Annotated in this window: 51 protein-coding genes, 1 other RNA gene and 1 pseudogene (1 of these 53 running past the window's edge); 18 read left to right on the forward strand and 35 right to left on the reverse strand. The window is 40.2% G+C overall.

Annotated features, from left to right (window positions below):
• The 7 genes from PR767_RS05010 to xerD all read right to left on the reverse strand — a co-directional run.
• Positions 1 to 1,475, reverse strand: a 1,475-nt coding sequence (locus PR767_RS05010) for a hypothetical protein (RefSeq protein WP_272519965.1), incomplete at its 3' end; no start/stop codon positions are given.
• A 20-nt stretch (positions 1,476 to 1,495) separates the two neighbouring features.
• The gene (locus PR767_RS05015; protein ID WP_109912911.1) at positions 1,496 to 2,050 is read right to left on the reverse strand and encodes a hypothetical protein; all 555 of its coding nucleotides are present in this window, start codon (positions 2,048 to 2,050) and stop codon (positions 1,496 to 1,498) included.
• A gap of 817 nt (positions 2,051 to 2,867) precedes the next feature.
• Positions 2,868 to 4,385 carry a lysine--tRNA ligase gene (gene lysS, locus PR767_RS05020; RefSeq protein ID WP_272519966.1) on the reverse strand — a complete coding sequence of 506 codons (1,518 nt, stop codon included), beginning with the start codon at positions 4,383 to 4,385 and terminating at the stop codon, positions 2,868 to 2,870.
• Between the two features lie 7 nt (positions 4,386 to 4,392).
• Positions 4,393 to 5,494, reverse strand: a protein-coding gene (gene prfB / locus PR767_RS05025; protein WP_109912913.1) for a peptide chain release factor 2 whose coding sequence is annotated in 2 segments (ribosomal slippage) — positions 4,393 to 5,415 and positions 5,417 to 5,494 — 1,101 coding nt in all. Because the reading frame shifts where the segments join, the coding sequence is not laid out codon by codon here.
• A gap of 129 nt (positions 5,495 to 5,623) precedes the next feature.
• The gene (gene recJ / locus PR767_RS05030) at positions 5,624 to 7,357 is read right to left on the reverse strand and encodes a single-stranded-DNA-specific exonuclease RecJ (RefSeq protein ID WP_198641449.1); all 1,734 of its coding nucleotides are present in this window, start codon (positions 7,355 to 7,357) and stop codon (positions 5,624 to 5,626) included.
• 9 nt (positions 7,358 to 7,366) lie between these two features.
• Positions 7,367 to 8,071 carry a bifunctional protein-disulfide isomerase/oxidoreductase DsbC gene (gene dsbC / locus PR767_RS05035; RefSeq protein WP_272519967.1) on the reverse strand — a complete coding sequence of 235 codons (705 nt, stop codon included), beginning with the start codon at positions 8,069 to 8,071 and terminating at the stop codon, positions 7,367 to 7,369.
• 21 nt (positions 8,072 to 8,092) lie between these two features.
• Entirely contained in the window at positions 8,093 to 8,995 is a 903-nt protein-coding gene (gene xerD / locus PR767_RS05040) for a site-specific tyrosine recombinase XerD (protein ID WP_109912915.1), read from the reverse strand.
• 117 nt (positions 8,996 to 9,112) lie between these two features.
• Between xerD and fldB the strand changes: the two genes are divergently transcribed.
• On the forward strand, positions 9,113 to 9,631 hold the full coding sequence (gene fldB, locus PR767_RS05045) for a flavodoxin FldB (protein WP_004913034.1): 519 nt from the start codon (positions 9,113 to 9,115) through the stop codon (positions 9,629 to 9,631).
• Positions 9,632 to 9,720: 89 nt separating this feature from the next.
• Here fldB and PR767_RS05050 read toward each other — a convergent pair whose 3' ends face one another.
• Both PR767_RS05050 and sdhE read right to left on the reverse strand, forming a co-directional pair.
• Positions 9,721 to 10,131, reverse strand: coding sequence for a protein YgfX (locus tag PR767_RS05050; RefSeq protein ID WP_042851636.1), 411 nt, complete (start codon positions 10,129 to 10,131; stop codon positions 9,721 to 9,723).
• The gene (sdhE, locus tag PR767_RS05055; protein WP_004913039.1) at positions 10,112 to 10,378 is read right to left on the reverse strand and encodes an FAD assembly factor SdhE; all 267 of its coding nucleotides are present in this window, start codon (positions 10,376 to 10,378) and stop codon (positions 10,112 to 10,114) included. Before sdhE ends, PR767_RS05050 begins: the two co-directional genes overlap by 20 nt.
• 247 nt (positions 10,379 to 10,625) lie before the next feature.
• On the opposite strand from sdhE, the gene ygfZ reads away from it, so the two are divergent.
• The 3 genes from ygfZ to PR767_RS05070 all read left to right on the forward strand — a co-directional run bounded on the left by ygfZ (position 10,626) and on the right by PR767_RS05070 (position 13,382).
• A complete protein-coding gene (ygfZ, locus tag PR767_RS05060) occupies positions 10,626 to 11,609 on the forward strand; it encodes a tRNA-modifying protein YgfZ (protein ID WP_272519968.1) in 984 nt (327 codons plus the stop codon).
• 11 nt (positions 11,610 to 11,620) lie between these two features.
• Positions 11,621 to 12,241, forward strand: coding sequence for an HD domain-containing protein (locus tag PR767_RS05065; protein ID WP_272519969.1), 621 nt, complete (start codon positions 11,621 to 11,623; stop codon positions 12,239 to 12,241).
• 244 nt (positions 12,242 to 12,485) lie between these two features.
• On the forward strand, positions 12,486 to 13,382 hold the full coding sequence (locus tag PR767_RS05070; protein ID WP_164528562.1) for a YncE family protein: 897 nt from the start codon (positions 12,486 to 12,488) through the stop codon (positions 13,380 to 13,382).
• Positions 13,383 to 13,479: 97 nt separating this feature from the next.
• On the opposite strand, the gene gcvP is transcribed toward PR767_RS05070, so the two are convergent.
• The 3 genes from gcvP to gcvT form a co-directional block, all read right to left on the reverse strand.
• On the reverse strand, positions 13,480 to 16,356 hold the full coding sequence (gcvP, locus tag PR767_RS05075) for an aminomethyl-transferring glycine dehydrogenase (protein WP_272519970.1): 2,877 nt from the start codon (positions 16,354 to 16,356) through the stop codon (positions 13,480 to 13,482).
• A 415-nt stretch (positions 16,357 to 16,771) separates the two neighbouring features.
• Positions 16,772 to 17,164 carry a glycine cleavage system protein GcvH gene (gcvH, locus tag PR767_RS05080; RefSeq protein WP_109912918.1) on the reverse strand — a complete coding sequence of 131 codons (393 nt, stop codon included), beginning with the start codon at positions 17,162 to 17,164 and terminating at the stop codon, positions 16,772 to 16,774.
• A gap of 45 nt (positions 17,165 to 17,209) precedes the next feature.
• Positions 17,210 to 18,304, reverse strand: a complete 1,095-nt coding sequence (gene gcvT, locus PR767_RS05085) for a glycine cleavage system aminomethyltransferase GcvT (protein WP_004913055.1) — start codon at positions 18,302 to 18,304, stop codon at positions 17,210 to 17,212.
• 601 nt (positions 18,305 to 18,905) lie between these two features.
• Between gcvT and PR767_RS05090 the strand changes: the two genes are divergently transcribed.
• Positions 18,906 to 19,421: an NleF caspase inhibitor gene (locus tag PR767_RS05090; RefSeq protein WP_272519971.1), complete on the forward strand. Its 516-nt coding sequence runs from the start codon at positions 18,906 to 18,908 to the stop codon at positions 19,419 to 19,421.
• Positions 19,422 to 19,519: 98 nt separating this feature from the next.
• Here PR767_RS05090 and ubiI read toward each other — a convergent pair whose 3' ends face one another.
• From ubiI to PR767_RS05110, 4 genes are all read right to left on the reverse strand, one after another.
• Positions 19,520 to 20,752 carry an FAD-dependent 2-octaprenylphenol hydroxylase gene (gene ubiI / locus PR767_RS05095; protein WP_272519972.1) on the reverse strand — a complete coding sequence of 411 codons (1,233 nt, stop codon included), beginning with the start codon at positions 20,750 to 20,752 and terminating at the stop codon, positions 19,520 to 19,522.
• Between the two features lie 26 nt (positions 20,753 to 20,778).
• Complete coding sequence (ubiH, locus tag PR767_RS05100) at positions 20,779 to 21,957, reverse strand: 2-octaprenyl-6-methoxyphenyl hydroxylase (protein WP_109912922.1); 1,179 nt, start codon at positions 21,955 to 21,957, stop codon at positions 20,779 to 20,781.
• Positions 21,958 to 21,991: 34 nt separating this feature from the next.
• A complete protein-coding gene (pepP, locus tag PR767_RS05105) occupies positions 21,992 to 23,314 on the reverse strand; it encodes a Xaa-Pro aminopeptidase (protein ID WP_004913061.1) in 1,323 nt (440 codons plus the stop codon).
• A gap of 191 nt (positions 23,315 to 23,505) precedes the next feature.
• Positions 23,506 to 24,084 carry a YecA/YgfB family protein gene (locus tag PR767_RS05110; protein ID WP_109912924.1) on the reverse strand — a complete coding sequence of 193 codons (579 nt, stop codon included), beginning with the start codon at positions 24,082 to 24,084 and terminating at the stop codon, positions 23,506 to 23,508.
• A gap of 139 nt (positions 24,085 to 24,223) precedes the next feature.
• Between PR767_RS05110 and zapA the strand changes: the two genes are divergently transcribed.
• From zapA to PR767_RS05125, 3 genes are all read left to right on the forward strand, one after another.
• Positions 24,224 to 24,553, forward strand: coding sequence for a cell division protein ZapA (zapA, locus tag PR767_RS05115; protein ID WP_004913067.1), 330 nt, complete (start codon positions 24,224 to 24,226; stop codon positions 24,551 to 24,553).
• Positions 24,554 to 24,664: 111 nt separating this feature from the next.
• Positions 24,665 to 24,846: non-coding RNA, 6S RNA (gene ssrS, locus PR767_RS05120), on the forward strand.
• A gap of 119 nt (positions 24,847 to 24,965) precedes the next feature.
• Positions 24,966 to 25,559, forward strand: a complete 594-nt coding sequence (locus PR767_RS05125; RefSeq protein WP_196719847.1) for a 5-formyltetrahydrofolate cyclo-ligase — start codon at positions 24,966 to 24,968, stop codon at positions 25,557 to 25,559.
• 38 nt (positions 25,560 to 25,597) lie between these two features.
• Here PR767_RS05125 and serA read toward each other — a convergent pair whose 3' ends face one another.
• A complete protein-coding gene (serA, locus tag PR767_RS05130; protein WP_004913072.1) occupies positions 25,598 to 26,848 on the reverse strand; it encodes a phosphoglycerate dehydrogenase in 1,251 nt (416 codons plus the stop codon).
• Between the two features lie 445 nt (positions 26,849 to 27,293).
• Complete coding sequence (gene rpiA, locus PR767_RS05135) at positions 27,294 to 27,956, reverse strand: ribose-5-phosphate isomerase RpiA (protein WP_102137421.1); 663 nt, start codon at positions 27,954 to 27,956, stop codon at positions 27,294 to 27,296.
• A gap of 203 nt (positions 27,957 to 28,159) precedes the next feature.
• Here rpiA and PR767_RS05140 point away from each other — a divergent pair, with 203 nt between their 5' ends.
• Complete coding sequence (locus PR767_RS05140; protein WP_004913077.1) at positions 28,160 to 29,074, forward strand: LysR family transcriptional regulator ArgP; 915 nt, start codon at positions 28,160 to 28,162, stop codon at positions 29,072 to 29,074.
• Here the strand turns inward: PR767_RS05140 and PR767_RS05145 are convergent.
• From PR767_RS05145 to PR767_RS05160, 4 genes are all read right to left on the reverse strand, one after another.
• Positions 29,071 to 29,805, reverse strand: a complete 735-nt coding sequence (locus PR767_RS05145; protein WP_004913082.1) for an oxidative stress defense protein — start codon at positions 29,803 to 29,805, stop codon at positions 29,071 to 29,073. The two genes, PR767_RS05140 and PR767_RS05145, sit on opposite strands and share 4 nt — an antisense overlap.
• 152 nt (positions 29,806 to 29,957) lie before the next feature.
• On the reverse strand, positions 29,958 to 30,593 hold the full coding sequence (gene argO, locus PR767_RS05150; protein WP_272519973.1) for an arginine exporter ArgO: 636 nt from the start codon (positions 30,591 to 30,593) through the stop codon (positions 29,958 to 29,960).
• A 195-nt stretch (positions 30,594 to 30,788) separates the two neighbouring features.
• Positions 30,789 to 31,661, reverse strand: a complete 873-nt coding sequence (gene mscS, locus PR767_RS05155) for a small-conductance mechanosensitive channel MscS (RefSeq protein ID WP_272519974.1) — start codon at positions 31,659 to 31,661, stop codon at positions 30,789 to 30,791.
• A 140-nt stretch (positions 31,662 to 31,801) separates the two neighbouring features.
• Entirely contained in the window at positions 31,802 to 32,167 is a 366-nt protein-coding gene (locus PR767_RS05160; RefSeq protein WP_004913091.1) for a YacL family protein, read from the reverse strand.
• Between the two features lie 189 nt (positions 32,168 to 32,356).
• Between PR767_RS05160 and PR767_RS05165 the strand changes: the two genes are divergently transcribed.
• Positions 32,357 to 32,734: a VOC family protein gene (locus PR767_RS05165; protein WP_272519975.1), complete on the forward strand. Its 378-nt coding sequence runs from the start codon at positions 32,357 to 32,359 to the stop codon at positions 32,732 to 32,734.
• 66 nt (positions 32,735 to 32,800) lie between these two features.
• Here the strand turns inward: PR767_RS05165 and acnB are convergent, their stop codons facing one another.
• The 8 genes from acnB to nadC form a co-directional block, all read right to left on the reverse strand.
• A complete protein-coding gene (gene acnB / locus PR767_RS05170; RefSeq protein ID WP_123382314.1) occupies positions 32,801 to 35,398 on the reverse strand; it encodes a bifunctional aconitate hydratase 2/2-methylisocitrate dehydratase in 2,598 nt (865 codons plus the stop codon).
• A gap of 441 nt (positions 35,399 to 35,839) precedes the next feature.
• A complete protein-coding gene (locus tag PR767_RS05175; RefSeq protein ID WP_272519976.1) occupies positions 35,840 to 36,196 on the reverse strand; it encodes a VOC family protein in 357 nt (118 codons plus the stop codon).
• A 390-nt stretch (positions 36,197 to 36,586) separates the two neighbouring features.
• Positions 36,587 to 36,910: a hypothetical protein gene (locus tag PR767_RS05180; RefSeq protein ID WP_042851637.1), complete on the reverse strand. Its 324-nt coding sequence runs from the start codon at positions 36,908 to 36,910 to the stop codon at positions 36,587 to 36,589.
• A 482-nt stretch (positions 36,911 to 37,392) separates the two neighbouring features.
• The gene (gene lpdA, locus PR767_RS05185) at positions 37,393 to 38,820 is read right to left on the reverse strand and encodes a dihydrolipoyl dehydrogenase (protein WP_004913111.1); all 1,428 of its coding nucleotides are present in this window, start codon (positions 38,818 to 38,820) and stop codon (positions 37,393 to 37,395) included.
• A 204-nt stretch (positions 38,821 to 39,024) separates the two neighbouring features.
• Entirely contained in the window at positions 39,025 to 40,884 is a 1,860-nt protein-coding gene (gene aceF, locus PR767_RS05190) for a pyruvate dehydrogenase complex dihydrolipoyllysine-residue acetyltransferase (protein ID WP_272519977.1), read from the reverse strand.
• Between the two features lie 13 nt (positions 40,885 to 40,897).
• The gene (gene aceE, locus PR767_RS05195; RefSeq protein WP_004913119.1) at positions 40,898 to 43,564 is read right to left on the reverse strand and encodes a pyruvate dehydrogenase (acetyl-transferring), homodimeric type; all 2,667 of its coding nucleotides are present in this window, start codon (positions 43,562 to 43,564) and stop codon (positions 40,898 to 40,900) included.
• Between the two features lie 170 nt (positions 43,565 to 43,734).
• Positions 43,735 to 44,505 (reverse strand): pyruvate dehydrogenase complex transcriptional repressor PdhR, encoded by a 771-nt coding sequence (pdhR, locus tag PR767_RS05200; protein WP_004261987.1) that lies wholly within the window; start codon positions 44,503 to 44,505, stop codon positions 43,735 to 43,737.
• 725 nt (positions 44,506 to 45,230) lie between these two features.
• Positions 45,231 to 46,133, reverse strand: a complete 903-nt coding sequence (gene nadC, locus PR767_RS05205; RefSeq protein ID WP_109912933.1) for a carboxylating nicotinate-nucleotide diphosphorylase — start codon at positions 46,131 to 46,133, stop codon at positions 45,231 to 45,233.
• A 106-nt stretch (positions 46,134 to 46,239) separates the two neighbouring features.
• Here nadC and ampD point away from each other — a divergent pair.
• The 7 genes and pseudogenes from ampD (at position 46,240) to yacG (ending at position 51,815) form a co-directional block, all read left to right on the forward strand.
• Positions 46,240 to 46,785 (forward strand): annotated as a pseudogene (gene ampD / locus PR767_RS05210) (1,6-anhydro-N-acetylmuramyl-L-alanine amidase AmpD).
• A 260-nt stretch (positions 46,786 to 47,045) separates the two neighbouring features.
• Positions 47,046 to 47,471: a prepilin peptidase-dependent pilin gene (gene ppdD / locus PR767_RS05215; RefSeq protein ID WP_109912934.1), complete on the forward strand. Its 426-nt coding sequence runs from the start codon at positions 47,046 to 47,048 to the stop codon at positions 47,469 to 47,471.
• 12 nt (positions 47,472 to 47,483) lie between these two features.
• Positions 47,484 to 48,884, forward strand: a complete 1,401-nt coding sequence (locus PR767_RS05220; protein ID WP_109912935.1) for an ATPase, T2SS/T4P/T4SS family — start codon at positions 47,484 to 47,486, stop codon at positions 48,882 to 48,884.
• Position 48,885: 1 nt separating this feature from the next.
• Complete coding sequence (locus PR767_RS05225) at positions 48,886 to 50,073, forward strand: type II secretion system F family protein (RefSeq protein WP_110732101.1); 1,188 nt, start codon at positions 48,886 to 48,888, stop codon at positions 50,071 to 50,073.
• Between the two features lie 155 nt (positions 50,074 to 50,228).
• The gene (coaE, locus tag PR767_RS05230) at positions 50,229 to 50,834 is read left to right on the forward strand and encodes a dephospho-CoA kinase (RefSeq protein ID WP_004913145.1); all 606 of its coding nucleotides are present in this window, start codon (positions 50,229 to 50,231) and stop codon (positions 50,832 to 50,834) included.
• 8 nt (positions 50,835 to 50,842) lie between these two features.
• A complete protein-coding gene (gene zapD, locus PR767_RS05235) occupies positions 50,843 to 51,601 on the forward strand; it encodes a cell division protein ZapD (protein WP_109912936.1) in 759 nt (252 codons plus the stop codon).
• A gap of 16 nt (positions 51,602 to 51,617) precedes the next feature.
• A complete protein-coding gene (yacG, locus tag PR767_RS05240) occupies positions 51,618 to 51,815 on the forward strand; it encodes a DNA gyrase inhibitor YacG (RefSeq protein ID WP_004262008.1) in 198 nt (65 codons plus the stop codon).
• A gap of 77 nt (positions 51,816 to 51,892) precedes the next feature.
• Here yacG and mutT read toward each other — a convergent pair whose 3' ends face one another.
• From mutT to secM, 3 genes are all read right to left on the reverse strand, one after another.
• On the reverse strand, positions 51,893 to 52,300 hold the full coding sequence (mutT, locus tag PR767_RS05245) for an 8-oxo-dGTP diphosphatase MutT (protein ID WP_272519978.1): 408 nt from the start codon (positions 52,298 to 52,300) through the stop codon (positions 51,893 to 51,895).
• Positions 52,301 to 52,361: 61 nt separating this feature from the next.
• A complete protein-coding gene (gene secA / locus PR767_RS05250; RefSeq protein ID WP_109912938.1) occupies positions 52,362 to 55,073 on the reverse strand; it encodes a preprotein translocase subunit SecA in 2,712 nt (903 codons plus the stop codon).
• An 86-nt stretch (positions 55,074 to 55,159) separates the two neighbouring features.
• Positions 55,160 to 55,690 carry a secA translation cis-regulator SecM gene (gene secM, locus PR767_RS05255; protein ID WP_004913160.1) on the reverse strand — a complete coding sequence of 177 codons (531 nt, stop codon included), beginning with the start codon at positions 55,688 to 55,690 and terminating at the stop codon, positions 55,160 to 55,162.
• Positions 55,691 to 55,765: 75 nt separating this feature from the next.
• Between secM and PR767_RS05260 the strand changes: the two genes are divergently transcribed.
• Positions 55,766 to 56,287: a DUF721 domain-containing protein gene (locus PR767_RS05260; protein WP_109912939.1), complete on the forward strand. Its 522-nt coding sequence runs from the start codon at positions 55,766 to 55,768 to the stop codon at positions 56,285 to 56,287.
• A gap of 38 nt (positions 56,288 to 56,325) precedes the next feature.
• Here PR767_RS05260 and lpxC read toward each other — a convergent pair whose 3' ends face one another.
• Together lpxC and ftsZ are read right to left on the reverse strand one after the other, a co-directional pair.
• Positions 56,326 to 57,243, reverse strand: coding sequence for a UDP-3-O-acyl-N-acetylglucosamine deacetylase (gene lpxC / locus PR767_RS05265; RefSeq protein WP_272519979.1), 918 nt, complete (start codon positions 57,241 to 57,243; stop codon positions 56,326 to 56,328).
• Positions 57,244 to 57,342: 99 nt separating this feature from the next.
• On the reverse strand, positions 57,343 to 57,671 hold the final stretch of the coding sequence (ftsZ, locus tag PR767_RS05270) for a cell division protein FtsZ (protein WP_004262022.1). 829 nt of this gene lie beyond the right edge of the window; the window shows 329 of its 1,158 coding nt (coding positions 830–1,158); the start codon falls outside the window, past its right edge; the stop codon is at positions 57,343 to 57,345.

Here is a 57,671-nt window from a genome sequence, read left to right on the forward strand (position 1 = left end):
TGCAAGTCTTCCTGTTGTTTTTCACTTTGAGCCAACTGTTTTGCTAACGTATTCTGCGTGCTTTGATATGAATTAAGCTGCTCCTGAGCCGCTTTTAATGCATTTTCTAATGCAACTTTTTGTTCTGCTTGTTCAGTTTTTTCTGCCAGGGAAGCTTGAATTTTTTCTGCTAATTGTTCTTTTTCAACCAACTGGGCTTGTAATTGCTGGTTTTGAGACTCGAGTGATTTACTTTTTTCTTGCTGAGCAACTAAAGAAGATTGAACGCCATCTTTTTCACTTTTAGCCGTTGCTAGTTCATTTTCTTTTTGTTTTAACAACTCTTTTTGCTGTAAAAGCTCAGCTGTCACTGATTTTATCTGTTCATCAGTGTTACCAACAAGTTGTAGTTGATTTTTAGCCTCTGACTCTAATTTTGCAATATCAGCTGTCAGTTGCTCAATTTTCAAATTCGCTGAGGCAAATTGCTGTTCTTTTTCTGCTAATTGCTGTTTAAGTTGGGCTTGTTCAACAACACTTTCATTTAATTGCTTTTCAAGCTGAGCAATGGTTTCTTGAGTTTGTTGATTTTCTTGGCTCAATTGCTCAAGGCTATTTTGCTTTTGCTCAATTGTTTTTTGTGCATCCGCCAATTTAGCCTTTAATGTGTCAACTAAAGACTGGTCATCTGATGAATCTACAATCGTCTGTAATTGAGCTATTTGCTCTTTATTCTTCAGAACCTCATCATTTAATTTATCAATCTCAAATTGCTTTTCGGTAATTGTATGCGTTAATTGCGCAATACTCTTATTATGATTAATGAGTTCAGAAACAAGTTGTTCATCATTGAGTAAATGATTATAGGCAATAAGTTGGCCTACTCCTTGAGCAATACCAAACTTATATAAATGAGTTAATTGCTGACGTTCAATTAATTGCGCTAACTGCTCAAGATAAGCAGAGGCATTAATACCAGTTGGCTTAGCAAATTTAGACGCATATAAGCCGAGAGGGTCAAGAACTAATTGATACTTTGCGAAATCTTTTGCTAGATAAGCAGGATCCCATTGATTGCTTTGAAAAAAATAAGGGTAAGACGACAATAAAATAGGGGCTACGCCATTTTCTGTCGTCACCGCACACACCTCAGGAAACGTCGTTTTTTCTGGCTCAGTAGGATCTGCTTTCACTACATCTGTTTTCTTTGTTGATGTAGCCGCAGATTTATTCTTCCCTGTTGCTTTACTTTTAGTTCCTTTATTAGCTTTAGCTGCCGCAGATTTTTGTTTCTCTTTTGGCGCAGGAACAGTAGATAGCGAAGAAAAGATATCATAACCTTGGTTTTGTGTATTAACTGGCAATTGCTGCTTTTGTTCTTGCACTTTGCCTTCTTTTTCCATTTGAAGGTAAGTATCAAAATCATCAATTATATTGTTAAAGCGCTCTGCTTTTGGAGCATGACTAAAAAAAGTCGTAACAAGTGCCAGTGACACACAAAGCCTAAGGTTTATTCTCATAATCCACTAATTTTCTTCAATGTTGATTCGGTAGACAATACTGAGTTATAACGAACTTTTGCGCACAACACTTTAGTTTTGGATTCGATCGCCATTTGTAATAATTCAATTGTGTCTGGGCTAGCAGTACTTTCAACTTGTCGATATAGACGGTTGATTTCGCTAACTTCTTTAAATGAACCTACTAAGCGATTGTAATCTTTAGGTGAGAGTGTTTTGAGCGCGTTTAATTCTTTAACACACGTATTTAAATGGGCAAATGATTGCTGATCAGCACCATTTTCACCATAGCTTGTTGATGCTATTGGTGTACGACTAATGGCACTATTTAAAACTTTTTGAGATTCAGGGTATGTGTTATCAGTCTGGCCTGAATTCGTATCCGCAGTTGGTTGTGTTACTGGCTGAGCGGTACTTGCATTGACTGTCTGTTTACTTGGGGTATTCGGTGTTGCTGTATTGTATGTGTCTGAGCCAAATGTACAACCTGAAAGAAGAGCTGTACCTGCTATAAGCAAAGATGCAACATGAAATTTATTTTTTAAAAACATATGGTTACCTTACCAGCACTTTTCTTCGCTATTATAATGATGTCCAAAAAACCTAGTGTAAGCTAAAAATTAGCTATTTTCTATAAGTCCGAACGTAGAAATAGAGTCATCTCATAAATTTATGATTAACTTAACTTTAGTTTTAAAATTATTTTATTGCTATATTTTCATTAATTTTATGAGCTAATTCTCACTAGTCGTCCAATAAAGGAGTAAATTAACACCTTTTTCGGAATTTTTTATTATTTTATGTCAGATAACGATTAGGTTACTTGGTAAACCTTACTAGCAATTCAATACCTTTCAAGTAAACTCTTATTTTAGTTCTGTCATCTGAAACAATTGTTAACAAATAAAATGCTAGCTAACAAAAAATCTTATTTCATTTATCAAGCTGCTGACACATTTAAGCCTATGACATGAAAATAATCGCCATCACACCAAATATGGGTAACCTGCTTAATTCAATTCTACAGGTTAACAGTAATTAAAAATTATAAATAGAATCAATTTTTTATCAAAAAACGTATTTATAGACATTCAACTACGTAATAAAGCATAGCAGTTATCTGTCAGAATTACTTATATTAAATTGATACGATTCGTAACTCAAATTTATTTTTAATTAAAACATAGTGATTACATAGTCATAATCACTAAAAAAAAACTTTTCAGTGATTTCATTTTACGTTACTCATTTAACGTCTAGTAAATGGTGTTTTATTTTTTAACTAAAATGACCACTTGAATAAAACATGTGAAGAGTAATATTGATAGCTTATAAATATATGCCCGGAATTAACCGGGCATAATGCATTTAAGCTTTGCTAGGACGTAAAGCAGGGAATAAAATAACATCACGAATAGTATGGCTATTAGTGAATAACATCACCATACGGTCAATACCAATACCTAAACCGGCCGTTGGCGGTAAACCATGTTCTAATGCAGTAATATAGTCTTCATCATAGAACATTGCCTCATCATCACCTTCGTCTTTTTGACGAACTTGCTCAGCAAAACGCTCAGCTTGGTCTTCTGCATCATTTAATTCCGAGAAGCCGTTACCAATTTCACGGCCACCAATGAAGAATTCAAAACGGTCAGTAATGAATGGGTTGTCATCGTTACGGCGTGCTAATGGTGAAACTTCAGCTGGATACTCAGTAATAAATGTTGGCTGAATCAAGTGGCTTTCTGCAACTTCTTCAAAAATTTCACACTGAATACGGCCTAAGCCCCAGCTCTTTTCAATCTTAATACCGATAGACTGAGCAATCGCCACCGCTTTATCCATATCATCCAAATCAGCAACATTGGTTTCTGGGTGATATTTGCAAATCGCTTCTTTCATGGTGAGTTTGGCAAAAGGTTTACCAAAATCAAACTCTTGCTCGCCATACTGAACTACGGTATTACCTAATACTTTTTGTGTCAGTGTACGGAATAAATCTTCTGTCAACGCGATTAAGTCACGGTAATCCGCATAAGCCATATAGAGTTCCATCATAGTGAACTCTGGGTTATGACGTGGAGATAGCCCTTCATTACGGAAGTTACGGTTAATTTCAAATACTCGTTCAAAACCACCCACAACTAAGCGCTTGAGGTATAATTCAGGCGCAATACGCAAATACATATCGATATCTAATGCATTATGGTGAGTCACAAATGGACGTGCAGAAGCACCACCTGGAATGACTTGCATCATCGGTGTTTCCACTTCCATAAAACCGTAGCTAACCATAAAGTTACGTACTTCAGCGAGGATCTTCGAGCGAACAATAAAAGTATGACGAGATTCATCATTCGCAATTAAATCAAGGTAACGCTGACGGTAACGTGTTTCTTGGTCTGATAGACCGTGGAATTTGTCAGGTAATGGACGCAACGCTTTGGTTAATAAACGAACTTCATGACAATGAACAGTTAACTCGCCAGTTTTGGTTTTAAACAAACGGCCTTTAGCACCTAAGATATCGCCTAAGTCCCATTTTTTAAACTGTTCGTTATAGATGCCTTCTGCCAAGTCATCACGCGACACATAAATTTGAATGCGTCCGCCAACGTCCTGTAACGTGGCAAATGACGCTTTACCCATGATACGACGCGTCATCATACGGCCAGCAATCGATACTTCGATATTTAAGTCTTCAAGCTCTTCGGATGTTTTATCATCATATTGAGCATGAATTTTGTCGGAAATATCTTCACGACGAAAATCATTTGGAAATGGAATACCCTTTTCACGCAGTGCCGCTAATTTTTCTTTACGGGCTTTAAGTTCGTTATTCAAATCAGGTGCTTGTTCAACACCTTGTTGTTCCTGAGACATTTTTCCCTCACAGGCCAGCTTTTAAACTAGCTTCAATGAATTTATCCAAATCACCATCCAGTACGGCTTGCGTGTTACGCGTTTCCACACCAGTACGTAAATCTTTAATTCTTGCATCATCAAGGACATAAGAACGAATCTGGCTTCCCCAGCCAATATCAGACTTGTTCTCTTCCATCGCTTGCTTATCTGCATTTTTCTTTTGCATTTCCAGTTCGTATAGCTTCGCTTTTAACTGGCGCATAGCTTGGTCTTTATTTTTATGCTGCGAACGGTCATTCTGGCATTGCGTCACAATATTGGTTGGAATATGTGTGATACGTACCGCTGATTCCGTTTTGTTTACGTGCTGCCCACCAGCACCAGATGCACGGTACACATCGATACGCAAATCTGCTGGATTGATTTCGATATCAATATCATCATCAACTTCAGGATAAATAAACGCAGAACTAAAAGAAGTATGGCGACGCCCACCCGAGTCAAACGGGCTCTTACGAACCAAACGGTGAACACCCGTTTCCGTTCTTAACCATCCGTAGGCATAGTCACCAATAATTTTGACCGTTGCCGATTTTAGCCCGGCAACATCACCATCAGACTCTTCGATAATTTCAGTTTTAAAGCCCTTTGACTCGGCCCAACGCAAGTACATGCGTAATAACATACTTGCCCAATCTTGAGCCTCAGTACCGCCAGAACCCGCTTGTAAGTCAATGTAGCAGTCTGCGCTATCGTATTCGCCTGAGAACATACGACGAAATTCAAGTTGCTCTAACTTGCCTTGTAATTGCTCTAATTCAGCTTCTGCTTCATTGAATGTGTCTTCATCATCAGCTTCAACCGCTAGCTCTAATAAACCTTCAACATCTTCAAGGCCTTGCATCATCTGGTCAATCGTTTCAACAATTGCCTCAAGCGATGAGCGTTCTTTACCAAGGGCTTGTGCTCTCTCGGGTTCATTCCAGACATCTGGCTGTTCAAGCTCAGCGTTGACTTCTTCTAAGCGTTCTTTCTTGGCATCATAGTCAAAGATACCCCCTCAGAACCACTGTCCGTTCAGACAGGTCCTGAATCTTACTTTTTACTGGGTTTATTTCAAACGTCATTTTTCAATATCTTATGGTTAGTCAAAAATAATTTTTTATTCACAAACCGCTTAGTATAGCGGAATTTATCTCATGTTTATAGCGCCATCAAACGCTATTTACTGGTTATTCTTCTGGTTTATTACCAGCTTAATCCGGCCAAATATGCTCAATCATTAATTGTACGTTTCTTTGGCCACGATATTCGTTTACGTCTAATTTAAAGGCTATTTTAGCTTTTTTGATACTGTTGTCTGGCCATCTACGGACATCAATATTAAACATGATTGCATCTAACATTGGCCCACCATTCACAGGCTCTAGCATCAGTTTCAGATGACGTTCACCAACAAGCCTTTGCTGCAATAATTGAAACTCGCCATCAAAAATAGGTTCTGGAAATGCTTGCCCCCACGGGCCACTTTCTCGAATAAGTTCAGCCGTTTCTAAACAAAACTCATGGCGAGAAAGTTCACCATCACTCCAGATCACCCCAGCTAATTGCTCAGGTTGAACTAATTCACCCATCAATAATTCGAAATGATGTTTAAAGGCGTCAAATTGATCAACATGTAAAGTTAAACCTGCAGCCATTGCATGCCCACCAAATTTTTGCATGATACCGGGTTGTAACGTATTTAATCGTTCTAGTGCATCCCGCATATGAACACCTTGAATAGAGCGGCCAGAACCTTTTAATAAACCATCACCAGCAGGGGCAAATGCGATAACCGGACGATGATATTGTTCTTTGATCCTTGAAGCGAGTATACCGACAACACCTTGATGCCATTCAGGATGATATATGGCTAAGCCATTCGGTAACTGGTTTTCACCGTATTCGAATTGATTAAAAAGCACGAGTGCTTCTTGTTGCATACCCGCTTCAATCTCACGACGAGTTTGATTTAACCCATCTAACTCATTCGCCAGTTCCCTTGCATATGCCATATCGTCTGTCAGTAATAATTCAATACTCACTGACATATCATCTAATCGACCTGCCGCGTTTAATCTAGGACCAAGAGCAAAACCAAAATCATTTGCCACTAACCTAGATAAATCGCGGTTGGAAACCTCAACGAGGGCTTTAATTCCCGCGCAACAACGCCCTGCTCTAACACGATTTAGCCCTTGGTGAACTAAAATACGGTTATTGGTATCAAGAGGCACCACATCGGCAACGGTTCCCAATGCAACCAAATCAAGGTATTCGGCTAAATTAGGCTCTGCAAGCCCTTGTTTCGCAAACCATCCTTGCTGACGTAAATACGCACGTAAGGCTGACATTAAATAAAATGTGACACCTACCCCCGCTAATGATTTAGATGCAAAGCAACATTCATTTAAGTTCGGGTTGATTATCGCATCCGCAGCAGGCAACGTTCCCCCCGGCAGATGGTGGTCGGTAATAATTACATTCATTCCATAATGATTAGCGGCACCAACCCCTTCATGAGATGAAATGCCATTATCAACCGTTATAATGAGATTTGTTCCACGTTTACGGGCTTCTTCAACAACCAATGGCGTTAAACCATAGCCATTTTCAAAACGGTTCGGAACGATATAGTTGATATTTCTATATCCCATTGATTTTAAAGCTCGAATAGCTAATGCCGTACTTGTTGCTCCGTCGGCATCAAAATCACCAACAATAGTAATAGCTTCATGCTCAATTAGTGCGCGATAAAGTAGTGGTAATGCCTTATCAACACCCGATAATGACCGATAATCCAATAAATTAGCCGCTTTACGCTCTAACTGAGTTATGTCCGTGATGCCTCGGTGTTGGTAAATCCGTTGTAAAAGTTCAGGCAAGCCAGGAAGTTGAGCCGCAGAGCTTTGTTGCTGTCTTTGTTGTAAGAGCGTTTCTACATTCACAATAATTAACTATTTTTGGTTGAGTAATTGAACAAGGGCATCCGGTTTCATATAACCAGGTAGCATTTGCCCATCAGGTAGGATGATTGCTGGGGTTCCCGTCACTTTGAATAAATTACCCACACTCATATGCTTACTTAGATCAATTTTGCAGTCATCAATGATCGCAACGTTCTCACCTTTAAACGCTTGAGTTAATGCCTTTTGTTGTAGGCCATTACACCAGATAGACGCCATTTTTTTCCCTACGTCACTATCTGCGCCTTGGCGTGGATAAGCCAGATAACGCACTGTGACACCTTGGCGGTTTAATTCATCAACAGACTCATGTAATTTCTTACAATAACCACAGCTAATATCGGTAAAAACGGTCACAACATACTTTTCTTGGGGAGCTTTAAAGATAATCATTTCATCTTTTAGCGCCTCTACTTTTTTCAATAACGGCTGGTTACTGATATTAACCGGGTTTTTACCGCTCATATCATAAATTGGCCCTTGCAATAAATACTTGCCGTCATCTGTGATGTATACAACGCCAGTTGATGTTTCAACCACATTCAGCCCAACAATGGGTGAAGGTTTAATCACCTCAACAACCATATTGTATTTTTCCAATGTATCACGGATAACTTTTTCTTCCGTTGCCCCATAGACTGTGGAAGTAAACGACGCAATACATGCGGCAGCCAATAATAACAATTTGCGTTTCATAGATAGTCCTTTAATCATGCATCACCCCCTTGGATGATGCTGCTCATGCAATACTCGTAACCGCTCAGTCGCAACATGAGTATAAATTTGTGTGGTTGATAGATCGCTATGACCTAACAACATTTGTACCACGCGTAAATCGGCCCCATGGTTGAGTAAATGGGTGGCAAAAGCGTGTCTTAGAACATGCGGTGAGAGTAGCTCACTGTCAATATGAGCAAGTACGGCATAATATTTTATTCGGTGCCAAAACGTTTGCCGAGTCATTTTCGTGCCACGTTTACTTGGGAATAGAATATCGCTCGTTTTGCCATTTAATAAATCAGGGCGACCTTCATCAATGTATTTCTCTAGCCAATATATTGCCTCTTCCCCCAAGGGAATCAATCTTTCTTTATCGCCTTTACCGACAACACGAATAACTCCCTGCCGCAAACTTATATCTGAGAACGTTAAACCGATTAATTCAGATACACGCAAACCACAGGCATATAACACTTCTAACATGGCTTTATCACGTAGCTCTAAAGCATCTTCGGTAGCAGGGGCGTTTAATAAATCTTCAACTTGTTTTTCACTTAAATCTTTGGGTAAACGCTGCGGAATTTTGGGTGCAGCAATGACCGCGGAGGGGTCATCCAGGCGAATTTTTTCCCGATACAAATATTGAAATAACCGACGCATCGCACTTAATAAACGTGCTGAACTGGTTGCTTTATATCCACAATCAATGCGTTCAGCAAAAAAAGATTGTAAGTCAATGGATTGAACATTTTCTAAATGCAACTGGTGAGCATCAAGCCATTTATCTAATAATTGAAGATCATTACGATAAGAAGCTAATGTATTTTCAGCAAGATCTTGTTCAAGCCAGATTGTATCAAGAAATTGTTCAATTAATGGATTAAGTTGTTTTGTTTCCACGACAGATCTACTTCCTTTCGATAATACCACACGATTCTATTATGCCTGAATGTGCCGGCTTCTGTTACAATACATCTCTTGTGATGAAAACCATAGCTGGACATAGTAATAATATATATGAAAATAGGTCTTTTTTACGGTTCTAGTACCTGTTATACCGAAATGGTTGCAGAAAAAATACGTGATATTCTCGGCGATGATTTCGTCACACTGCATAACGTTAACGATACACCGCCGGCAGAAATGGAACAGTATGATGTTCTTATTTTGGGAATACCTACGTGGGATTTTGGTGAAATACAAGAAGATTGGCTTGAAATTTGGGAAGCGCTTCCCAATCTTAACCTCGCAAATAAAATCATTGCGATGTATGGTCTTGGTGACCAAATAGATTATGGCGAGTGGTTTCTTGATGCCCTTGGCATGCTCTACCATCAACTAAAACCAACTGGTGCTAAATTCGTTGGCTTCTGGCCGACCGAAGGCTATACCTTTGATAGCCCTAAACCACTCAATGAAACCGGTGATATGTTTGTGGGGCTTGCATTAGATGAAGTTCACCAGTTTGAACAGACCGATGAACGCATCGCACAATGGTGTGTACAGATTTTTCAGGAAATTGAAGCTCTATTATAATGCAAACTGATGTTTGCTTGCTCATCGATAACCCAAAGTGAGCGGCACCTAGCGGTATTTAGGCCACCAATTCGGTTGATCTTGGTAGCCTAGATATCAGGGTATTGCAGCAATAACTGGTTTAAATTACGCCAATTTTCCTCCGAAAGTGCGTCTTTAGCTACCCATAAATGGATCTTTTGCGGTTTGCCTTGTAACGCTTCTAATGTCAGCAATATACCGTAACGAGTAAGCCAAGGTGCTTTCAGTATTCGCCACTCGTTTTTCTTCCACTGAAGCTTATTGCCATTAACCAGTACAGCAACCCCTTTTATTTTACTGATATTTTTCTGACTCTTTGCCCAACTCGCAACGACAACCACTAGTAGCGGCAGCCATATCATTGAGTTACCAGGAGACCATGGAGTCAGAAGCAAAAACATCCCAATGACCCCATGAACACAGGTTGAGAACAATTGAGTTTTCCATGAGATGGAGAGATTAGATTTCCACAGGACCACGATTTTTATTTTTTTCCTGAATCAGTTTAATCATACGAAAAAGTTCGTCATCATCTGGGCGGCCATGGTTCATTAACCAGTTGAATAAGTCAGGGTCCGCACATTCTAATAATCGAACAAATACCTGCTTATCTTGGGTTGTCAGGTTATCATATTCATACTCAAAAAACGGCATGATTGAAATATCTAATTCACGCATACCACGGCGGCATGCCCAATGAATTCGTGCTTTATTCTCAATATCCATTCTACTACGGCCTTTTTTGCAGTTAACTGATTAGATTGATTATTTTCCATACTCTAACAGATTATCCGCCAAGAAAACATGTTATAGACTACATAGTTGTAATTTTAGTAGTAAAATACCGTTTTTCTACAAACAGCTGATGAAAAACTATTAGATAATACAGATTCATCATAATAACTACTTGCAATGTTATCTAGCTATTTTACCATTAGGCACCCTTATCTATCAAAGAACAATAGGTGAAATCATGACTAACCACATTGATAGTACACAGCAATTTCCTCTCGGATCTCAGTCTTTACCACTCGTTTTGATTTCACTGGAAAACTGGGAACTTATTCACCTTCACGGCGCCGATGCAGAAAAATATCTGCAAGGCCAAGTGACCGCGGATATTGCCACACTCACACAATCACACGCATTAACAGCACACTGTGATCCCAAAGGTAAGATGTGGAGTGACCTCCGCTTATTCCATCACTTAGATGGCTATTCCTATCTATTAAGAACTAGCGTTGCCGATTCACAGCTCGCTGAACTGAAAAAATATGCTGTTTTCTCGAAAGTCACTTTTGAAAAGAAACCGGACCTAAAATTAATCGGGGTCGCAGGTAAAGGCGCTAGAGAAGCGCTGGCAACACTCTTTACTACATTACCAGACGACCAAAACCAAGTGGTTACTGACGGCGCTTCTACCATATTGCATTTTGCATTACCCACAGAGCGTTTTCTGGTGATCACAAGCGAAGAAACGGCACAAAAAATGGCTCAAACCTTGAGTGCTATTCAGGTCAATGATGAACAATGGCTAGCCCTTGATATCGAAGCTGGGTTTGCAGTTATCGATCAACAAAACAGTGCTCAACATTTACCTCAAGCAACCAATTTACAAGCCCTACCTCATGGTATTAGCTTTAAAAAAGGCTGTTATACCGGTCAAGAAATGGTTGCCCGTGCAAAATTCCGCGGTGCAAATAAACGTGCGATGTATACCTTAAAAGGCACAGGCACTACCATTCCTGCTATTGGTGAAGGTGTGGAATGGCAGCTTGGTGATAAATGGCGCCGTACAGGAACCGTGCTAGCGGCAATTCGCTTAGGTAGTGGCGAAATCTATGTACAAGTCATTATGAATAACGATATGGAAACCGATAGCGTTTTCCGCGTTATGGGTGATGAGCAAAGTCATCTAACTATCGCACCATTACCTTATTCATTAGAAGAGAATTAATTGGAGTTTTTATGTCATCTGCATTAGGTAGCGAGCCCGTAGAGGTGGTTAATTTTGGGGCTTTTACCGAAGTCGTCCAATTTTTGATGGAATTAGATAAACTCAAAAGTGTTTATCGTAAAAATAAGTTATTGAACCGTGAACGCCAAGAAAATACAGCAGAACACAGTTGGCAATTTGCGGTTGCAGCCATGAGTTTTGCACCCTATGTACAAGGCGTTAATATCGAACATGCGATAAAACTTGCCCTTGTGCATGACATTGTTGAAATTGACGCAGGTGATGTATTGGTATTTGATAATGCCGCTCGTAATGCTATTCATGAAGAAGAAGTTAAAGCGGCTAAGCGTATTTTTAACTTACTGCCTAGCCCGCAAAATGAAACATTGCTAGCTTTATGGAATGAATATGATGCATTAGAAACCCCGGAATCTGTGTATGCGAATGCCATTGACCGAGCAATGCCAATGCTGATGAACCTGCACAATCAAGGGCAAAGCTGGGTCGAAAACCACATTCGTCTGGAACAAGTTCTCAGTAAATGTGATTATATTCAACAGATCCTACCTGAATTTTATCAACAACTTAAATTACAATTGGAGCTAGCTCAGCAAAAAGGCTGGTTGCTGTAATTGTCGCCCAAAGCGGCTGAAAAGCCGCTTCATTTAACGTTTTACACTCATCTAATCTAATATGTATTGCCCATAGTAAAATATACCTTTCACTAATTCATTATTTTAATTTAAATAATAAACCACTTTATATTTTTTAATAATTATTAATCTCGACTTATATAGAAATACCAATATTAATAACTTGCTAATTATTAATATCACTCCTATCTTTATCATTGAACATTTGCCTGTGAGGTTTAAAATGCAAAAATTCAATGAATATTCAAATCCTTACCTTTTACTATTAGATGTCCATTCACCCGCTATAGTTCAATTCAATAAATCAACTCGTCAAACAATCCCAATTATCGAAGAACTCGGTGGAACCCCTGACGGCATTGCTATTGACCCTGCTAATCGATTAATTTATTGGAGCAATATGGGGGATGATTATGAAGCTGACGATGGCTCCATCAATGTGATGAATTTTGATGGCACTGGCAGAAAAATGCTATTAGGCAATGGAAAAATAAGAACGCCAAAACAATTACATCTTGATTTAGTGAATCAACGATTATATTGGTGTGACCGTGAAGGAGGTATGGTTTCATCGTGTAATATCGATGGTTCTAATTTATTCGTCCATGTAGCAAGACCCCGAGATAAACACAATAAAGTAGATATCTTAGACCAATGTGTTGGCATTACTGTTGATGTGGCAAATAATTGGCTCTACTGGACTCAAAAAGGAACCCCTAAAGGTAATTTAGGTCGTATCTTTAGGGTGCCATTAACGCCTAAAACCCAACAATCAGCCAATCAACGAAACGATATTCAATTGCTCCTTCAAGACCTACCCGAACCTATTGATTTATTGCTTGATGAAGAGACCCATATTTTATATTGGACAGATAGAGGCGCTGAGCCCGATGGTAATAGCTTAAATTGTGCCAATATTACTGCTGATGGATTAAGCCATTACAAGGTAATAAGCCGTGGTTTTAAAGAAGCGATTGGGCTGACATATGATAAACCAGCAAAACTGATGTATGTCGCCGACCTTAATGGGGGGGTTTACCAAGTCGTTATGGAAACAGGTGAAGTGGAAAAGCTATACCAAGGTAAAAATTATACGGGGATTTCACAATATTTAGGTTAGAAATATCCATAAATAAAGGCTTGATTTCAGTAAACTATCGAAATCAAGCCTAAAACATATTTAATTCACACTATTTAATGAAAGGTGTGATTTATTCCTACATATAATCTTCAATCGGTACGCACGAACAGTGTAGGTGACGGTCCCCATACACATCATCAAGGCGTTTTACCGCAGGCCAATATTTATTCGCTTTCGTTTGTTCAGTAGGGAATACGGCAAGCTCACGGCTATAACTATGAGTCCACTCCCCTGCTAACTCTGTTTGCACATGAGGCGAATTCACTAATGGGTTATCTTCTAACGTCCATTGGCCTTTCACTACTTGGTCAATTTCATCACGGATAGCTAACATAGCATCAATGAACCGATCAATTTCCGTAATACTTTCAGACTCTGTCGGCTCAATCATTAATGTTCCCGCCACAGGGAAAGACATGGTTGGTGCATGGAAACCATAATCAATCAAACGCTTAGCAATATCCAGTTCACTGATACCCGTATCTTTTTTAATCGGACGTAAATCGACAATACACTCATGAGCCACATAGCCTTCTTGCCCTGTATATAAAATGTCATAACGACCAGAAAGACGCTTAGCAATATAGTTAGCATTTAAAATGGCAACTTGGCTGGCTTTGCGTAAGCCATAAGAGCCCATCATACGAATATACATCCAGCTAATTGGCAAAATTGATGCACTACCAAACGGGGCGGCTGATACCGCACCTTGGTCAGTTAACATTTCTTGCTCAACCACAGAGTGCCCCGGTACGAACGGTGCTAAGTGCTTTTTCACACCAATAGGCCCCATACCTGGGCCACCACCGCCATGAGGAATACAGAATGTTTTATGTAAATTTAGGTGAGAAACATCCGCACCAATAAAGCCTGGAGTTGTTAACCCAACCTGAGCATTCATATTTGCACCATCAAGGTATACTTGGCCGCCATATTGGTGAATAATTTCACACACTTCACGAATACTTTCTTCATATACCCCGTGGGTTGATGGGTAAGTTACCATCACACAAGAAAGAGCTTCGCTATGTTGCTGGGCTTTTTCACGTAAATCAGCTAAATCAATATTACCTTCATCATCACAACGCACTACCACCACTTCCATACCTGCCATATGCGCAGAAGCTGGATTAGTACCGTGAGCAGAAGCTGGGATCAAACAAATATTTCTCTCCCCTTCATTGCGACTTTCATGGTAACGACGAATAGCTAATAAACCTGCATATTCACCTTGAGCCCCTGAGTTAGGTTGCATACAAACCGCATCATAACCGGTCAATTGTACTAACCAATGAGAAAGCTGTTCTATCATTTGATGATAACCTTGCGCCTGCTCTGGTGGACAAAACGGATGTAGCTCGCCAAATTCAGGCCAGGTAATTGGGATCATTTCCGCAGCCGCATTAAGCTTCATGGTACAAGAACCGAGTGGGATCATAGCTTGGTTTAATGCTAAATCTTTGCGCTCTAAGCTATGCATGTAGCGCATCATTTCGGTTTCACTGTGGTAACGATGAAAGTTGGGATGTACTAAAATTTCATCATCACGTCTCATCGTGTTTGGAATTGCTTGTTCTGTCGCGGAAACTGACTGATCTAGTTTTTCAAAATCCAGCTTAGTTTCGACACCGGTGATCACTGCAAACAATTCATTTAAATCTTGGCGGGTCGTGATTTCACTAAAAGTCACACCGACTGCACCACGAATGTCAGTGCGTAAATTCACTTTGGCTTTTTCAGCACGCGCTAGCACTGCTGTTTTGTCTGCGACTTCAATGCAAAGTGTATCAAACCAAGTTTTATGGCGTGATACGAAACCTGCATCTGCTAATGCCTTGGCAAAAATAGAGCTAAAGCGATGAATACGCTCTGCAATTATTTTCAGCCCTTTTGGTCCATGATAAACCGCATACATGGCTGCAATATTGGCTAACAGCACTTGGGATGTACAAATATTCGAGTTCGCTTTTTCACGGCGAATATGCTGCTCACGGGTTTGCATCGCCATACGTAGTGCAGTATTACCTGCCGCATCACGAGACACACCGATAATACGTCCCGGCATTGCCCGTTTAAATTCATCACGACACGCAAAAAATGCCGCATGAGGTCCACCATAACCCATGGGAACACCAAAACGTTGCGCTGAACCGAAGACAATATCCGCCCCTTGCTTACCCGGTGCGGTCAGTAATACTAGTGCCATCATATCTGCAGCAACACAGCTGACAATTTTACGCTCTTTTAGCTGAGCAAAGAGCGCGCTGTAGTCATGGACATTACCTGTCGAGCCAACCTGCTGAAGTAACACACCAAAAACACCTTCGTGTTCCAATGCTTTCTCTGCGCTATCCACAATCACTTCAAAACCAAAAGTACCCGCACGCGTGCGAACGACATCTAGCGTTTGCGGATGAACATCATCTGCTACAAAAAAGCGTTCCGCATCTTTCAGTTTGCTGATCCGTTTTGCCATTGCCATAGCTTCAGCCGCAGCAGTGGCTTCATCTAATAACGACGCAGAGGCAAGGTCTAAACCAGTAAGGTCGATAGTTACCTGTTGAAAATTCAATAATGATTCTAAACGACCTTGTGACACCTCCGGTTGGTATGGCGTATAAGCGGTATACCAACCCGGGTTTTCTAATAAATTACGCAAAATAACCGGCGGAAGCACTGCAGGCGCATACCCCATACCAATGTAGCTTTTGTAGCGCTTATTGAGTGACGCTATCGCTTTTAATTCAGCTAAGGCTTCTTGCTCAGTTGCTCCCCCACCCACTCTTGGTGGCTCTGCAAGCAAAATGGCTTTAGGGACAATTTTGTCCATCAAAGCATCTAATGACGTTGCACCCACGGTGTCTAACATGGTTTTTAATTGTTGTTCTGATGAACCAATGTGGCGCGAAATGAATTCTGAACGGTTTTCTAATTGACTCAGTGACATCGACATATCTGTGTTCCCATCCTTTGTCTGCTATGCATAAGTTGTAGGGCGGTTATTACGGAACTTGCGAGATAACGCTTAAAATCAATGATATTGCTGCTTGTTTCTTGTTTCTTACTAATTATATTTTATCAATCCTCTAAATAGCTCATCTTATGGCTATCACTAAAAAGTGTTTATTCTAAATAGGTTGCGTTGTGGCTAGGCGGCAAACGTAGACAATCTTGGGGGACATACACAAGTATGTGACCCGAGTTGTTGAGTGCATCCACCCATAAAACAAGCGTATTAATAAATCCTATAAATAGTTCATCTTGTGGCTAGGCGGCAAACGAATAAGACCCTAGGAGCATACATCAGTATGTGACTAGGGCGAATGAGCGAAGCCAACGCCGCCACAAGAAGAAATATGACTAGGATTTTATTCTTCGGCTTCGATCATAGAGGTATAACCCGCCGCATCAATTAAATCCGCCAGCTCTGCGGTATCGGATGCTTTAATGCGGAAAATCCAACCTTCTTGGTATGGCTGTTCGTTCACAAGTTCTGGCGCATCATTCAGTTCGCCATTAACCGCCACAATTTCGCCACTCAGAGGAGCGTAAATATCGGATGCCGCTTTAACTGACTCGACGACTGCAACGTCATCACCTGCACTTACCACAGTACCTACTTCGGGTAAATCAACAAACACCATGTCACCTAACGTTTCTTGTGCATGTTCGGTGATACCAACCGTAAACTCACCATTACCTTCATCGCGCAGCCACTCATGTTCACGGGTGTACATTAATTCTTTAGGTGTATTGCTCATCATTAGCCTCTCAATTTTTAAATTTATTAATTAGATTCGCCCAAATTACACTAAGCATTTTCCTTCACGGACAAAGCCCGGTTTAACGACTTCAACTGGCATCTCTCTTTGTCTGATTTCAACAATTGCTTTGCCTTGAATTCCGTTCGGGACACGCGCTAACGCAATACTAAAGCCAAGGGTTGGCGAGAAAGAGCCACTGGTTATCACCCCTTCTTGTAGTTTCCCAAGTTCATCAGTAAAGCGGACAACTTGCCCCGCACGCAGTATACCTTTTTCACGCATCACAATACCGACAAGTTTTTCAGTACCTTGTTCGCGTAATTTTTCCAATGCTTCACGGCCAATAAATTGGCGATCTTCAGGTTTCCAAGCGATCGTCCAGCCCATATTCGCGGCAAGGGGAGAAATGCTTTCATCCATATCTTGCCCATATAGGTTCATACCGGCTTCAAGGCGTAAGGTATCACGTGCCCCTAAGCCCGCAGGGTGAACTCCAGACTTAAGCAGTTTATGCCAAAATTCAACGACCTGCTCTTTAGGCAGGGCAATTTCATAACCTTTTTCACCAGTATACCCAGTGGTTGCGATGAACAAATCCCCTGCTTGAACACCATAAAATGGTTTCATTCCTTCAATAGCACTGTTTTGTTCCGCACTGAGTAATGAATGAACTTTTTCTGGCGCTTGTGGCCCTTGAACAGCCAATAGTGCTAAATCATCGCGAACACGAATTTCAACAGCATAGCCTTTAGCATGCTGCTCAATCCAAGCGAGGTCTTTATCACGTGTTGCTGAGTTGACGACGAGACGATAAAAGTCATCAGCGAGGTAATACACAATCAGGTCATCAATAACACCACCAGAAGCATTCAGCATGCCTGTATATAAGGCTTTACCTTGCTCTGTAAGTTTATTGATATCGTTGGCGAGAAGATAACGCAGAAAATCACGACAGCCTTCGCCGTGTAAATCAACAATAGTCATATGGGAAACATCAAACATCCCTGCTTCGGTTCTGACAAAATTATGTTCATTGATCTGTGAACCATAATGCAACGGCATCATCCAACCATGAAAATCGACCATTTTTGCACCGCAGGCTATATGTTCATCATATAGTGTTGTTTGCTTTACCATGAATACCCTCTTTACATTATTAATATGACAGGGTGATTGCGTGGTGAAAATTACCCATCTGCAACAAAATCACGTGATAATTTTAACCCGACGCAAACGATAACTTTTTAAAAACCTACCACTGTTTGCGGTTCTATTCTATAAAAAAAAATAGGGCTACCATTCCTCTGTATTACTGATTGCGCTCTGATTTTGCCAGCGATTTTTGTTAAATAATTGAGAATGATCACTCAAAACCCTTACATTTAGAGTCTAATGGTGCAAAATATCACCAAAACTAGAATTTGAATGATGCCTTGATAAATAAAACCCACCATAGCAATATAAATAAAACTAATGCGAAAAATGAATGTAATTAGTTTTTTTCAGTCATAGTTAAAAATAGCTGCGTGTTTTTAGGTATTCATACTCACTAAATTGAGTCACTAAGAAGAAATAAAAAATATGGTTTGTTTTATCGAAAAATGATATTTGATAATAAAAAAATCAGCATAATTACTCATGAAATAACGAAAATAGTGTGAATATCAAAAGGATTAATATGCCAATTACCAATGAATACTCAAATTGTAATACAATAAATTTCAAGAGCATCCGATATATGGAATCTGAGATCCCGAAAGAACATCTGCAATCTCATCAAGACTCATTTGTGACAGCGCTTAACGCAAATCACTTACCAACAGAAATACAAGAAAAGCCTTTATTTTTATTAATTAATAAATTAAAAAACTCAGATTCCATTAAAGAATCAAAAGAGTTAATTAAAAAAATCAAATCAAAAGCAAAGGAATTAGCTGACGATATTCAAGACATGCGGAACACTTACTTTACTGTAGAGAATGAGGGTACCGATGAGGTTTATGGCCGACTGGTAGATGGGTACACTGATGTGGACCGTGATAAATACATCCGGGCACTGGTTCACTACAAAAATGCAGATAATCAATTGAACTTGCTAGATCTCCCACATAAATTATCAATTAAGGAAATACTAGCGCCTCATCATAGTATGCAAGTATACGGTGATTGGGAAGCCCTTAATAAACTGCAAAATAAAGGCTCAGTAAGCTTACCTAATTTAATCTATAATCGTGGTGACACCCAGTTCGGTTAACTTAGTTAGGGCAAATGTACTGAAAGGGCAAGCAATATCCTTGTCCATCACTAAGCTAAGGGCTCATTATAGCCCTTAGCTAATTAAACATACATGGCTCAATCGTTTGATTCTACTTGTTGGAGTTGTTCCAGCCACTTAGGCATATCAAACAGCCCCATCGCATGGTTCAATAATTGAGGTTTAACCCCCGGTAAGCTATCCGCTAGCACTAGCCCAATATCACGCAGCAACTTCTTCGCAGGGTTATTACCATCGAATAATTCACGGAAGCCTTGCATACCAGCTAACATCAACGCTGCACTGTGCTTACGGCTACGCTCATAGTCACGCAAGTATAAATATTGACCAAAGTCTTTGCCTTCACGGTGCAAACGTTTAATTTCACCAATCAGCATAGCGACATCCATAAAACCAAGGTTAACCCCTTGGCCCGCTAATGGATGGATGGTATGAGCCGCATCCCCTAACAACGCTAAACGTTGCGCCGCAAATTGCCTTGCATAGCGTCCAGTTAATGGAATAGTTAATCGATCACTTTCCACTTGGCAAAGACCAAGACGAATATCAAATGCAACTGCCAATTCTTTATTAAAATCAGTAGGTTCTAAAGACTGGCGCCTTGCTGCTTCGGTGGCAGGCTGAGACCAGACAATCGAGCAAAGATGCGGGTCACTTAATGGTAAAAACGCCAAAATACCTTCACCATCAAAAGCTTGGCGAGCAACACCTTCGTGAGGTTTTTCAGTTCGGACCGTAGCAACTAACGCGGTATGTTCATAATCCCAAAAGGTTAATGGAATATCCGCATGACTACGCAACCACGAATTTGCCCCGTCAGCCCCCACAATTAACCGTGCTGTTAACATGTTTTCATCATCTAACGTAATAAAAACATCATTTTCTCCCCACACTACTTTTTTAATCGTTGCGGGTGCTAATAATGTCACATCGCGAAGCTGCGACGCCTTTTGCCATAGTGCATCACGTACGACATTATTTTCAACAATATGCCCTAAATGCGTTAAGTTGCGCTCTTGAGCGGTAAAAGTAATACGCCCAAAACTGTCGTTATCCCAAACTTCCATGCCATTATATGCAGAAGCTCGCATTCCTTTAATCGTTGACCAAACACCTAAATGGGACAGTAACTTTTCACTTGCCGCATTAATAGCTGATACCCTTAATGCGTGCGGTTCTGCTGCACTAAATGGTACCTTAGGTGGATGATTCTCAATTACTGCAACACGTAGCCCACCCCCCTCAAGCCCACAAGCGAGTGCTAACCCAACCATACCACCACCGGCGATAACCACATCAAATGATTGCATATTCTTTATTCCTCTTTATTTCGTGGTTATTGGTGTGCAACCCAACCCAATGTTTGGCGAGCCAAAACATCACGAGCTGGCGGTAACATTTCCATTGCCATTAAACCTAAGTTACGCCCGACAATAAGCGGTAAACAGCGATTCGCAAATAAACGAACCAAACCGTCGGTTATCGTAACCGTTTTGTCTCTATCTAACGCCCGAGCTTGCTGGTATTGGCTTAGGAGTGAATAACGTCCAATATCTTGCCCCTTCGCGTCTGCATTTACCACCATGTGAGCCAATTGCATCACATCACGGATACCTAAATTAAAACCTTGCCCCGCAATAGGATGCAAAGTCTGAGCGGCATTTCCAACTAACACAACTCGATGACTGACTGGGTTAAGTGCTTTACGCAATACCAGTGGATAGCAATGGCGCTTACCTGCCATGACGATTTCACCTAACCGCCAGCCAAACGCTTGCTGTAATTTATCCATAAATGTCGCATCATCCCAAGCCCTGATGGTGTCTGCTTGCTCTTGTTGATGACACCAAACCAATGAACTACGGCCTTGTGACATCGGCAATAGTGCTAATGGGCCAAATTCAGTAAAACGTTCAAAAGCTTGGCCCTGCGGGTCAATGGCGGTTTTCACATTCGCGATAATAGCCACTTGCCCATAGTCATCCTGTTGCCATTGCATATGGCAGGCTTTACCTATCGCGGAATGGCTACCATCCGCAGCAATCAGTAATTCCCCGGTTACCTTATCGCCATTATCCAAGGTGACCGTAACGATATCTTGTTCACGATGAACATTTTCTACTTTTGCAGGGCAATAAAGGGTAACTCCAGGGGCTTTACGTAACAACGAAAACAGGCGGGCGCCAGCTTCGTGCAATTCAATGACATTGCCTAGAGCGTCGATATGATAATCATCGGCAGCAATGTTTACAAAACCAGCATGGCCTCTATCAGACACATGAACGTGATTAATGGGGGTCACACAATCTGCTAAAGCAGGCCAGACACCTATTTTTGCTAACGATTGGCAAGTACCGTGGGCTAACGCAATCGCACGTGCGTCGAACCCGGGATGTTTGCCATCTGGCAAAGCTGCCTCGATTAATGAAACCGATAATTTTCCTTGGCTAAGGGATGATATCGCCAGTGCTAATGTTGCACCCGCCATACCGCCCCCCACGATGATCACATTCATGCGTTGTTTATTACCTTTCTATGATGACTGACATCTACCCTAAATTGTGCGTTGCTGCTGCCATTAGGGCTTCAATTTCATCAGGGTCTTTCACGACTAAGTCTGTTAAGTTTTCATTTCCGTTTTCGGTGATCACAATATCATCTTCGATACGTACACCAATTCCGCGATATTGCGGTGGCACATCGGCATCTGGAGCAATATACAAACCAGGCTCGACAGTTAATACCATTCCAACTTCAAGCACACGATCCCGGTCTGTACCGTAAAAACCTACGTCATGTACATCTAACCCTAACCAATGACTTAAACCATGCATAAAGAATGGCTGATATGCTTTGTTTTCGATCAATTGATCTACATCGCCTTGTAAAATTCCAAGTGCAACGAGGCCTTCAGTTTTGATACGAACAATTTCACGAGTCACCTCATGGATGCTGGTTCCCGGACGATATAGCTCTAACGCGGTATTTAATGCTTTGAGGACGATATCGTAAATTTCACGTTGTGCTTGGCTAAATTTACCATTAACTGGGAAAGTACGTGTGATATCCCCTGCATAACCTTCAAACTCTGCACCCGCATCAATTAAGACTAATTCGCCATCCTTCATTAGGCTCTCATTTTCGGTGTAATGCAAAATACAGGCATTTTCACCACTGCCCACAATGGAGTTGTACGAAGGAAAACGTGCACCATGGCGAGTAAATTCGTGCTCTAACTCACCACAAAGTTGATATTCATACATATTAGGTCGGCAAGTTTCCATGGCTCTGACGTGTGCTAGAGCAGAAATTCGCCCAGCCATACGCAGGGCGTTAATTTCTTCTTCCGACTTAAATAAGCGCATTTCATGGACAATCGGCCGCCAATCTACCAATGTTTGTGGTGCTCGTAAGTTACGACGGCTGCCTTTACGTAAAATATCTAAGGCATCAAATAGCAATTTATCGGCATAGGCAAACTCACCCTGAGCATGATAAACCACGTCGAGGCCATTTAATAATTGATAAAGCTGCTCTTCTATTTCATTGAAAGGTAACGCTTTATCAATACCTAACTTCTCAGGAGCAGCATCTTGCCCAAGGCGACGACCAAACCAAATCTCAGCAGTTAAATCACGAACACGGTTAAAAAGAACAGTATGGCTATGTTTTTCATCGCTCTTAATCAGGACTAATACAGCTTCAGGCTCACTAAACCCCGTCAAATAAAGGAAATCACTGTGTTGACGGTACGGGTATTCGCAATCCGCATTACGCTGCGCAGGAGGCGCTGAAAAAATAATTGCTGCACTGCCTGATTGCATTTGAGCCAATAATGCATTGCGACGAGAAATAAATTCCTGTTTATTCATACCGTTTTTGCCTTATTATCAGAATAATTAGATTGCTGAATATATTGCTTGTGTTTAACCAATCACATACAACATACACTGGCGAAATGACTTAAAATAGGATACATCCCGTTTTCAAGCACTTAATTTTATCAGTAATAAATTATTCATCGACAAAGTTAAGTGGCTTTGAAAACGCACATTAATAGAAATTAATGAAGAACGGGCTTATCATTTTCCACTGTCGTTGGGCCTTTAGTTGGCTCAATCAATGCAATGTAACATAATTGTACCGCCACCCTGACATACTCAATCACTTCTTCTAGCGCTTGCTCAAGTTCTTCTTGGTCTTCGTCTTCATCATAACCAAGCATACCAATATTGCGTAAATCGGTGATAACTTCGCTTATCTCTTTTTTATCAGCCAATTTCGGTTGTGTAACTCCAAGCCCTAATAAAAAGTGATTAACCCAACCAGCCAGTGCATCAGCATGGTCAAAAACAGAAGCGTCTTCGTCAGGGAATAGCATGGCAAATGCAAACTCGCTGTCATCAAGTGCTTCAAATGTGGTATCAAAAAGTTCTCGCAGTGGCTGTGCAACAGTTTGAGGGAAAGCTAAACCATCGTTAGCAAGGTCATGGACTAACGTTTGCCAGCTATGGTCACGGCCCCCACCACAGATCAACCCGGTTATTAGACCATGGATTTCCGCAGCAGTAAGTGCGATTGAGTGCTGTTGCAGGAGTTTGTCCAGTGATTCATAGTTTGGTAAAGATTTTTGTATAGACATCTGAATTCGTCATGTTAGCTTATGATTCGTGATATGCTACCATCAAGGATAGCCGCTAGACCAGTATGCTTTTGTCTTATCTATTAATTGCGCCAAATATGATGTATTTACGGCGAGTATTATTCAGTATGGAGGTATCATGTCCGCACAACCTGTCGACATCCAGATTTTCGGGCGCTCAATGCGAGTCAACTGCCCATCAGAACAAAAAGAAGCCCTTCTTGAGTCGGCTAAAGAATTAGAACAGCGCTTGCAAAATCTGAAAGATAGAAGCGGTGTCACCAATATGGAACAGCTTATTTTTATCGTAGCATTGAACGTCTGTCACGAATTAGCACAAGAAAAGACAAAAACGCGTGATTATGCTTATAATATGGAAGAGAAAATAAAAATGTTGCAGCACACAATCGAACAAGCGTTGCACGATCAGGTGAAAATTACTGAGAGGCAGGTATTGCCCCTAGAGTAAATCTGCTTATTAATCAGACACTAGTAGAAAAAAATATACAAAATTAAGGTTGCATTTTAAATCTAGTTTCGTACAATGAAATCACTGAGTAACGATAAGTTCTCAAACCAAATTTCTCTGAGATGCGCGTGAGTGGGCGAGTCCCCTGAGCCGATATTTCAACTAAATAGAATGTGGTTATGGCGCTGGTGAGCATGCCTGATTCGCTCAGGAAGCCTAAAGGTTGCTAAACTGCGTTCACCTTGAACCAAGGGTTCAAGGGTTACAGCCTACAACGGCATCTTGGAGACCCTCAATTAAGTTTCTGCTTATTTTTCATTTGTTTTCTACATAACCGTTCATCTTACGATATACTCTAAGTAATATAATTACTGGATTAACTGTTTTTATCGTATTTATAACAGGTTATCACATGCAAGATTCTCTCTCGACACAACGCCAGCTGGTACGTCAAACTATCCGTCAGGCACGCCGCCAACTAAGCCTTGAACAACAACAAAGTGCCGCTGAGCAAGTCATGCATAACGCATTACACCACCCGAAAATTGCACAAGCCAATAATATTGCGCTGTTTCTTTCTTTTGATGGGGAAATTAACACAAAGCCGCTTATTCATGCACTTTGGGCTCAAGGTAAGCAAGTGTACCTTCCTGTTTTACATCCTTTTAGTCGTCACCATTTGCTGTTTCTTCACTATCGTCCAGATAGCCAACTTGTTAAAAACCGATTTCATATTGATGAGCCACCACTTGATGTCAGAGATGTGCTACCACTCGAAAAACTGGATATCATGCTTATCCCATTAGTGGCATTTGATACTCAAGGGCAACGGTTAGGTATGGGAGGTGGGTTCTATGATAGAACTCTAGCAAATTGGCAACAAACCGGTTTTTATCCAATTGGCCTTGCCCATAATTGCCAGCAAGTCGAAAAGCTCCCTATCGCACACTGGGATATTCCTTTACCCGAAATTATTACGCCGCAAAAAATATGGCGCTGGTCATAAATACCCGCGCCATTATTTCACTCAATTTTTAGCGTAGTTTAGAATAATAAACGCGCACGAATGGTGCCTGGCAAGTCTTTTAATTTCTGAAGCGCTTCATCTGTTTGGTTTGGCGTTTGCATTAATACGTCAATAACCACATAACCTACATTACCTGATGTACGTAAATACTGGCCGACAACGTTAATATTATTTTCCGTGAATACTTGGTTAATGCTATTCAAAATACCTGGACGGTTTTCATGAATATGCAAGAAACGGTTTGTATCTTCAGTATGCACTGGCAGAGAAACTTCAGGGAAATTAACCGCAGATAAGGTTGAACCATTATCTGAGTATTTCGCCAACTTACTTGCCACTTCTAGTCCAATATTTTCTTGAGCTTCTTCTGTAGACCCCCCAATGTGCGGCGTTAAAATCACATTGTCGAACTTAATCAATTCAGAGATAAATGGGTCATTAGGGTCATTATTTGCAGCAGGCTCACTTGGGAAGACATCCACCGCTGCACCGGATAAATGCTTGCTTTCTAACGCTTCAGCCAGTGAAGGAATATCAACCACCGTTCCGCGTGATGCGTTAATGAAAATAGAACCAGGTTTCATACGATCAAATTGTTCTTTAGCAAACATATTTTTCGTACTTGGTGTTTCAGGTACATGTAAGCTAACAACATCGCTCATATTCAGCAGTTCAGTTAAAGAACGAACTTGTGTTGCGTTACCTAAAGGTAGTTTGTTTTCAATATCATAAAAGAAAACATTCATACCGATACCTTCAGCTAAGATCCCTAACTGAGTACCAATGTGACCATATCCAACAATACCAAGGCGCTTACCACGCGCTTCAAAACAGCCTTTAGCTTGTTTTTCCCAAATACCGCGGTGTGCTTGCATATTGGCTTCAGGAATGCGACGCAGTAAAAGTAATAACTGGCCTAATACCATTTCTGCAACAGAACGTGTATTCGAAAATGGTGCGTTAAAAACAGGAATACCGCGCTTTGCAGCGGCATCTAAATCAACTTGATTGGTGCCGATACAAAAGCAACCTACTGCAACGAGTTTTTCTGCTGCAGCGAAAATTTCTTCAGTAAGATGAGTACGGGAACGGATACCTACAAAACGTGCATCTTTAATCGCTTCTTTTAATTCTTCGTCGGATAACGCACTTTTGTGATATTCAATATTGGTGTAGCCCGCGGCTTTTAAGTTATCAACCGCACTTTGGTGCACACCTTCTAGCAGTAAAAATTTAATTTTGTCTTTTTGCAAAGATACCTTAACCATTTCCCTACCCTATCGTGAACGTACTTAAGATTTATAACAGATGAACATATGTGTTTGCCTAACATAGCTCAAGAGAGATGACATCTATCTACCTTGAGCTATGAGCGTATACCAACATAGCAAAAAATAGCGCAGTAGCAATACAACCGTTTGCTTAATGGGTACTAAAAAGCGCGAAGAAAAAGAAGTTAAATGGTAGAAAATCAGGGGCGGTAACACAAAATAAGGATTTTTCCTGCACAATGCCTATTTGTGTGAGATATATCACCAAAATAGCTCGATATAAAAAAAAAATAAAATAAATTTCAAATTGATGATATTTATAAAACTGGTTAATTAATTTAGCGTTTATCAGCTCATAAACTAATTGCAAAATATTAGTAAAACAAAAAAGCCAGTGGGTATAATGCCACTGGCTTATTAGAATAATTGAATACGATATAGATTATAACTTGATGGTTTTAACGCCTTCGTTTGCAGTTCCCATCAAAACAACGTCTGCGCCACGATTCGCGAACAACCCAACAGTCACGACACCCGCAATTCCGTTGATGGTATTTTCGAGTGCCACAGGGTCAACGATATTTAAATTATGGACATCTAAAATGACATTGCCGTTATCTGTAATTACATTTTGACGGTACTCTGGTGTACCACCCAGTTTAACCAATTCACGTGCCACATAGCTACGTGCCATTGGGATCACTTCGACAGGCAGTGGGAATTTACCCAACACATCAACTAGCTTAGATTGGTCAACGATACAGACAAAGGTTTTTGCAATTGCAGAAACAATTTTTTCACGTGTTAATGCGGCACCACCTCCTTTGATCATATTCATGTGGTGGTCAACCTCATCAGCACCATCAACATAAACATCTAATGAATCTACTTCATTACAATCAAATACCGTAATACCCAATGATTTTAATTTTTGAGTTGATGCTTCTGAACTTGATACTGCGCCTTCTATTTGACCTTTCATTGTTGCTAATGCATCAATGAAGTGTGAAGCCGTTGAACCCGTTCCAACACCAACGATAGTGCCCGGTTTTACGTAATCAAGTGCTGCCCAACCTACCGCTTTTTTTAATTCGTCCTGAGTCATGCTCATGCCTTTTAAGATTTAATTGAGTCGTGATTAAGGTTATTAATAACTAGTATATACCGGACACCCAATAAGTTGCAGCCTTGTTCGTTGTATTTGTGTCATGGTTATTGGGATTTACGCCACAACAATAATATTTTTAAGTGTTGCGTGTAAAAATATGGCATAGTGCTTGGTAGAATAACAACAAGGAGATCTTTTTGATGAAGCGCCCTGACTATCGCGCATTACAAGCACTGGATGCCGTTATCCGTGAACGCGGCTTTGAGCGCGCAGCTCAAAAGCTCTGCATCACGCAATCTGCTGTTTCACAACGCATAAAGCAGTTAGAAAATCTGTTTGGGCAGCCATTACTTGTGCGTACCGTTCCGCCACACCCAACTGAACAAGGGCAAAAATTACTAGCACTGCTTCATCAAGTCGAATTATTAGAAGAGCAATGGTTAGGTGATGAAAATAGTGGCTCCACCCCGTTGTTACTTTCACTTGCCGTCAACGCCGACAGCTTGGCAACTTGGTTTCTTCCAGCCCTAAACCCTGTATTAGGCAATAGCCCTATTCGGTTAAATATTCAGGTTGAAGATGAAACACGAACCCAAGAACGTTTAAGACGCGGTGAAGTGGTAGGCGCTATCAGTATTCAACCTCAAGCCTTACCTGGTTGCTTAGTCGATAAACTTGGCGCACTGGACTATATTTTTGTCGCATCACCCGGCTTTGCGGCAAAATATTTTCCCGATGGCGTTACTCGCTCTTCGTTATTAAAAGCACCTGCGGTTGCTTTCGACCATTTAGATGATATGCACCAAGCCTTTGTTCAACAAAACTTTGGCTTATCGCCGGGTAGTGTCCCATGCCATATCGTGAACTCCTCGGAGGCCTTTGTGCAGTTAGCGAAACAAGGTTCGACCTGCTGTATGATCCCACATTTGCAGATAGCCAGTGAATTGGCGAATGGTGAATTGGTTGATTTAACTCCAGGGTTATGCCAACGACGCATGCTTTACTGGCACCGCTTCGCACCTGAAAGCCGCACAATGAAAAATGTGACTGACGCCCTATTAAAAACTGGGCGCCAGATGTTAAAACAGGAAGATGAACCAGCAGCAAAAAGCTAGCGTTTTAATTCAAATACCACATCGACTTGGTCATTAAAATCAATACTCTGTTGTTCATAGGTTTCATCAATCTTGAGGTCTTGAGCAACAGAGGCTTTCATTGCCCCGCCGTAATTTCTTGCAGCGATTGGATATGGCACCGCCGCTGGCGCATTATAGTTAATGCTATACACTGGGCCTAACTGAACATTAAAGCCTTTCGCTAAGATATTGGCTTGTTCCGTCGCATTTTTAATCGCTTGAGACCGTGCTTCATCACGATACTGCTGCGGGTTAGCCACACCAAACTGTACTGAATTTATTTCATTGAGACCCGCAGCTAAAGCGCCGTCTAACAAGACATTAAGTTGGTCTAATTTCTTCACTTTCACTTCAACAGAACGTGTTGCCGTGTAGCCTTCGATAGTTGATTTTTGTTTCACACTGCTATAATCATATTTAGGCTGAGTTCGGACATTTGCTGCGTTAATATCTTGTTTTTCAATACCATTTTTCTTAAGAAACTCAAAATACTCTGCAACTCGCTTATCGACCCCAGCTTTTGCCGCTGCCGCATCTTTTGCAGTAACTTCCACCAAAATATTCAGCGTCGCCATGTCTGGAGCCGCCTTCACGATTGCGTTACCCGAAGTAGTAATGTGTGGACCATTCGGTAACGGGTCAGCCAATGATATGGTCGGAACCGTAGCACCTGCTACCATCGCAGCTAAAACTAAAGATTTTAATTTCACAGAACCTCCCAAGACAATTATTTATCGCTAAAAAAGGGATAATTAGTAATAAACTATCCCTGAGCTCAATTTAACAGTAACACATGGAACAAAAAGTACAGTCAGAATAATGAGAAATTGAACGTTATTGCTTGTCTGTTGAATATATATTGTTATTGAAAAAGAAAACCGAGCCCTTTAAGCCCCTGTATAGCGAGTTGAAATGCAATAAACCACATCACGCTACCGACAAAAACATTAATAATGCGCTGTGAACGCGGTTTATTTAACACGGGTGAAAACCAAGCAGCAAGTATTGCTAACGCAAAAAACCACACAAAGGAAGCTGTTAAAGCACCCGCCGTAAACCAAGGTCTCAGCTGGCTTTCTAATTGGCCTCCCACACTGCCCAAGACAACGAAGGTGTCTAAATAAACATGAGGGTTCAACCAAGTGACAGCAAACAATGTGACAATCACTTTCCATCTCGTGATAGCCCGGTTTTCCGTTTGAAGTATTACCTCATCAGGGCTAAGGGCAGTACGAAACGCACCATAGCCATACCACATAAGAAATGCTACACCAGCCCATGTAATCAACTGCATTAATATTTCAGACTGGCTTAATAAAGCACTCCCACCAAAAACACCCGCGACAATTAAAGCGGTATCACTTAATGCACATAATAATGCGCTCATTAAATGAAACTGCTTTCGGCTGCCTTGCTGCAAGACAAAAGCATTCTGTGGACCTAAAGGTAATATCATTGCGGCACCTAACAGTGCACCCTGTAAATAGATTGAAAACATGCATTAATTCCGGTTTTTTATTCAATTAATATGCATGAATATTAATGAGAAAAAATCATTAGTGGAAATGATTAAGTCTAATAGGTCATAAGCATCACTTATAACTAAAAACAATTCAGTAAGAAAAATAGAGGTGTGAGAAATGAAAAGAGCCCATCAAAGACAGGCTCTTATTTTTAATGATACTGCTAAATATTACTCTGCAGGATCTTGTTTGATAGACGTATTTTGTTTATGAACATGAACATCCATTTGTGGGAATGGAATGCCAATATTATGTTTATCCAATGCTCGCTTAAACTCCTCAAGCAAATCCCAATACACCGGCCATGCATCACCATTGATGGTCCAAAAACGTACTAAATAATTTAATGAGGATGGCGCCATATCATGTAAACGGATAGTCACGCCTTTAGCATGCTGAATACGGCTATCCGCAGCGACGATATCCCCTAAAACTTTTTTCACCACATCAATATCAGAATCGTAAGCAACACCAACAATAATATCTTGGCGGCGATTAGGCTCACGACTGGTATTAATAATGTTATCGGCAATTATCTTTCCATTAGGAATAACAATAATACGGTCATCTGCCGTTCTTAGCGTCGTTGAAAATATTTGTACATTTTGCACTGTGCCTTCAACTGCACCAATCGAGACATATTCTCCCGCTTTTAGTGGTCTAAATACCACCAGCAAAACACCTGCTGCAAAGTTACCCAGTGAGTTCTGTAACGCTAAGCCAACCGCTAAACCGGCCGCACCCATGACCGCAATCACAGAGGCAGTTTGTACGCCAATTTTCCCTAATACAGCAATTAAGGTGAACGCAACAATGGTATAGCGTGCAATCGCCGATAAAAAGTCACTGACTGTTGAATCAATGCCCTTCATGGTCATCACGCGATGTAAACCACGTCCGACCCATTTTGCAATCATCATCCCGACAATCAAGATAACGATAGCAGACACGATATTCACAACATACTGAACTAACAGATCTTGGTTTGCCACAAACCAATTCGTTGCATCATTCAACGCGCCTGTAACATCATCAGTATTCATATATATGCCCTTTAGGATCCAATTATCAATATTAATCCCAGCCAATTAATCTTTAACAAAGCGTTTAATGGCTGGCCGCACACTGCAAATAATAGCGGTGATTTATTGAAACACAAAACAAATCACTAAATAAAATTATTTTATCTATTTTCTATAACAAAAATACGATAATCTTTTAACATTAATAAGAAGTCATCAATACCGCAAAATGCAACACTTTCATTATCATAATAACTCATTCCTTCTTCCAACCCTTCTGTTTCAAATGATAGTTGGTTGGCACGGATCATCACTTCTTCATCATCAAGCAATAATGTATATTCGTGACCAATAAGCTCCCATTGTTTTTCACTACCTTTAATTTTTTCATAATTTTCTTCAATAGCATCTAACAGACTAAGGTTATTTTTAACCTCTTCATTAAGCCAATATCCAATAGCCTCATGATCCATCGAGAATTTAGCGGAGATAGCTCCGGTGATATCTTGGAAAAATTGGTAGTCCATATGCAGTCCCTCACTCTTGCGTTATTGAACCTAGTATAACGCGAGTCAAACCGCTTTGTTGAGAGGTATTACCACCAGAAAAAATAAAACGGAGTAAAGCATCGGTTTCAGCACATAAATCATATGATTCATTTACTATTAAATAGGCAAATAACTAAAATAGTCATAATTCAAGCAATAGGGGCCATAATGATCAATCGCTTAGACCATATAGTGCTAACCACAACCAACCTTGATGCCTGCATTGACTTCTACCTACGCGTATTAAAAATGGAAGTTATTACCTTTGGTGAACAGCGCCACGCGCTAAGTTTCGGGCAACAAAAAATCAATATTCACCAATATGGAAAAGAATTCGAACCCAAAGCGCACTTGCCTGTGCCAGGCTCACTCGATTTATGCTTTATTAGTGATATACCGCTGTGTGACGTACAAAAACAGATTGAACAACAAGGTGTAAAAATTATCGAAGGACCAGTAAATCGTACTGGGGCAACTGGGGCGATCAGATCAATTTACATACGTGATATCGATTTAAATTTAATCGAAATTTCTGAATATATTTAACTAACTTATTAAATTGAAACAAAAAAGGCTCCTAAATCAGGAGCCTTCATGACTAATATTACCTGATTACACAGCTGTTTGGAAAATCACGCCATCCGCTTTTTCGGTATATTGTGATAATTGATCAAAGTTCAGATAACGGTAGGTATCCGCTGCTGTTTCATCGACCTTATCCATAAATTGCAGATATTCTGCCGGCGTTGGTAAACGACCTAATAAGGAAGCGACCGCAGCCAGTTCTGCTGATGCGAGGTAAACATTCGCACCTGTCCCTAAACGGTTCGGGAAGTTACGTGTCGAAGTGGAAACAACCGTTGCACCATCTGCCACACGTGCTTGGTTACCCATACACAGAGAACAGCCTGGGACTTCAATGCGCGCACCACTCTTGCCAAAGACGCTGTAATAACCTTCTTCGGTTAACTGTGCTGCGTCCATCTTAGTTGGAGGCGCAACCCATAAACGTGTTGGTAATTGGCCTTTGTGGGAATCCAATAACTTACCTGCTGCACGGAAGTGACCGATGTTTGTCATACAAGAACCGATGAAAACTTCATCAATTTTCTCGTTTTGAACATCAGATAATAAACGTGCGTCATCTGGGTCATTTGGTGCACACAGAATTGGCTCTTTGATATCATTGAGGTCAATTTCAATCACTGCTGCGTATTCCGCATCTGCATCACCTTCTAGCAGTTGTGGGTCCGCTAACCAGCTTTCCATTCCTTTGATACGGCGTTCGATAGTACGACGGTCGCCATAACCTTCAGCTATCATCCATTTTAATAGAACGATATTCGATTGCAGGTATTCGATAATTGGCGCTTTATCCAATTTGATAGTACAACCCGCCGCTGAACGCTCAGCTGACGCATCCGCTAATTCAAACGCTTGTTCAACTTTGAGCTCAGGTAAGCCTTCAATTTCTAAGATACGGCCAGAGAAAATGTTTTTCTTACCTTTTTTCTCTACGGTCAGAAGGCCGTCTTTAATTGCATACAGTGGAATTGCATGAACGAGGTCACGTAAAGTGATACCCGGCTGCATTTCACCTTTAAAACGCACTAATACTGACTCCGGCATATCCAGTGGCATCACCCCTGTTGCCGCAGCAAATGCAACTAAACCTGAACCCGCAGGGAATGAAATACCAATTGGGAAACGCGTATGTGAGTCACCACCTGTACCTACAGTATCTGGCAGTAACATACGGTTTAACCATGAGTGGATAATACCATCGCCTGGACGCAGAGAAACACCGCCACGGTTCATGATGAAATCAGGTAAGGTGTGGTGTGTTGTCACATCAACAGGTTTAGGATACGCTGCGGTATGGCAGAATGACTGCATGACTAAATCTGCAGAGAACCCTAAGCAAGCCAAGTCTTTGAGTTCATCGCGGGTCATTGGGCCAGTTGTATCTTGTGAACCTACAGAGGTCATTTTTGGCTCACAATATTCGCCAGGGCGAATACCTGGACGACCGCAAGCACGACCAACCATTTTTTGAGCTAATGAGAAACCACGATTGCTTTGTGCAACGGATTTCGCGTGACGGAATACATCTGTCGCTTCTAAGCCCAGAGATTCACGTGCTTTGCTGGTTAAACCACGGCCGATAATCAGTGGAATACGACCACCTGCACGAACTTCGTCAATCAGTACATCTGTTTTTAATTCAAATGTTTCTAGCAGTTCACCCGTTTCGTGGTTACGAACTTCACCTTTAAATGGATAGATGTCTATCACATCACCCATATTCAGTTTAGAAACGTCCACTTCAATCGGTAATGCCCCCGCATCTTCCATTGTATTAAAGAAGATTGGAGCAATTTTGCCGCCTAATACCACCCCACCGCCACGTTTATTTGGTACAAATGGGATATCGTCACCCATAAACCACAGCACGGAGTTAGTCGCTGATTTACGAGAAGAACCGGTACCGACGACATCACCCACGTAAGCTAATGGGAAGCCTTTTTTATTCAGCGCATCGATTTGCTTGATTGGGCCAACATTGCCCGCATCGTCTGGTTCAATACCATCGCGTGCGTTTTTCAGCATTGCTAATGCGTGTAATGGGATATCTGGACGTGACCATGCATCAGGCGCTGGCGATAAGTCATCTGTGTTAGTTTCACCAGTCACTTTGAACACAGTAACTGTCATTTTTTCTGCTAGCGCAGGGCGCTCTTTGAACCACTCAGCATTTGCCCATGATTCAATAACTTGTTTCGCGTGAACATTTCCCGCTTTCGCTTTTTCTTCTACGTCGTAGAAGTTATCAAACATCAGTAAGGTGTGGGAAAGTGCTTTAGCGGCGATTGGTGCGAGTTTTTCGTCATCCAACGCTTCAATCAGTGCGTGGATGTTATATCCGCCCTGCATGGTACCTAACAGTTCAATGGCTTTTTCAGGGGAGATAAGAGGGGAGGAAGTTTCGCCTTTAGCTATCGCGGCTAAAAATCCAGCTTTTACGTACGCTGCTTCGTCAACACCAGGGGGGACGCGGTTGGTCAGCAGATCTAACAGGAAATCTTCTTCACCTTTGGGTGGGTTTTTGAGTAACTCTACCAGTGCAGCTACTTGTGACGCATCTAATGGCTTAGGGACAATCCCTTGAGCGGCACGCTCGGCTACGTGCTTACGGTATTCTTCTAGCACGACGTTCTCCTCGCTTCTTTGTTATTTATATACCCGGCTGTCTGCACCATACTGACAAAATTATCATCCGGTGCCAGGTCAGAGGAATTTGCTCGCATAATCTCAATGGCGGTAAAATTATGCCCAGCTTCGGGCGATCAGCATAGCAGAATTTAAACGTAATGTTAATTCATTCACAAGAAAGCAACATTTAACTACTAACTTTACGCCTTAACACTTCATTACTGGTTAGTTTTCAGCTTAAGATACTATTAACCATCGTAAAATGCCGAAAAAACCATACTTTTTATAATGCATTTTAAAATTTAAAGCACCCTAATTAGTGCCTTTTTTCATCAGCTATCACAAATTATATTTTTTATCGCAATTTTATTTATATTACTAATTGATAAGGTAAATCATTGCGATTGGTTTTAATTTTTTTAAATATTTTAATTGATTTTATTGTCCTTTTAGGCCAATTAAATTACCAAATGGATCTTCCAGTTGGCACATTCGATTGTTACCATCTATTAACATTGGTCCGCGGTACAGTTTTGCCCCTAGTTGAGTGAAATGCTCAAAAGCCAAATCAAAATTATCGACTTGCCAATACAATACCGTTCCTTTTTTACCTTCACTGACTTTTTTATCCGCTTGCACCACTTCTATCGTGAAGTCTCCGACATGCAGTAAGGTGAAATCAAATTCAGGCAAGTATTCTGCCTTTGCTTGTGGAAAAGCTTGCTGATACCAAGCCAAACCCGCTTGAACATCAGGTACATGAATTAAAATTGCAGTGGGTTTTAGCTCCATCATACTCTCTTATTGATATGTATTATTTTGTTTTAGCTACACGAATGATTGAAAGTTAGTAGATGTAGATAAGGTGTAAACAATAGCCAAACCAGCATTTGCCTACACCATTAGCATCATCAAGTCAGATCATATTGCGTGTTTTTCTGATAAATAACGAAGAATGGCAGATGAACAGCCCTTGTAAATACACAAAAATTATTTATAGGTGCCCAACCGCGATCCCCCCAGCCCACTGCTCACCTCAAGCTGTAAGTAACTGAGCGAGCGCGGATTTAAAATGGGTAGTCGCTATATCCTTACATGCCAAGCTGAGCAACTGTTCATCCAGCTAGCTGAGGATGAGTAAAACCGTTAACAGAGATCCCAGCACTTGCTGGGATCTTTTAACTTTTAAAAATCAGACCACTCTGCGTAGCTAATATCATCTTCGGTTAATTCAGTGAATCCGTCTTGACTTAGCATTTTATTAAAATAAAGGATCGTGTCTTCTAGTGCCTTCTCAATAGTATCTCCATACCCAATAGCACATTCGGGAGAACCATCAAATTTTCTTTTTATTGCCAAGTCAGTCATTCCAGTAAAATTTCCGGATTGACTTTCATAAATTTTCACTTTCATTTTTGAATAAGGCAAAATAGGGATCATTGTAATTGTGAATTCAGCAACTGTTTTCTCTATACGACCCACATTTTTAATGTTTAAATCATGCCACATAACGTATTCCTCTCTATTATTGTTTTCCAAGCGATATTATCTTTCCTTCGATAAATATTTCCCGTTCTTATAATAACGAGTTACGTTGTCTGTAGCCCCTCTTATCTTAGAGGCTTTAGCGCCTTTTAAACTTCTTGAAAACTCTTCAGCTTTTCGTTGATATTGTTCAATATCACTTGCACCAACTTCTTTTCCATGCTTTTCATAATGTTTCTGTAACGATTCTTCAGGTGAATTAAAACTACCTTTATTAACTGCATCTATACGTTATTATTAATAAAGATTCGGTCATTTAAAATTAAACACGTATTACTTATAAAACAATTAATATTGATTTTAATAAATAACAGAACAGAGCCATGTGACTGATTGTATATATTCAAAAAAACAAAAAAAGCCAATGTGTTTCCACATTGGCTTCAATTCGCTTTGGCGATAAACAGCATACTAGAGATACTGTTTATCTGTGCGATTAAAGAAAATTATTTTTTCTTTTTCGCTTTTGCGTTTGGTAAATCAGTAATGCTACCTTCGTAAATTTCAGCAGCCATACCGATTGATTCGTACAGTGTTGGGTGAGCATGGATAGTCAATGCTAAATCTTCAGCATCACAGCCCATTTCAATTGCTAGGCCGATTTCACCCAGTAATTCACCACCGTTCACACCGACAACCGCACCACCGATAACACGGTTAGATTGCTTGTCGAAAATCAGTTTAGTCATACCTTCAGAGCAGTCTGATGCGATTGCACGGCCTGATGCTGCCCATGGGAAAGTCGCAACTTCATAGCTGATGTTTTGTTCTTTCGCTTCTTTCTCAGTTAAACCAACCCAAGCAACTTCTGGTTCAGTATAAGCGATAGATGGGATAACTTTCGGGTCAAAGTAATGTTTCAGACCAGAGATAACCTCTGCAGCAACGTGACCTTCGTGAACACCTTTGTGAGCCAACATTGGTTGACCAACGATATCACCGATAGCGAAAATGTGCGGAACGTTAGTACGCATTTGTTTATCGACATGGATAAAGCCACGATCGTCAACTTCAACGCCTGCTTTGCCTGCATCTAAGTTTTTACCGTTAGGAACACGGCCGATAGCCACTAATACAGCATCATAACGTTGTGGTTCTGCGGAAGCTTTTTTACCTTCCATAGAAACGTAGATACCGTCTTCTTTCGCTTCAACAGCTGTGACTTTAGTTTCTAACAGTAGGTTGAATTTTTTACTGATTTGTTTGGTGAATACTTTAACCACATCTTTGTCAGCCGCTGGGATGACTTGGTCAAACATTTCAACCACATCGATTTGAGAACCCAGTGCATGATACACAGTTCCCATTTCTAAACCGATGATACCTCCACCCATAACCAGTAGACGCTCAGGAACTTCTTTCAGTTCTAATGCATCGGTTGAATCCCAAATACGTGGGTCTTCATGTGGAATGAATGGTAATTGAATTGGACGGGAACCCGCAGCAATGATTGCGTTATCGAAATTGATAGTCGTGCTACCGTTTTCGCCTTCAACAACCAGTGTATTGGCACCAGTAAATTTACCTAAGCCGTTAACCACGTTAACTTTACGGCCTTTAGCCATACCAGCCAGACCACCCGTCAGCTGATTAATTACTTTTTCTTTCCATAAGCGAACTTTGGAAATGTCAGTTTTTGGCTCACCAAAAACGATACCGTGTTCTGCTAAAGCTTTTGCTTCTTCGATCACTTTTGCAACATGAAGTAAAGCTTTAGAAGGGATACAACCAACGTTTAAGCAAACACCACCAAGGGTTGAATAACGTTCTACTAAAACAGTTTCTAAACCTAAGTCAGCGCAACGGAAAGCCGCAGAATAGCCTGCAGGGCCTGCACCAAGCACAACGACTTGGGCTTTAATTTCAGTACTCATCATGACCTCTTTTTGTTTTGTCCAGCGGTACTGCTGAATAAACGATCTTCCACTGGAAAAGTACACACCGAGAGCAGTTTACAGAATTGTTAACACCCTGAAAAGGCTCATTTCGTGATGTAACTCCCAACCTTTCGTAGCAGCAGCAAAAAACTCTGCCTCAGCCTAAATAAAACAGACCGGCTCATTCGCCGGTCTTATTATTTACATCACTAAACGGCGAATATCGCTCATTAATTGCCCTACCAGGGTGATGAAGCGCGCTCCATCAGCCCCATCGATGACACGGTGGTCAAAGGACAGTGACATTGGCAGGATCAGGCGAGGAACAAACTCGCTACCATTCCAAACAGGTTTCATTGAAGAACGTGACAGCCCCATAATAGCAACTTCAGGTGCGTTCACGATTGGTGCAAAACCGGTAGTTCCGATACCACCAAGGCTTGAAATCGTGAAGCAGCCACCTTGCATATCAGACGCAGTCAGTTTACCTGCACGCGCTTTCTTAGAAACTTCCATCAGTTCGCGAGATAACTCTAAAATACCTTTTTTGTTAACATCTTTGAAGACAGGAACAACGAGGCCATTTGGAGTATCAACTGCAATACCGATGTTGATATATTTTTTCAGGAACAGACGTTGCGCATCTTCAGAAATGGAGCTATTGAAGCGTGGCATTTCTTCCAGAGCACGAGCAACCGCTTTCATGACAAAAACTAATGGAGTGATTTTCACATCCAGTTTTTTCTTCTCAGCTTCTTTGTTTTGTTGCTTACGGAACTCTTCAACTTCAGTGGTATCCACTTCTTCCATCAGTGTAACATGTGGGATCATCACCCAGTTACGGCTTAAGTTAGCGCCAGAAATCTTTTGGATACGCCCCAGTTCAACTTCTTCGACTTCACCGAATTTGCTGTAATCCACTTTCGGCCATGGCAGCATACCTGGTAAACCGCCACCTGCAGCTGCAGGAGCTTCCGCACGTTTTACTGCATCTTTCACGTAAGCTTGAACGTCTTCACGCAGGATACGACCCTTACGTCCAGTACCTTTCACTTTCGCTAAGTTAACACCAAATTCACGCGCTAAGCGGCGAATGACTGGAGTTGCATGGATGTATGCATCGTTTTCAACAAATTCAGTTTTGTTGTCAGTTGCTTTCGCTGGCGCAGCTTGTGCAGGAGCTGCCGCAGGAGCCGGAGCAGACGGTTGAGCAGCTGGAGCCGCTGCTGGTGCTGCACCTGCCACTTCAAAGGTCATGATCAGCGAGCCAGTTTTCACTTTATCGCCAGTCGCAATCTTAATTTCTTTAACTGTTCCCGCAAATGGTGCTGGGACTTCCATTGAAGCTTTGTCGCCTTCAACCGTGATGATTGATTGCTCAGCGGAAACAGTATCACCCACTTTGACCATCACTTCGGTAACTTCAACTTCATCGCCACCGATATCTGGAACGTTAACATCTTTAATTGCTGAAGCGGTTGTAGCTGCTGGTGCCGCTGCTTGTGCAACTGGAGCCGCAGCAGGTGCCGCGCCTGCAACTTCAAATACCATGATCAGCGAGCCAGTTTTCACTTTATCGCCAGTCGCAATTTTGATTTCTTTAACCGTTCCAGCAAATGGCGCAGGAACTTCCATTGAGGCTTTATCACCTTCAACAGTAATTAAAGATTGCTCAGCTTCGACTTTGTCACCGACTTTAACCATGATTTCAGTAACTTCAACTTCATCGCCACCGATATCTGGTACAGCGACATCTTTAGATGCTGCTGCGCTTGGTGCTGCCGCTGGAGCCGCTGGGGCTTCTGCAGGAGCAGGCGCTGCTGCACCCGCCTCCGCTTCGAATACCATGATTATTTTGCCTGTTGTCACTTTATCGCCAACAGCAATTTTAATTTCTTTTACCACACCCGCTTGTGGCGATGGGACTTCCATAGAAGCCTTATCACCTTCAACGGTAATAAGCGATTGCTCAGCTTCTACTTTGTCGCCAACTTTAACCATCACTTCGGTGACTTCAACTTCATCAGCACCGATATCAGGCACTTGGATTTCAATAGACATTGATTTTTACCTCTTATGCCAAACGTGGGTTAACTTTATCTGGGTTGATGTTGTATTTTTTAATCGCTTCTTCAACGACTTTTACATCAATCTCACCACGTTTAGCTAATTCACCTAACGCTGCAACGATCACATAGGATGTATCCACTTCAAAGTGGTGACGCAGGTTTTCACGACTGTCTGAACGACCGAAACCATCTGTACCCAGAACACGGTAATCACTTGCAGGAACATATGTACGAACTTGTTCTGCGAACAGTTTCATGTAGTCAGTTGATGCAACTGCTGGTGCATCATTCATCACTTGTGCAATGTATGGAACACGTGGTGCTTCAGATGGATGCAGCATGTTCCAACGCTCACAGTCTTGGCCATCACGAGCCAGTTCAGTGAAAGAAGTCACGCTATAGACATCAGAACCAATTCCATATTCTGCAGACAGAATGTCAGCGGCTTCACGCACGTGGCGCATCATAGAACCTGAACCTAACAGCTGAACTTTACCTTTGCTACCTTCAACAGAAGCCAGTTTATAGATACCTTTACGGATACCTTCTTCTGCACCTTCTGGCATTGCTGGCATGTGATAGTTTTCATTCAGCGTTGTGATGTAGTAGTAAACGTTTTCTTGTTTCTCACCGTACATACGCTCTAAACCGTTTTGCATGATCACCGCAACTTCGTAAGCGAAAGCTGGGTCATAAGAAATACAGTTAGGAATAGTCAGTGATTGAATATGGCTATGGCCATCTTCATGCTGTAGGCCTTCACCATTCAGTGTTGTACGGCCTGAAGTACCACCGATTAAGAAACCGCGTGCTTGTTGGTCACCCGCTGCCCACATCAAGTCACCAATGCGTTGGAAACCAAACATTGAGTAGTAGATATAGAATGGGATCATTGGCAGGTTGTTAGTGCTGTATGATGTCGCAGCCGCTAACCAAGAAGAACCCGCACCCAGCTCATTGATACCTTCTTGCAGGATTTGACCTTTCGAGTCTTCTTTATAGTAAGCAACTTGCTCACGGTCTTGCGGAGTATATTGCTGACCTTTAGGACTATAGATACCGATTTGACGGAACAGACCTTCCATACCAAATGTACGCGCTTCATCCGCGATAATTGGTACTAAACGCTCTTTGATCGATTGGTTTTTCAACATGACGTTCAGTGCACGAACGAACGCGATAGTTGTTGAAATTTCTTTAGATTGTTCTTCCAATAATTGGCTGAAATCTGCCAGTGCAGGGATATCTAGTTTTTCGTCAAAGGTTGAGCGACGAGCGGGTAAATAACCACCTAACGCTTGACGGCGCTCATGCAGATATTTGTACTCTTCGGAATCTTTTTCAAACGTAATGTATGGCAGTTTTTCAATTTGCTCATCAGCGACTGGTACATTGAATTGATCACGGAAATGACGAACGCCATCCATGTTCATTTTCTTCACTTGGTGAGCAATATTTTTACCTTCTGCTGTTTCACCCATACCATAACCTTTAATGGTTTGCGCTAAAATAACAGTTGGTTTGCCTTTAGTTTCTTGTGCTTTTTTGAATGCAGCATATACTTTCTTCGGATCGTGACCACCACGGTTCAGAGCCCAAATTTCATCATCAGTCATATCTTTAACTAATGCTGCAGTTTCTGGGTAACGATTAAAGAAATGCTCACGTACGTATGCACCGTCACGTGATTTAAAGGTTTGGTAGTCGCCATCTAAGGTTTCGTTCATTAATTGAACAAGTTTACCGCTCGTGTCTTTACGCAGTAATTCATCCCAACGGTCGCCCCACATAACTTTGATAACTTGCCAGCCAGCACCATTAAAGATACCTTCTAGTTCATTAACAATTTTACCGTTACCTGTAACTGGGCCATCTAAACGTTGCAGGTTACAGTTGATAACAAATACTAAGTTATCTAATTTATCGCGAGTGGCGATAGTAATTGCACCTTTAGACTCTGGCTCATCCATCTCACCATCACCAAGGAATGCATATACGCGCTGAGCTGATGTATCTTTCAGTCCGCGATTATCAAGGTATTTCAGGAACTTAGCTTGATAGATAGCATTAATTGGACCCAGACCCATTGATACGGTCGGGAACTGCCAGAAGTCAGGCATTAATTTAGGGTGTGGATAAGAAGACAGACCATTTCCACCAATTTCTTGACGGAAGTTATTCATTTGCTCTTCAGTTAAACGGCCTTCCAAGAACGCACGTGCGTAAATTCCTGGAGAAATGTGGCCTTGGAAGAAGACTAAGTCCCCGCCGTCATTGTTATTATGCGCGCGGAAGAAGTGGTTAAAGCACACTTCATACAACGTTGCTGATGACTGGAAAGAAGCCATGTGGCCACCCAGCTCTAAGTCTTTTTTGGAAGCGCGTAAAACAGTCATTACAGCGTTCCAACGAATTGCAGAGCGAATACGGCGCTCTAAATCCATGTTACCAGGGTATGCCGGCTCATCTTCAACAGCTATTGTGTTGATGTAATCAGAATGACCAGATGCACCAGCGGCAATATTAACACCGCCTTTACGTGCTTCGCTTAATACCTGTTCGATAATAAACTGAGCACGATCAACACCTTCTTCACGGATGACCGATTCAATCGCCTGTAGCCAGTCGCGAGTTTCAATCGGATCCACGTCATTTTTTAACATATCTGACATGGTGTATTCCTTATCTGTTATCTATTTTATATGTTTATGTGGAGCCTATCTTCCTGCTATTTTTCAGTTGCCGTAAAACAGCGGGAAGATAGGCCCTGATGTAGTTGCCGCTTTAACTCTCAATTAGAGTATTCACAATAATATAGACGCAGCAGTCAGGATCTATATTATTAATTCAAATCAGGATGTTGCTGTAACCGACGTAAAGAACGTTCTCTGCGAGTTTGCTCTCGGCTAATATCCAACAGTAAATCTTCGATAAAGGCTAAGTGACGATGAGAAGCTTCACGTGCCTTTTCGGGCTCTCTTGCCATTATAGCGGCAAAAATCTGTGCTCGATGTTCACTAACTGCTTTATACATTTCTTTACGGGTATATAAGAACTCAAAATTCTGACGAATATTTTGTTCTAACATCGGGATCATACAGCGCAATAGGTGCAGCAAAACGACATTATGAGCAGCTTCAGTTACAATTAATTGATATTGCAATACCGCATCTGACTCTGCTTCTAATCCACCATTTTCTTGTGCTGTCTTAATTAATTCATAGCTTTGGCGAATCCGCTCAAGATCCTCATCGGTACCACGAAGTGCCGCATAATATGCAGCGATACCTTCAAGGGCATGACGAGTTTCAAGAAGATCGAATTGAGATTCAGGATTGCCTTCAAGTAGCTGAGCTAAAGGGTCACTAAAGCTTTGCCACATTTTCTTTTGCACGAATGTTCCGCCACCTTGGCGGCGAGATAAAAGGCCTTTCGCCTCTAATGTTTGAATTGCTTCACGCACTGATGGTCGAGATACGTCAAACTGTTTTGCAAGTTCGCGCTCAGGAGGCAGCTTTTCGCCAGGGCGTAGTGTCCCTTCGAAAATAAGATGTTCGAGACGCTGCTCTATTACATCTGATAACTTTGGTTGGCGAATTTTACCGTAAGTCATAATCTGCCATATTCATGAGTGAGTAATTATTGATTACGTATTACCCAGTGTTAATTGGTAATACCAATTTATTTATGGGTTAATAAAGTAACAAAGTATTCACTATCTGTCCATAAAGACCTTGCGCTAAATCATAAAATCCTGCAAATCTTAACAATTTTTTTTAAAATTTAGCATGAATTGATAACTAAATATGCAATTTGACATGACATATTTTAACATTAAAACCGATTTATTATGCTAATAAATGAAAACTGAATCGTTAAACCAACCAATAGACTGAATTTAAATTCATTAATAATAATTAATTAACCATATTATTCTATTGGCCGTACTTTTTACTCATCAAAACCATAATGATGTTAATAAATCGTTAAATTCACAACCGATTTTAAACTTAACTTAAATTCGCTTGGTTGAATTACACTCAAACCGATTCCTTATCATCTTAGAATAAAGTTGATGTAGAAAATAAAATAGCGTTGTAATGTTTCAATTGATAGGTGGATAAAAGAAATGCACAATGGGTCAATTGACTAGGGGCTACAAAATATTTTGTTGTAACCCCATAAAGATTTAAATCAACACTTAGATACTGTTAATCAACGAATGATCTAGATTCCTAAAGCCTACTTAACGTAAATAGCCACTCAAGATGAAACTACATCAACAATACTATAACTTAGGATCTCAGCTGAGGCAGCTTCGTGTATTAACCAAATTACTTACTGATTTTTATCAATAAAACGCATAGACAAATCCATGGCTTTAATATGTTTGGTTAGCGCACCAACAGAAATAAAGTCAACCCCTGTTTCTGCGAACTCTTTTATCGTATCTAATGTGACATCGCCAGAAACTTCAAGTGCAGCTTTACCTGCCGTTAACACCACAGCTTCTTTCATCATGACTGGAGTAAAGTTATCTAACATGATGATATCCGCTTGCGCTTTTAAGGCTCGTAATAACTCATCTAAACTTTCAACTTCAATTTCTATAGGGACATCTGGATGCGCGCTACGCGCTAATTCAACAGCTCGTTCGACTGAACCAGCTGATATAATATGGTTTTCTTTTATTAAATAAGCATCGGATAAACCTAAGCGATGGTTAAACCCTCCCCCCATCAACACTGCATATTTTAAAGCCGTCCTTAAGCCCGGGATAGTTTTACGTGTATCAAGTAACTTCGCCCTTGTACCAGTGATTTGTTTTACATATTCAGCAGTTATACTTGAAACAGAAGAAAGCGTTTGAATGAAATTCAAAGAGGTGCGCTCACCTGTTAATAGAATTTGGGATGGGCCCTGCATCTCACAGAGAACTTGGTTAGGAGTAACAGTTTCACCGTCTTGAACTTTCCAATCAATTTTGACTTGCCCGCCAAGTTGAAGAAAAACCTCATCTAACCATTGCTTCCCACAAAAAACGCCATGTTCGCGGGTAATTATTCGAGCACTCGCTTGCGCATCTATATTTAACAGCTGGCCAGTGATATCTTTTTTATAATCAATAGACTGACCTAAATCTTCTTTCAAAGCCACACTGACCATAAAAGGAATATCAATTTGTAACCGCTCAAAAAGCATTTCACGTCTTTGCTGTTCATCATATCGCCGTATCGTCATTTTTAACTCCAAAATGTGCACTCGCTTTGTTTCATCTATGCTAATCTTTTCGTTTGCAGATAACGAGTGTTAACAAAAAAGAAAAGAGAATACTATGGATAACGATATGAAAATACACAATGGTTGGCTAAATAATGTGACTCATATCCCTTCTCCACATCATGATGAGCGCCCCACGAATACCATACCTTCTCTGTTAGTCATTCATAATATCAGCCTTCCACCTGGCCAATTTGGTGGCCCTTATATAAATCAATTATTTACAGGAACTTTAAACCCTGATGAACACCCATTTTTTAATGAAATCAAACATCTTCGCGTTTCAGCTCATTGCTTAATACGCCGTGACGGCACCATCATTCAATATGTCCCCTTTCATTTACGAGCTTAGCATGCAGGGCAGTCTTCCTACCAAGGCCAAGAAAAATGTAACGATTTTTCTATTGGTATTGAACTAGAAGGCACTGATTTCGAACCATTTACCGAAGTACAATATCAATCCCTTACTTATTTAACTAATTTACTTATAATTGAGTATCCACTAATTAAAAATAATATTACCGGCCACAGTAATATTGCCCCTGGTCGCAAAACAGATCCTGGCCCATTTTTTGATTGGGTATATTATAAGAATAAATTAAATAATAATTGAGTTATTGCTCCGGGTAATATCTATCTTGATCTTACCCGTAATACAAAACAGGTACATTTATCTTCACTCAATTTATTAAAAAACTCCACCTTCTATTTTATCTTTATTATTTATTGCGAAGCTGCTCGAAGAAAAATGCAATCTTACCTATTTTCCAATAAATATTTACAAAATGCTTCGCACTGCTTTTTTTAACCTCTAACTTTAACTAAAAAATCTAATTATGATAAAACCTCACTTAACAACGGAGGTTTTTATTTATGAATCAACAAGGATTTTCACTTATTGAAATTATGGTAGTAATTGCAATTATATCAATTCTAAGTGCTATTGCGATCCCTGGCTATCAAAGCTATATGCAAAAAGCAGCAATTACCGATGTACTCCAGACCGTTATTCCTTATAAGAACAGCATAGAAATATGCAGTTTTAATCGAGGGAGTTTATCGCATTGCAATGGAGGTAGTGATGATATTCCTACAAATATAACAGGGAAATACATTAATAAGATAGATGTTAAATCTGGAGTTATTACGTTCTCTACTGGTAAATCATTATCAGACTTAAAAGTCACATTAACACCAACCCTTCCAACCTTAGATAAACCCTTCAACTGGGCAGTTGTTTGCGAAAATAAAACTAATGCTAACTTAAAATCACTATGTGAAAAAACATTTATCTTTTAATTGGGAATATTTATGAATATATCTAATAATGACCAATTTATTTATAAAGAACTTAAGAGCTTATGTGATAAAAATTACATTATAATCATAGATTATAATCAAAAAAGATTATCTATCGCCGCTGCTAAAAAACCGGATGATAACTTAATAGCCACATTAAAATTTATTGCTAGCGTCCCTGTCTGTTATGATATTTGGCCAAAAGAAAAAATAGACCATTATTTTAATAACACAGTACATGAAATAAAAGAGGAGGAAACAAATTATCATCCTCAAGAAACCGAACTATTAAACACATCATCCCCTGCAATTAATTTTGTTGAGGAATTATTAAAAACAGCAGTTCATAAACGCTCATCTGATATACACCTTGAACCAACCAAACAAGGGTTAAAAATTAGATTACGTGTAGATGGGAAGCTATATTTTATTCCCTCTCCTCCTTATGAAATTAATAGCGAAATTATTGCTCGTATAAAAATACTAGCAAAAATGAATATAGCGGAAAAAAGGCTTCCACAAGATGGTCAAATGAGTTGGTATTTTGACGGGCAAAATTATAGTATTCGTCTTTCTAGCATTCCGACCATTCATGGTGAAAAGTTAGTCTTACGTATTTTGAATACGCAATTAAAATATTCTTTAGAGCACATAGGGATGTGCTCTTCCCTTCTTGAACGGTTAAAAGAATATTTAAATCGGCCACAAGGATTAATTTTAGTCACAGGGCCAACAGGAAGTGGTAAAACAGTAACACTTTATAGTTATCTAGAATATTTAAATCAATCCTCAAGAAATATAACAACCATTGAGGACCCTATTGAAATCCCCCTACAAGGGATCAACCAAACCCAAGTTAATGAAAAATACAAACTTAATTTTTCTTTTATTTTGAGGGCGCTTCTACGGCAAGACCCTGATGTCATTATGATTGGTGAAATCCGTGATGAAGAAACCGCTAAGATTGCGACCCGAGCGGCTCAAACTGGTCATCTAGTTTTGTCAACACTGCACACAAATTGTACAATTAGTGCTATAGAGCGAATGAATCAATTGGGGATAGAAAATAGTCAACTTAAATCTTGCTTAAAAATGGTTATTGCACAGAGGCTAGTACGAAAACTTTGTCCTCACTGCAAAGAAACAATACCTAAAAAAACTGAATTGCATAATAACCATATAATCAATGAATGGTCTTCAAAAGGCTGTGAGCTTTGTTTTTCTGGTTTTATGGGAAGAATTGCAATTTATGAATATATAGATCAAAGCAATATCTATGAAATCTTTAAAAATAATACATTAGAAAATCCAAATAATTTTGTTAGCCTTTTTGATGCAGGTATAGAATGCGTTGAAATGGGTGAAACCACACTTCAAGAAATCTATTCTATTATCGGAAATGGAGTAAATTAACATGTTTATTTATTCATATATTGCCATTGATTTTAAAAACCAATTAAAACACAGTACACTAATAGCAAAAAGTAAAAAACATGCTTTTATTAACATAACTGAAAGAAATTTAATTCCTATACAAATAAAATTAAAAACACTATTTACATTAGATAAAAAAAACATTAATTATCGAATTCATTTTTTTCATCAATTATCTTTATTATCATCATCAGGTATTAACCTCATACAATGTTTAAAAATATTGCATACCAACTGTCCCTTTCCATTTTGGACTGATATTATCGAAAATTCAATAATCCATATTGAAAAAGGAGAGAAATTTTCACAATATTTAAAAAAACATCCCACCATTTTTAATGACACAGTAATCAGTATTATTACCGTTGCCGAGAAAACAGGGCAGTACGAGGAAAGCTTTAGTACAATCAATTCAATTTTAGAGCATAACAATAAAGTATCTTTACTCATCAGTAAATCGACACGATACCCAATAATTCTATCATCTTTTTCTATAGTTTTATTAGCCATTATGATGATCTATGTTGTTCCTCAATTTGAAAGTATCTATCAAAATGTTAGACACGAACTACCACTCATTACAAAAACTATAACTTTCATATCAAGTTTCCTAAGGGAATATTTACCCTACTTACTTAGTCTTATTCTATTTTTATTACCTTTCATATTTAAATTTAAGGAAAAGGCACTGAACTTAATAAAAAAAACAATAATGCATTTACCCATATTAAAAAAATCATTACAACTTCATAATTTAAGTTTATATTTTTTAACGATGCATTCAACTATTAATGTAGGGTTATCATTATCTGAATGTTTAAAGTGTACTATTCAAACCATTAATAATAATCAATATAAAAAAGACTGCAAACACGTACATATGTCGGTACATAAAGGAGAATTACTCTCCTATGCTATGAGGCAAACTAAGTTTTTTCCTGATTTAGCTGTACAGCTAATGTCTATTGCTGAAGAATCTGGGAAAATACACTATTTTTCCAATTATTTATTCAAATATTATTCAGAGCAATATATTTTCATTACCGAAAAAAACCTAAAAAACCTTGAACCTATTTTACTCGTTTTAATTGCTATACTCGTGGGTATCGTCATGCTAGCAATGTATCTACCTATATTTAATTTAGGTAATGTTATAACTGAGTTATAAATAATTTCAGATAGATATAGATATTATGTTTCCCCTTTAATATATAATATATCGATTTATTTTTTAATCTATTCACAGTAATATTACTTTGGATGAAGACAAATGATTTATTTCAGTGTAATCTGTTTTTTTTCAACGAGTAAATGAATAATCATATGCCTTATATAGTTGCTTTAACAGGTGGTATTGGAAGTGGTAAAACAACTGTTGCAAACGAGTTTGCAAAACTTGGAGTTCCCCTAGTTGATGCGGATGTGATTGCACGACAAGTTGTTGAGCCTAACAGCCCAGCTCTAAAAAGCATTACTCGCCACTTCGGTAAGGATGTCATTCTTCCTAACGGAGCTCTAAATAGGCAGCGCTTAAGAGAAATTATTTTTTCCAAACCTGATGAAAAAAAATGGCTGAATGCTCTACTTCATCCATTGATCCAACAAGAAACACAAAAACAATTTCAACAAATAAATTACCCTTATCTATTATGGGTAGTCCCTTTATTGATTGAAAATAATATTCATCATTTGGCAGATAGGGTATTAGTTGTTGATGTTACTGTTGAAGAGCAAATTCAACGTACTCTAAAAAGAGATAAGACCAGTTTAGAACAAGTTACTAATATACTTAATGCACAAGTTAGCCGTGAAAAACGACTTGATTATGCCAATGATATAATAACAAACCATTCTCATGATAGGGATCTCTCAACCAAGGTAGCCGCGTTACATAACCAGTACTTAACACTAGCAAAAATAAAAAAATAGGAATTAAAATGGGCGAGTTAATTGCAACAAATTTTATTACTTATGAATACCCAATGAATGAAAAAATTCGTTCGTGGTTGCGCCTTGAAACACTTTTATCTCAAATTTATGAGCTAAGTAATATTACTTCCTACTCTACTGGTATTGCCTTTTTTCGTTCTGTTTCAGAATTAATTGAAATTCTTGATAGAGGCGAAGTACGTTCTGAGCTCATGAAAGAGCTCGAAAAACAACGAATTCAGCTAGCTAGTTGGGCTGAAGCCCCTAATGCCGATAACCAATTAATTTCTACATTACTTGAACAATTATCTGATACAACCGCCAAATTGATGTCAGCCTCACGTTTTGGCCACCATTTACGAACAGATAAAATTATCAGTATGGTACGCCAACGACTAAGCATCCCAGGAGGCTGCTGTAGCTTTGATCTCCCCACTTTACAGCTTTGGTTAAATATCCCGCAAATTGAAAGAAATAAAACCATCAATGGATGGCTGCAAAGCCTTGACCCACTTAATAATGCATTAAAACTAGTCCTTACATTAATTCGTCAAAGTGGTAATTTCGAAACAAAAGAATCTCATAATGGTTTTTATCAAGATAATGTCGAGGGTAAAGAGTTACTACGTATCAAATTATCAATTGAGCACCTTATTTACCCACAAATTTCAGGCCATAAAACAAGATTTGCATTGCGCTTTCTACATATCGACAGTGAGAATGGTATACTTCCAGATGTAATTAGTTTTGAGTTATCCTGTTGCTAGCTAGAGATATATATTTATGAGCGAAATCATTGAAGTAAACTGCCCAACATGCAAAAAGATAGTTGTTTGGAATGAAAATAGCCCTTTCCGGCCATTTTGCAGTAAGCGTTGTCAACTTATTGACCTTGGTGAGTGGGCTAGTGAGGAAAAAAGAATTGCGAGTCAAGGGGATATCTCTGACAGCGATGACTGGAGTGAACAGCCAGATAAATAAGACGTTAAGTCGCGACACAGTAAATTAAGTGGAAAATATATCATTGTGTATTTTCCACTTAATATCAATATCAGTTATTAAGCTGATTCACTTCTCTGCGTTAATAAATCGACAATAATACGGTTTGCCGGTGGGAACTCATCAGCAATAAGGTCATGTTGACAAACCCAACGCGAATCTTGCCCTTCTTTACCGTACGGTTCATTTTCCCACGCAGTAACGATAAAAAAATAAAGCGTAATGAAACGGTCATTAAACTCATGATCAACGCGATGAAATAACTCGCTCTTAGTCACTACAATTCCGACTTCTTCTTCAAGCTCACGAATTAATGCCGCTTCAGGTGATTCATTAATCTCAAGTTTTCCACCTGGAAATTCCCAAAAGCCAGCCATATGCGTGCCTTCAGGCCGTTTAGTAATAAAAATTTGTTGCTGGGAATTACGAATAATTCCAGCCGCGATATGCAAATGTTTTTTTTCCATAATTTTTTCGTCAAAAAGGCGGGTTACCCCGCCTTTTTTATATTAATGAGTTAATAATAAATTAATTTAAGCGACCGTGACATTGCTTATATTTTTTACCTGAGCCGCAAGGACAAGGATCATTACGACCAATTTTGTGACCTTGAGTTGCTATTTTAGCCTCGGTTTCAGTCATTAAAGATTCAGCACCCGCTTCATGGCTTAATTGTTGCCTTTTCGCTAAACGCTCAGCTTCTTCACGACGCTGTTGCTCTAATGCTTCAACCTCTTCAGGTAAACGAACTTGTACCTTAGATAAGGTGCTAATCACTTCATATTTCAATGCTTCAAGCATGTTAGCAAACATACTGAAAGATTCGCGCTTGTACTCTTGTTTAGGATCTTTTTGCGCATAGCCACGCAAATGAATGCCTTGGCGTAAGTAATCCATTGACGCTAAGTGCTCTTTCCATAATGTGTCTAATGTTTGCAACATGACACCTTTTTCGAAATTACGCATCGCTTCTGCGCCAACAATTTCTTCTTTACGATCATAAACTTCAATCGCTTTTGCCATAATACGTTCACGTAATGTTTCTTCGTGTAACTCTGGCTCTTTATCTAACCACTCTTTGATTGGTAAGTCGAGGTCAAAATCATTGACTAAACGTTGGTGTAACCCTTCGATATCCCACATTTCTTCAAGTGATTGAGGTGGAATATAGGCATCCATCGTAGTGGTTAATACGTCTTGGCGGATGCTATCAACCGTTTCTTTAATGTCGCCGCCATCCAGTAATTCATTACGTTGAGTATAAATTGCACGACGTTGGTCACTTGCAACATCATCATATTCAAGTAGTTGTTTACGGATATCAAAGTTACGGCTTTCAACTTTACGTTGTGCATTAGCAATAGCTTTGGTCACCCATGGGTGCTCAATAGCTTCACCTGGCTTCATACCTAACTTTTTCATCATTCCTGTAACGCGGTCTGAGGCAAAAATACGCATCAGCGCATCTTCCATTGATAGGTAAAAACGAGATGAACCCGCATCCCCTTGACGCCCTGCACGACCACGTAACTGGTTATCGATACGACGTGACTCATGACGCTCAGTACCAATAATATGTAAACCACCTGAGGCTAAAACAGCATCATGGCGAACTTTCCAGTTTGCTTTGATTTCGTCAATTTGCTCTTGAGTTGGTTCTTCTAATGCAGCAACTTCAGTTTGCCAGCTGCCGCCTAACATAATGTCAGTACCACGACCGGCCATGTTAGTTGCGATCGTTACTGCACCTGCTTGACCTGCATTTGCGATGATATCCGCTTCCATTGCATGGAATTTTGCATTCAGTACGTTGTGAGCAATTTTAGCTTTTTTCAATGCATTAGAAATTAATTCAGATTTTTCGATAGAAATCGTACCAACAAGAACAGGTTGCCCATTGGCGGTTCTCTCACGAATATCTTCAATAATTGCCGCAAACTTATCCGCTTCGTTCATATAAACGAGGTCAGGTAAATCTTTACGAACCATTGGACGGTTAGTTGGGATAACAATTGTATCAAGTTTATAAATTGAGCTAAACTCAAATGCTTCGGTATCCGCAGTCCCCGTCATACCTGCAAGTTTTTCATATAAACGGAAATAGTTCTGGAAAGTAATTGAAGCCAAGGTTTGGTTTTCATTTTGAATTTCAACCCCTTCTTTTGCTTCAACCGCTTGGTGTAAGCCATCAGACCAACGGCGCCCTTCCATTGTACGGCCCGTATGTTCGTCAACAATGACAATTTGGCCGTCTTTTACAATATAATCAACGTCTAAGGTAAACAATGCGTGAGCACGTAAGCCTGCCATTACATGGTGCATTAACATGATGTTAGAAGGTGAATATAAAGATTCTCCTTCATCCATTAAGCCTTCTTTTGCTAGAAGTTCTTCGATTAATACTAGCCCACGTTCTGTTATGGTTACTTGACGCGATTTTTCATCAACCGAAAAATGGCCTTCCCCTTGGAAAGTATCTGAATCTTCTTTCTCTTGACGTTGCAAATATGGAATAAGTTTATCTACTTTTTGGTACAGTTCAGAGCTGTCTTCCGCAGGACCTGAGATAATCAGCGGTGTACGTGCTTCATCGATAAGAATTGAGTCGACCTCATCCACCAAAGCATAATGCAATTTACGCTGAACACGCTCTTCAGGGCTAAATGCCATGTTGTCACGTAAGTAGTCAAAACCAAATTCATTGTTAGTACCATAAGTAATATCTGCCGCATACGCTTCACGTTTTGCAGGTGGAGCCATACCTGGCAGGTTGATACCCACAGTTAAACCTAAGAATTCAAATAATGGACGGTTATTTTCAGCATCACGCTTGGCTAAGTAGTCATTCACCGTAACTACGTGAACCCCTTTGCCACTTAATGCGTTGATATAAGCTGGTAGTGTTGCCGTTAATGTTTTACCTTCCCCCGTACGCATTTCTGCGATACAGCGTTCATTCAGTACCATTCCACCGATAAGCTGTACATCAAAGTGACGCATACCAAATACACGTTTACTTGCTTCGCGAACAGTTGCAAATGCCTCAGGGATGATGCTTTCTAAACTTTCGCCCTTCGTTAAACGCTCACGAAACTCTACCGTTTTTGCTTTTAATTCATCATCAGATAACTTTTCGAAATCGGGTTCAAGACGATTAATTTTTTCAACTTCTTTACGTAAACGGCGCAAGGTACGGTCATTACGACTACCAAAAACTTTGGTCAAAATCTTTGTTAACATATTTTAATCTCTAATAATCAATTAATTGTTTTAAATTTTATGGCGCAAGACAGCACAGCACTAAGCTGGCTTGCTATGGGTAAAGATTAAGCTGTTAACGGGCCGGCACGAATGCCGTGGACTTGAGCAATCCAAATTGCAGGTTGGTAGGCAATAATATGGGGATAGTTATAATGACTAAATTGGATAACACTTTCATCCCACTGAAGTGAACGCTGTGCTAACATGGCATACAGCGTATCTAGCATCAACTGTGGGACAATAAGCTTTTCAGTCTCTTCTGCTGCCGTGTTTACATCATCGTCTTCCGTTGCCGAAAAAGCAAAAGTAAGCTGCCGAATGACATTCCTTACCGCATGTTGCTGCCAGTAATTAACTGAATAGGATGACGATGATGATGAAGAGCGCTGAGAATTCTGTTGAGAAAATAAATTGTCAAAGGCATTAACAGCTTGGCTCTGGCGATTAACGGGGGAAGAGTTAACCTGTGTGTGTTGAGATTCTGATAACGCATTTAAAATTGTAGGCAAGCCGACACCCGTGGCAACCACACCTAATAGCAGGTGGGACCAAAAGTATTTTCTTCCGAGTTGTCGCCAAAAATTTAAAATGCCCATCAAACTCTTATATAATGAATAAGTGACAAAATTATTATTTGTAATTCGTTGTTTCATTCTCAGCCGGAGCTAAAAATGAGAGATAGTCATCCACAAGCACTTTTTGATGTTCTTGAAGGATCATTGGCAACATCATCGAACACTTTACAAACTATTCAACGTAATGCAAAAGCGATTATCAAACTGAATCGTGCTGTAAAAGGGTTACTGCCGGCTGAAATCAAACCCATGTGCCGTGTTGCAAACTACCGTAATAGTATTATGGTCATTGAAGTGGCAAATGCCAGTTGGATGACCCGACTTAATTACGAAAAACTCAATCTTCTTTCTGCATTAAGAACGTCCATTCTACCATCTTTATCTTCTATCGACATCAGAATCAATCCCGATCTTATGCGAAAATCGAGGCAAAATAGCTCAGTAACTAAGCAAACGGCCTCAATGAGTCAAAAAATGAACGAACGCCAGATAAGCACACAAACCGCACAAGCACTTTTGAAATTAGCAGAGAATAGCCCGAAGGGATTAAAAGAAAGATTTGAGCGGCTGGCTGCACTAGCCGGAGAGAGTACTAGTGCAACCAACAGAAAGGGCTAACTTCGATTAGCTTTCGAAGATAGCTGCATAATCACGTCTTATGCAAACACCGCTGAAGGTGCTTTGAATGCGACAGGCAATTGAGCTTCGTCTTCAAATGTGACGAGATCCCAAGCTGATTCTTTCGCTAAAACTGCTTGTAACAGCTTGTTATTCAGTGCGTGGCCTGATTTAAACGCGGTGAAAGCGCCAATAATGTTATGTCCACACATGAATAAATCACCAATTGCATCCAACATTTTGTGACGAACGAATTCATCTTCAAAACGTAAACCATCTTCGTTAAGAACTTTATAGTCATCAACAACGATGGCGCAGTCAAAACTACCGCCTAAGCACAAGCCTTTTGATTGCAGATATTCAATATCACGCATAAAGCCAAAAGTACGCGCACGGCTAATTTGATTTACAAATGATTCCGCTGAGAAATCAAGTGAGTAGCGTTGTGTGCTACTATCAATCGCTGGGTGCTGAAAATCAATTGTGAAATCAAGGCTAAACCCATTATAAGGTCGCATTTCAGCCCATTTATCACCATCTTCAACACGTACTGTTTCTTTTATACGTAAAAATTTCTTAGCACAATTTAATTCTTCAATACCGCCATCAAGCAGTAAGAATACAAATGGTGCGGCACTGCCATCCATAATAGGGATTTCAGGCGCATTGACTTCAATAACAATGTTATCGATACCTAACCCTGCTAAGGCAGCATTCAAATGCTCAACAGTCGAAATACGCACGTTATCTTCATTAACTAAGCAAGTACATAACATGGTGTCACGAACTGATTTCGCATCTGCCGGAAAATCAACCGGTGGATTAAGGTCAGTACGACGGTAGATGACCCCGGTATTGCCCGGCGCTGGACGTAATGTAAGCGTAACTTTCTTGCCGGTATGTAAACCAACACCAGTCGCTGTAATAATACGTTTTAGTGTCCGTTGTTTGATCATCGTATTTTTCTCGCAATGTTATAGGTCCTACTGATCATCATACAAGATAATCAGTAGGAAATTTTAGCACAAAAAGCGGAGAAACCAATATAAATAAAATTAATCGGCCTGCTTACGCAAGAACGCAGGAATATCAAGATAATCTGGTTCTTTATTTGTTTGCGTATTTTGGTCATTGACCGCTTTAGCCGCTGGCTTCTCTTCTGTTAATGAAGACATGCTATTTTGCATTTGCTGATAGCGCTGTTCCATTGACGCCTGCTGAGACATCTTGTTGCTAACTAGAGTAATTTCTGGACGTTTGTCCATACCAATACCTGTAGCAACAACAGTGACACGCAGTTCTTCGTGCATTTCTGGGTCAAGAGATGTACCGATTACCACAGTTGCATTATCAGATGCGAAGGCACGGATAGTGTTACCCACCG

It is taken from the genome of Providencia sp. PROV223 (assembly GCF_028479245.1).
In the GTDB taxonomy this organism is placed as follows: domain Bacteria; phylum Pseudomonadota; class Gammaproteobacteria; order Enterobacterales; family Enterobacteriaceae; genus Providencia; species Providencia rettgeri.

Excerpts from the sequence above, each read along its gene's own strand:
- secA (WP_109912938.1), bottom strand. The coding sequence starts at position 55,073 with ATGTTAACAAAGATTTTGACCAAAGTTTTTGGTAGTCGTAATGACCGT.
- zapA (WP_004913067.1), top strand. The coding sequence starts at position 24,224 with ATGTCCGCACAACCTGTCGACATCCAGATTTTCGGGCGCTCAATGCGA.
- PR767_RS05225 (WP_110732101.1), top strand. The coding sequence starts at position 48,886 with ATGTTTATTTATTCATATATTGCCATTGATTTTAAAAACCAATTAAAA.
- ubiH (WP_109912922.1), bottom strand. The coding sequence starts at position 21,957 with ATGAATGTGATCATCGTGGGGGGCGGTATGGCGGGTGCAACATTAGCA.
- lpdA (WP_004913111.1), bottom strand. The coding sequence starts at position 38,820 with ATGAGTACTGAAATTAAAGCCCAAGTCGTTGTGCTTGGTGCAGGCCCT.
- zapD (WP_109912936.1), top strand. The coding sequence starts at position 50,843 with ATGGGCGAGTTAATTGCAACAAATTTTATTACTTATGAATACCCAATG.
- mutT (WP_272519978.1), bottom strand. The coding sequence starts at position 52,300 with ATGGAAAAAAAACATTTGCATATCGCGGCTGGAATTATTCGTAATTCC.
- PR767_RS05175 (WP_272519976.1), bottom strand. The coding sequence starts at position 36,196 with ATGATGGAGCTAAAACCCACTGCAATTTTAATTCATGTACCTGATGTT.
- lysS (WP_272519966.1), bottom strand. The coding sequence starts at position 4,385 with ATGTCTCAGGAACAACAAGGTGTTGAACAAGCACCTGATTTGAATAAC.
- gcvP (WP_272519970.1), bottom strand. The coding sequence starts at position 16,356 with ATGTCGATGTCACTGAGTCAATTAGAAAACCGTTCAGAATTCATTTCG.
- coaE (WP_004913145.1), top strand. The coding sequence starts at position 50,229 with ATGCCTTATATAGTTGCTTTAACAGGTGGTATTGGAAGTGGTAAAACA.
- mscS (WP_272519974.1), bottom strand. The coding sequence starts at position 31,661 with ATGAATACTGATGATGTTACAGGCGCGTTGAATGATGCAACGAATTGG.
- PR767_RS05160 (WP_004913091.1), bottom strand. The coding sequence starts at position 32,167 with ATGGACTACCAATTTTTCCAAGATATCACCGGAGCTATCTCCGCTAAA.
- PR767_RS05065 (WP_272519969.1), top strand. The coding sequence starts at position 11,621 with ATGTCATCTGCATTAGGTAGCGAGCCCGTAGAGGTGGTTAATTTTGGG.
- dsbC (WP_272519967.1), bottom strand. The coding sequence starts at position 8,071 with ATGAAACGCAAATTGTTATTATTGGCTGCCGCATGTATTGCGTCGTTT.
- nadC (WP_109912933.1), bottom strand. The coding sequence starts at position 46,133 with ATGACGATACGGCGATATGATGAACAGCAAAGACGTGAAATGCTTTTT.
- PR767_RS05070 (WP_164528562.1), top strand. The coding sequence starts at position 12,486 with ATGCAAAAATTCAATGAATATTCAAATCCTTACCTTTTACTATTAGAT.
- pepP (WP_004913061.1), bottom strand. The coding sequence starts at position 23,314 with ATGAATAAACAGGAATTTATTTCTCGTCGCAATGCATTATTGGCTCAA.
- ubiI (WP_272519972.1), bottom strand. The coding sequence starts at position 20,752 with ATGCAATCATTTGATGTGGTTATCGCCGGTGGTGGTATGGTTGGGTTA.
- serA (WP_004913072.1), bottom strand. The coding sequence starts at position 26,848 with ATGGTTAAGGTATCTTTGCAAAAAGACAAAATTAAATTTTTACTGCTA.
- PR767_RS05260 (WP_109912939.1), top strand. The coding sequence starts at position 55,766 with ATGAGAGATAGTCATCCACAAGCACTTTTTGATGTTCTTGAAGGATCA.
- PR767_RS05125 (WP_196719847.1), top strand. The coding sequence starts at position 24,966 with ATGCAAGATTCTCTCTCGACACAACGCCAGCTGGTACGTCAAACTATC.
- PR767_RS05015 (WP_109912911.1), bottom strand. The coding sequence starts at position 2,050 with ATGTTTTTAAAAAATAAATTTCATGTTGCATCTTTGCTTATAGCAGGT.
- sdhE (WP_004913039.1), bottom strand. The coding sequence starts at position 10,378 with ATGGATATTGAGAATAAAGCACGAATTCATTGGGCATGCCGCCGTGGT.
- gcvT (WP_004913055.1), bottom strand. The coding sequence starts at position 18,304 with ATGGTAAAGCAAACAACACTATATGATGAACATATAGCCTGCGGTGCA.
- rpiA (WP_102137421.1), bottom strand. The coding sequence starts at position 27,956 with ATGACTCAGGACGAATTAAAAAAAGCGGTAGGTTGGGCAGCACTTGAT.
- secM (WP_004913160.1), bottom strand. The coding sequence starts at position 55,690 with ATGGGCATTTTAAATTTTTGGCGACAACTCGGAAGAAAATACTTTTGG.
- fldB (WP_004913034.1), top strand. The coding sequence starts at position 9,113 with ATGAAAATAGGTCTTTTTTACGGTTCTAGTACCTGTTATACCGAAATG.
- argO (WP_272519973.1), bottom strand. The coding sequence starts at position 30,593 with ATGTTTTCAATCTATTTACAGGGTGCACTGTTAGGTGCCGCAATGATA.
- lpxC (WP_272519979.1), bottom strand. The coding sequence starts at position 57,243 with ATGATCAAACAACGGACACTAAAACGTATTATTACAGCGACTGGTGTT.
- PR767_RS05180 (WP_042851637.1), bottom strand. The coding sequence starts at position 36,910 with ATGTGGCATGATTTAAACATTAAAAATGTGGGTCGTATAGAGAAAACA.
- yacG (WP_004262008.1), top strand. The coding sequence starts at position 51,618 with ATGAGCGAAATCATTGAAGTAAACTGCCCAACATGCAAAAAGATAGTT.
- aceF (WP_272519977.1), bottom strand. The coding sequence starts at position 40,884 with ATGTCTATTGAAATCCAAGTGCCTGATATCGGTGCTGATGAAGTTGAA.
- pdhR (WP_004261987.1), bottom strand. The coding sequence starts at position 44,505 with ATGACTTACGGTAAAATTCGCCAACCAAAGTTATCAGATGTAATAGAG.
- ygfZ (WP_272519968.1), top strand. The coding sequence starts at position 10,626 with ATGACTAACCACATTGATAGTACACAGCAATTTCCTCTCGGATCTCAG.
- PR767_RS05140 (WP_004913077.1), top strand. The coding sequence starts at position 28,160 with ATGAAGCGCCCTGACTATCGCGCATTACAAGCACTGGATGCCGTTATC.
- aceE (WP_004913119.1), bottom strand. The coding sequence starts at position 43,564 with ATGTCAGATATGTTAAAAAATGACGTGGATCCGATTGAAACTCGCGAC.
- gcvH (WP_109912918.1), bottom strand. The coding sequence starts at position 17,164 with ATGAGCAATACACCTAAAGAATTAATGTACACCCGTGAACATGAGTGG.
- PR767_RS05090 (WP_272519971.1), top strand. The coding sequence starts at position 18,906 with ATGGAATCTGAGATCCCGAAAGAACATCTGCAATCTCATCAAGACTCA.
- PR767_RS05220 (WP_109912935.1), top strand. The coding sequence starts at position 47,484 with ATGAATATATCTAATAATGACCAATTTATTTATAAAGAACTTAAGAGC.
- PR767_RS05110 (WP_109912924.1), bottom strand. The coding sequence starts at position 24,084 with ATGTCTATACAAAAATCTTTACCAAACTATGAATCACTGGACAAACTC.
- ppdD (WP_109912934.1), top strand. The coding sequence starts at position 47,046 with ATGAATCAACAAGGATTTTCACTTATTGAAATTATGGTAGTAATTGCA.
- PR767_RS05165 (WP_272519975.1), top strand. The coding sequence starts at position 32,357 with ATGATCAATCGCTTAGACCATATAGTGCTAACCACAACCAACCTTGAT.